Raw genomic sequence first — 57,671 nt, forward strand, 5'->3', positions numbered from 1 at the left:
TTCTATAAGAATATATCATACTTACTTTCGGCCGAGACCGATAACGGCGACGATATCCGGCCCTGTTTTATGCCGGAGAAATTTTACGTGCCCGATCCTTCCAAAGATTACTTATGGGTCGATACTCTACGTTATAGCTATTCTACTTGGGATTCAATCTCCTTGGGATGGACGGGTGGTTGGGAAGATTCCACAGATGGAGCCTGGCAGGCGGAAAAGGCCCAAAGAATAGCCGATGGTTGGGTTCGTGGCTGGAAGGAAAGTGATGCAGAATATCTGCCGCATAGCGATTATAATAAATACCGCATCACGGGAAAAGCAAGCTACAAGATACAGCCACTTGACGCAAAATTGAGCCTCTTAGGCATAGCCACCAGGGATCAAGAAGCACGTTACAATGCTTCTTGGAAATATAATCTGGACGGCTATTATTCAAAACTACAAAAATCCCACTTGCTGGGCGCGACATGGACACACAGCATCGCCAACAAGATCAACTATACTCTCAAGCTAAGCAAACATCACAGCCAGACCCAATCGGGAATACGCGATACCATAGCAGAGAAAACTAGAAGCTGGTGGGAGGATTATACATTCCTTTCCGATACCGATGCCGACGGCGACAGCATGTATGATGCATATGAAGGTCAGGCCTACAGCTCAAACGATGTTGATAACCCCTACGGCGTGGACGGCATATTTTACACTACCGGACTGGCCAGAGTTTGGGAAAAGTCTTTTTCTGATTATGCCTCGGGAAAACTTGACGTTTCTTCGCGGATTAATGAATATAATAGACTTTCCGGTGGTGTTGAGTTTAAGAAATACCGTGTTTATAAAAAATATAATTCCTTGCCTTGGGAACCATTAGCATCTTATTACAGCCCGGTTGGGGTATTTGTCCAAAGCTATGACTTTAAGCCGGAAACCCGTGCTATTTATATTCAAGAACATTTTATTTATGACAAGATAGCAATTAATGCTGGTCTGCGGTTTAATCATGTGAATTTAGGGGACTCTTTCAATTACACCAACTTTTTCTGGCTTACGGATTCAACACCGCTTTACGAAAAAAGAAAAAGTACGGCGAGCTTGGGCACTAATATTACTTATTTATTGTTTCCTTCAACCCACGTTGAATGCGGCTTTAACCAATACTATCAAATACCTGCCTGGGATGATTTTTATAAAAAAATTCACTTGAGCCTATATTCTGTTAACACCTTGGCTGATTATCAAAAAACTACCCTTTACGAAACTGGCATAACCCATCAAATAAATACAAACACAGCCGTAAACGCTAATTTCTATTATAAAAATATTAATAATATACTTCAGTCACGAGAAATGCTGGACTCGACCACGGGACTTAATTATATATATTATTATTATTACGGGGATTATGGAACTGTGAAGGGTTTCGAACTAAATTTAGATCATAAAACCGATTACTTTATAGGTCAATTCAATTACAGCTACAGCAAGGCCCTGTCAGCCATTAAAGATAACGACAGTAATAATATTGTTATGAATTACAATCAATCCGGCAAATTCAAACTTGTAACTAATTTTTATTCCGGAGATAACTTCGGCCCCAAAGTAGCTAATTTTCACCCCTTGGCAAATATCACGCTTGGGCTGACCAATAATTTAGGAACCGGTTTCCCCTATACCCATAAAGACCTAAAAGGAAACACTATTGGCAATTTGAACGACTCATTATTGCCTTCTTACTGGTATACCGATCTGCTGATATCCAAAAAAATGAATTTCAATAAAGTCAACTTATCTTTGGATCTGGAAATATTGAACTTATTTGATAGAAAGAATGTCAGCGGCCTTTATTCGGTCACAGGAGAAGTTAATTATGACGGTAAATTTTTCGATCTGAGTGAATTTATTGCCCTTGGAAATACACCCGACAGTATTTCTTATACTGTTGATGGTAACGGACTCCCGGTAATGGTTCCCAATCCCTATTACAGCAAATGGAGGGATTTGAACAGCGATGGAACTATTGATCCCTATGAAAATTATAATAGCTACATCACTGCCTGGAACGATTATATCTCTGACCCGTTCAACCCATACCGTGTGCCTTATTCAAGCGCTTACCTGGCACCGCGAAGATTTAAACTAGCCTTAAGCGTATCTTTTTAACGATTCAACAATAATCAAAATAACTAAAACCCCGGGCACGCTAAATACATTTTAAACAATACCTTTGCGATCTTAGCGTCTTCGCGGTAAAAGAGAAAATCAATATGAACCACACCGAAAACACCAAGACCCCCATCGAAGGCGCGGCCGCCACCAATTTCATCCGCGAGGCGGTGGCCGAGGACCTTAAGAGCGGCCGCTTCAAATCGGTCCACACCCGCTTTCCCCCGGAGCCCAACGCCTACCTGCACATCGGCCACGCCAAGGCCATCTGGATAGACTACGGCATTGCCCAGGAATTCGGCGGGCTGTTCAATCTGCGGTTCGACGATACCAACCCGGCCAGGGAGGAGCAGGAGTTCGTGGACGCCATCATCCAGGACGTCAAATGGCTGGGGGCCGATTTCGGCGGCCGGCTGTTCTTCGCCTCGGATTATTTCGAGCAGATGTACCAATGGGCCGAGGAGCTGATCAAAAAGGGCCAGGCCTATGTCTGCGATCTGGCGGCCGAGGAGGTCAGCAAGACCAGGGGAACCCTGACCGAGCCGGGCAGGAACAGCCCCAATCGCGACCGTTCGGTGGATGAGAACCTGGGCCTGTTCCGTCGGATGAAGGCCGGGGAATTCCCCGACGGTTCCAAGACCTTAAGGGCCAAGATAGACATGACCCATCCAAATCTGAACCTGCGCGACCCGGTGATGTACCGCATTCTGCACACTCCCCACCACCGCCAGGGCGACAAGTGGTGCCTCTATCCCATGTACGACTGGGCCCACGGCCTGGAGGATTCCATCGAGGGCATCACCCATTCGCTATGTTCGCTGGAGTATGAGGACCACCGCCCGCTGTACGACTGGTTTTTGGACCAGCTGGGCATCTATCACCCCCGCCAGATCGAATTCGCCCGCTTGAACCTGTCCTACACCGTGATGAGCAAAAGAAAATTCATCGACATGGTCAAGACTAAAAAGGTGACAGGCTACGACGATCCCCGGCTCTCCACTCTGGCCGGAATGCGCCGCCGGGGTTTCTCCTCGCTGGCCATCAAGAATTTCTGCGAGCGGATAGGCGTGGCCAAGCGCGACAGCCTGGTGGATCATGCCCTGCTGGAGCATTACGTTCGGGAAGACCTTAATAAAAGAGCGCCACGTTATATGGGGATACTCAATCCGGTCAAGGTGGTCATCACCAATTACCCGGAAGGCCAAAGCGAGGAGCTGGAGGCGGTCAACAACCCCGAGGACCCCACCGCCGGCACCCGAAAGGTCCCCTTCTCCCGGGAACTGTACCTGGAGCGGGACGACTTCATGGAGGAGCCGCACAAGAAATTCTACCGTTTGTCGCCGGGCCGCGAGGTGCGCCTGCGCTGGGCCTATTTCATCACCTGCACCGAGGCCATCAAGGATGCTTCAGGCAACATCACCGAACTGCGCTGCACCTACGACCCGGCCACCAAGGGCGGCGACGCCCCGGACGGCCGCAAGGTCAAGGCCACATTGCACTGGGTGTCGGCCAAGCATGCCATCACGGCCGAGGCCCGGCTGTATGACCGGTTGTTCACCAAGGAGAATCCCGACGATGCCCCCGAAGGGCAGGATTTTACCGCCAACCTAAATCCCGATTCGCTTAAAGTGATATCCGATTGCAAATGCGAACCGGCCCTGGCCCAGGTCAAGCCCGGCCAGGCCATCCAGCTGGAACGGCTGGCCTATTTCTGCGTGGACCCGGATTCCAGGGAAGGCAAGCTGGTGCTGAACCGGACGGTGCCGCTGAAGGAGTCCTGGGGCAAGACAGTAAAGGAGTAAATGATCCCACCCCTGCCCCTCCCCCAAAGCATTGGGAGAGGGGTTTTCAATTATTGAACTTATTTTACATCTATGCTAAAATTACCGACATGAAAGACATCAAGCTGAAAAAAGTAGAGTGGCTGTACCTGTGGTTCATCCTAGGGCTTTCCCTGCTGACGGTGGTCTTCCTGCGCAAACTGGACGGCTGGCCCCAGATCTTCTATATCTACGGGCTGACCCTGGCGGCCTACGCCTTGGTGATATTTCTCAACACCCGCTGGCCCAATAAAATCACCAAGAGCCTGCGCCACCTGGCGCCCTACGCCGGGATCCTGCCGGTCTTCCAGAGCCTGGGCTTCATCACCCATTATATCCGGCCCGATCTGGACAGCTACCTGATCAGGATAGACTATGTCCTGTTCGGGGTCCATCCCACCGTCTGGCTGGAGCGTTTCACCGTCCCCTGGATGGTGGACGTGCTGGCCCTGGCCTATTCCAGCTACTATTTTCTGCCGGTGGTCCTGGCGGTCTTTTTGCACTTCGACCAGAAACATCACGAGCTGGAGCATCTCTTTTTGGCTTTGACCCTGGGTTTCTTCATCTCCTACGTGGGATATCTGCTGGTGCCGGCCGTCGGGCCGCGCTTCACCCTGACCGGCCAGCAGGCCGGCCCGGTCAAGGGCCTGTTCTGGGGCAACCAGATCCTGGATTTTTTGACCGCCAACGAGTTCAACAAAAGGGATTGTTTCCCCTCCGGGCACACCGGCATAACATTGATCGTGTTGTATTACGCCCATGTCCATCATAAAAAACTGTTCGCCTTCCTGCTGCCGGTGGGGATTCTGCTGATACTGGCCACGGTATTCTTAAGACTGCACTATGTGATAGACGTCATCGCCGGGTTCGGCCTGGCCGCGCTGGCCATTTTCATCACCGAATTGTGGAATCCGCATTTCATCCCGTCAAGGGATAAAAACAAAGAGGCCGCCCAAAATTAGGGCGGCCTTTGTATATAACCTTATTGGTTTATTTTTAGGAGAGGGTTTCAAACCCTCTCCTAAAAATTTAAATTCCGAACGTGGAACAATCAAACGATCTTTTTCTCATACACCCGGTAGGTCTTGTAGATCCTGGCCCCCACCGCCTCGGCCAGCCGGTTCATCATAGTATTGTTCTCCAGCACCCAGGACAGCTCCCCTGTCCGGTAGCCCTTTTTAAGACCGTTCTCGAACACCCGGCTGATCAGCCCGGCCTCGATGCCCCGATGCTGGTAGTCACCGACCACCCCGGCGGTCATCACCCTGGCATGGGTGATCTCTCTTTTGTGCCACAGGAACTTGATCATCTCCAGCGGGCCCATCCTGCCGTTCAGTTTTTTAATGACGTAATTGTAATCCGGCAGGGCCCACAGCGAGCCCACCGGCTTTTGCCCGTCGAAGGCGAAGATCACGAAATCGGCATCCACTATGTCCTTGAAATTTTCGGCATAATGGTCTATCTCGTGTTCGGTCAGGGGCACAAAGCCCCAGTTATGGCTCCAGGCCTGGTTGTAAACCTCCTTGAATATCTTCACCTCCTGGGCGAATTTTTTTTTATCGATGCTCCGGAAGGTGATGCCGTGGCGCTCCACCCTCTGGGCCAGCATCCTCACCCGCCGGCCGTCCATCTTCTCCACGTCGAAGAAGTAGGCATACATATCCATGGCCTTTTCCAGCCCGCAGCCCTCGATCAATTTGGGATAATATGACGGGTTGTAGGTCATCTCTATCACCGGCGGAGAATCGAAGGCGTCTATCAGCAGGCCGGCGGTATCGTTGGTGGTGAAGTTGAACGGGCCCCGGATGGTATCCATGCCCTGATCTTTAATCCATCTCCCGGCGGCGGCAACAAGAGCCGCGGCGGCATTCTGGTCATCCAAGCATTCAAAGAAGCCGAAAAAGCCGCATTTTTCGTTATGAAACCGGTTGCTGTTGTCGTCAATGTGCGCGGAGATGCGCCCGATGTTCTTGCCGTCCTTTTGGGCCAGAAAATAGGCGGCCCGGGCATGTTCGAAGAAGGCATTTCTCCCGGCGTCCAGCATCTTGCGCTGTTCGGCGATCAGGGGCGGCACCCAATTGGGATCGTGGCCATAGATCGTCCAGGGCAGTTTTATGAAATCGTCGACATCCGCCTGGCCGACCGCCTGTTTTATAATGATATTATCCGGCATGATTCCATTTTTGTGTTTTTCGTGGGCAAGTAATCGCCTTAACGGCTGCTATTTTATCAGATCACCCAGCCGCTGGAAACGGATATTCTTCCAGAACATCCAGAACGGCTCGCCGTTCTCCGAATCCCAGGACCAGTAGATGAACAGCGCCCGGCCCCTGAGCAGATCCTTGGGCAGCGGCCCCCAAAAGCGGGAATCCAGCGAGTTGTCCCGGTTGTCGCCCATGGCGAAGATGTTCCCCGGCGGCACCACCACCGGCCCGAAGTTGTCCCGCATCCAGCCCAGCTGGACGAACTTTCTTTCCTCCCAGGCCCTCTGATAATCCGGCTTCCAGATGTTCTTGACCGCATCCCTGTTCAGGCTGGCTTCCCGGGACTTGTGGACGGCATAGGGCTCGTCGGGCCGCTGGCCGTTGACATAGAGGTCCTTACCGATCAGCTCCACGGTGTCGCCCTCCACCGCCACGCAGCGCTTGATGAAATCGCGCCCGTCCAGCGGGTATTTGAACACCACGATATCACCGGGCACCGGCGGCCGGATCCCCGGCAGGACCGCCCGGTCGGTGAAGGGGATCTTGGTGCCGTAGATGAACTTGTTGACCATCAGAAAATCCCCCACCAGCAGGGTGTCCTCCATCGAGCCGGAGGGGATCTTGAAGGCCTGGATCAGCAGGCTGCGGATGATCAGGGCCATCACCGCCGCCCAGAGGATTAATTCCGTCCAGTCCCGGTACCAGGATTTTTTGCGGTTATCGTGAGCTTTCAGCATATCATATTTTGGTTCTTTGTTTTTAAATATTTAAGCCAGTATCTTGCCTATCCGCGTTATTCTGAACCTCTGCCAGAATCTGCTGAGCGGAGTATCGGACTGCTTGTCCCAGGACCAGTAGATGAACATCACCCTCCCCCGGATGTTCTTTTTGGGCAGCGGCCCCCAGTAGCGGGAATCGAACGATTCGTCCCGGTTGTCGCCCATCATGAAGTAGCAGTCCGGGGGGACCACCACCGGGCCGAAGTTGTCGCGCACCCAGTACCGCTCGGCGTTGCGCCCGCTCTCCCAGTCGTTCTGCATCATAAGGGGATTGATGGCTGCCTGCGGGAAGGGATATTGCTCGGGGTCGGTGTGCTGGATGAACGGCTGTTCCATTTTTTTGCCGTTCAGGTAGAGGTCCTTGTTCTTCACCTCGATGGTGTCGCCCGGCAGGCCGATGCAGCGCTTGACCAGGGTCAGGCCGTCGTAGGGGCTGCGGAAGATAACCATCTGTCCCGGCCGGGGCGAGGTCATGGGCAGAATGGTCTTGTCGGTGAAGGGGATGTGAAGGCCGTAGGTGAATTTCTCGGCGAACAGCCGGTCGCCCGGCAGGATGGTCTTCTCCATGGAGCCGGTGGGCACCTCGTAGGCCTCCAGCAGGAAGGGGTTGATGATGAACTTGACCACGACCACCGCAAACAGCAGCGGCCACAGCCAGTCGTGCCAGAATTTCTTAAATGAATTGTTTTTCATAATATCCAAAAATTTATAGTTTCTTTTTTTTAAACCTTTTTATTAAAGCCACGATTAAATAAGGTACTATAACGGCAATACAAACGCCAACACCAATACTTAAGGCTAAAATAACATACTTTACTGTGCCTGCTTGATATGACACATATGCCCAATAGAGCAATATTGTGATGCAAAATATCGCTGATACGATAGGCAATATATTATTTTTCATTTTACTACGCATAAGAAAAGAAGTTAATTATATTTATTAAGTGTGTAGTCGCAATTTAGCACTCAATGTAAATTAGATAGTTCCCTTTTTGAACTTGTCGTGAGGATAGTGAAGGTTGTCTTGGTAGCAAATAGTAATATCCTTCAATCTGTAAAGCACGGCGTCAATCTCAGAATGACATTGGTGCCTTGGTGTCTTGGTGGTTTAAAAAGTCCTCCTCGCTCGTCTCAGTCTCCAACCTTTAACACCGCCAGGAAGGCCTCCTGGGGGATCTCCACGTTGCCCACCTGCTTCATCCGCTTCTTGCCCTCCTTCTGCTTCTCCAGCAGCTTCCGCTTGCGGGTGATGTCCCCGCCGTAGCACTTGGCGGTGACGTTCTTGCGGTAGGCCTTGACCGACTCCCGGGCGATGATCCGGCTGCCGATGGCCGCCTGGATGGCGATCTCGTACTGCTGTCTCGGTATCAGCTTGCGCAGCTTACCCACCAGGGCCTTGCCCCACTCGAAGGAGTGCTGCTTGTGGACGATGGAGGACAGGGCATCCAGCGGATCGCCGTTGATCAGGATGTCCAGCTTGACCAGCTCCGATTCCCGGTACTCCAGCATCTCGTAATCCAGCGAGGCGTAGCCCTTGGACAGGCTCTTGAGCTTGTCGTAAAAATCGAAGATGATCTCGGCCAGCGGGAACTCGTAGAACAGGATCCCCCGGGTGGGGTCCAGGTATTCCAGCTTTTTGTAGATGCCCCGCCGGTCCTGCCCCAGCTTCATAATGTTGCCGATGAACTCGGCCGGCACCACGATCTCGGCCGCCACGTAGGGCTCTTCCACCTTCTCGATGCTGACCTCGGTGGGCATCTCGGCCGGGTTGTCCACCTGCAGGACGGTTCCGTCGGTCTTGTAGACCTTGTACTCCACGTTGGGCACGGTGTTGATCAGGGAAAGGTTGTACTCCCGCTCCAGCCGCTCCTGGACGATCTCCATGTGCAGCATGCCCAAAAACCCGCAGCGGAACCCGAAGCCCAGGGCTCCCGAGGTCTCGGGAATGTAGGACAGGGCCGAGTCGTTGAGCACCAGCTTGTCCAGGGCCTCCCGCAGTTCGGGGTACTGCTGGTTCTCGGTGGGATACAGCCCGGCGTAGACCATGGGCTTGACCTGCTTGTAGCCCGGCAGGGCCTCTTGGGCCGGATGCTCGGCGTCGGTGATGGTGTCGCCCACCCGGGCGTCGGAGACGGTCCGGATGCCGGCCACCACGTAGCCCACCTCGCCGGTCAGCAATATATCCTTGGGATACATGCCCAGCTTGAGGGTCCCCACCTCGGTGACCTCGAAGATCTTGTCGGTGGAGAACAGTTTTATCTTCATGCCTTTTTTCAGGCTGCCCTCCACCATCCGGATGTACGGCACCGCCCCGCGGTAGACGTCGAAGATGCAGTCGAAGATCATGGCCCGGGGCGGCCCCTCGGTCTTGCCCGAGGGCGCCGGGATCTTGTCGATAATTGTTTCCAGCAATGTCTCTATGCCTATCCCGGTCTTGGCGCTGACCAATAATATATCCTCATCATCGCATCCGATCAGTTCGACGATCTGCTGCTTGCAACGCTCCACCTCGGCCGAGGGCAGGTCTATCTTGTTGATCACCGGGATGATGGTCAGGTTGTGGTTGACCGCCTGGTAAAGGTTGGCCACTGTCTGGGCCTCCACCCCCTGGGTGGCGTCCACCACCAGGATGGCGCCCTCGCAGGCCGCCAGGGAGCGGGAGACCTCGTAGCCGAAATCCACGTGGCCCGGGGTGTCTATCAGGTTGAAGATGTATTCCTGCCCGCTCTGGGAGCGGTAGTTCATCTTGACCGGGTGCATCTTGATGGTGATGCCCCGTTCCCGCTCCAGGTCCATGCTGTCCAGCACCTGCTCCTGCATGTCCTTCTTCATGATGGACCCGGTGGTCTCCAGCAGGCGGTCGGCCAGGGTGGATTTCCCGTGGTCTATATGGGCGATGATGCAGAAATTTCGGATGTGATCTTGGGACAATTATTTATGCTCCTGAAAAATTATTTTGCCGCAAAGGCGCGAAGAACACCAAGGGTTATTAATATTGTTGCTTTTGAATAATAGTATCAACGATGTTTTTTTCGATTTCGCCGCGTTTGACCATTTCTTTTAATTCGCGTTTTGTCAGTAATTCTGCTGGATTGACAATCGTTTCAGCAACCAGCTCCAATCTAAATTCCCGCTGGGTATTCCATTCATCTCCTTTGGACATAGTTGAATTGGGAACCGCCACGATGTCGTTCTTACTTACCGATCCCAATAGACGATAGACAAAACCTTTTATAAAAGGGCCGGTATGTTTCCATTTTGCTCCGTTGCCAACCACCACCGCCGGTTTATGGGAAAATATTCGGGCAATTTCGAACCGTTGGGTTACCGTGCTTCCGGCTTTAAGCCTGGTCAATTTTTTGGGTGAGCCGTGATACCAGGGTTTGTCCGATCCAATTTGGTTAGACTTTTCCATGGCTGTTATTGGTTTAATATGATTACCGGCACGCAAATCATTGCTATCAATAATCATTATGGTCTTTTATCGATCCCAGCTCCCGCCCGCACTTCTCGCATTTTTCCTGATACCAGGTGAAGGGCGTTCCGCACCCGGGACAACTCCATTTACTCTTCTGCTCATCGAGCCAGAGCTCCAGTCCCTTGGCTTTTAACAAATCCAAGTTTTTGAACATCACGGCGCAGTGCGGCAGGACCTCTTTTACCCGCTCCACCATCTGGAGCCTTTCCTTGACCAGCCGGCAGGGATACTCGGAACACAGGATGCAGGCCTCAACCTTTTTGCCGGAGGCACAGGCCCTGATGCCGCATTTTTTACAGCCCTCGTACAGCGAATCCGTCTTGCAGCCCCGGCATTCCAGAGGGGCCGGCGGTATATTATCCCTCAACGGGGCCGGCAGGTCCTCCCATTTGGCCGGAAGGCCGGTGGCCAGGGCCTTTTTATGGGCCGCCACTATCTCGCAGGCCCCGCAATACAGCCCGCAGTATGAGCCGGGGTCGAACTCGGTCATATTTATCGCCTGTTTTTTTCTTTATACCCTTCGGCCGCCTTGACGAACCTCTCGAACAGCCTTCTCTGTTCCGGCATGGTTTCGGCGATCCGTTCGGGATGCCATTGCACCCCCAGCATGAATCCGCCGTTTCCGGATGACTCAATCCCCTCGATCACCCCGTCCGGGGCCCAGGCTGCGGCCTTAAGGCCCGGAGCCGGATCTTTGACCGCCTGATGGTGGACGCTGTTCACCGAGACCGAGGTGGAGCCCAGGATGGAGGCCAGGCAGGAATCCGGGGCGATACTGACCGAATGCGCCGCCTGATTGGGCAGGTCCTCCCGGTAATGATCGAAGGATGAGCCCTGCTCGTCGGCAATGTCCTGGTACAGCCCGCCCCCCAGGGCCACGTTCATTATCTGCATGCCCCGGCAGATGCCCAGCATCGGCATTTTCCTGTGGGCGGCCCGTCTGATCAGGGCCAGCTCAAAATCGTCCCGCAGCGGATTGAAGAACTTGGCTTTGGGGTGATTCTCGGCCCCCAGATGCTTGGCTTCAATATCGCCCCCGCCGATCAGCAACAGGCCGTCCATCATATCCAGGGCCTGGTCGCAGCGCTCGATGATGGACGGCACCACTATGGGATACCCTCCGGCCCCGGTGACGGCCCGGACGTAGGGCCCGGTCAGGATATGGTGATAGCTGGTCTGATCGGGGCTGCGCAGGGCGGTAAGCCCGATAATGGGATCTTTCATATGTTCTTTCATGGCCGCTGTTTGGTGGGTTGATCTTGGAGTAACCTAGGGGTTATCATATCATAATTTATGGTGTTTTCGCAAGCGACCATCCGGGTTTATTTGCACCTGGCGATACCCTGTTAGGCCTTTTGTTCAAGACTGTCGGGGACCTATTTCGTTTCCGGGAAAAATAAAAAAAACATTTGACAATCGGGAAGTATTTTGATATCATCCATATAGCCATATAGCTATATAAGCATATTGAAGGACGGCCGATGCAAAACCTGGTCAAAGTGTTCAAAGCCCTGGGGGACCGGAACCGGATAAGGATAATCAAGATGCTTCAGGAGAAGCCCATGAGTGTCAATGAGTTGACCGCGGTCCTGGGCATCTCCCAGCCCAGCGTTTCCCGCCACCTGCATCTGCTCAAGGGGGCCGGGTTGGTGGAGGACAAGCGGGACGCCCTGTGGGTCAACTACCGGCTTTCCGCCGCCACCGCCAATGAATATGTTCCGATCCTGCTTAAGCACATCACCCGGTGGGCCAATCAGGACAGCATGGTCAGCCAGGATCATAAAAAGATGAAAAAGGTGGACCGCCGGAAAATAAAAAAGGAGTGACGCGGCGAAGTTTCCCCTGGAAACGGGTCGCTTTTCCGGTGCCCGGTTCTGCTTGACAGGGCGGTTTTAATTAAGGTAAAATGATAATCTGTTCGAAGATTATTAAATAAATTTAACAATATCGACAAGGAGTCATTCAATGGCCAAGTACAAGATAGCCTGGCTGCCGGGCGACGGCATCGGCATCGAGGTGATGGAAGCCGCCAAAATAGTGCTGGATGCGGTCAAGTTCGACGCCGAATACACCCACGGGGATATCGGCTGGGAATTCTGGTGCAAGGAGGGCGAAGCTTTCCCCCAGCGGACCATAGATCTTTTGGGCAAGGTGGACGCCGCCATGTTCGGAGCCATCACCTCCAAGCCGGTCAAGGCCGCCGAGAAGGAACTCATTCCCGAGCTTCAGGGCAAAGGCATGGTCTACCGCTCCCCCATCGTCCGGATGCGCCAGCTGTTCGACCTCTACACCTGCCTCCGCCCCTGCAAGGCCTATCCCGGCAACCCGCTCAATTACAAGACCGACATCGACCTGGCCGTGTTCCGGGAGAACACCGAGGGGCTGTATTCCGGAGTGGAGTTCAACCCGGTGCCGCAGGAGATCAAAGACGCCCTGGCCAAGGCCTCCAAACCCTTCGCCGCCTTCAAGGACGTGCCGCTGGAGCAGTACGCCATCACCTGCAAGATCAACACCAAAAAGGGTTCGGAGCGGATAGTGCGGGCGGCCTTCGAGTACGCCAAGAAGTACGGCAAGAAGAAGGTGACCATCGTCCACAAGGCCAACGTGGTGCGGGCCACCGAGGGGCTGTTCCTGGAGATCGGCAAGGAGGTGGCCAAAGACTATCCCGGCATCCAATGCGACGACGCCAACGTGGACGCCATCTGCATGTGGCTGCTGAAGAATCCCATGAATTATTCGGTGCTGGTGGCCACCAATCTTTTCGGCGACATCATTTCCGACCTGTGCGCCCAGATGGTGGGCGGACTGGGCTTCGGCTGCTCCGGGAACATCGGGCAGAAGCTGGCGGTGTTCGAGCCCACCCACGGCTCAGCCCCCAAATACGCCGGGATGTACAAGACCAATCCCATCGCCACCATTCTGGCCGCCAAGATGATGCTGACCTGGCTGGGCGAGACCGAGAAGGCCGACAGGATAGAGGCCGCGGTGGCCGCGGTGATCGCCGAGGGCCGGGCCCGGACCTACGACATGGGCGGCGACACCAAGACCCTGGAAATGGCCCAGGCCATCGCCGATAAACTGTAAGGCCCCGCTTCGTAAGGGCAGGTTTTAAACCTGCCCCAATAGAAAACCATACGGGCGCATCGCAATGCGCCCGTACAAAATAATCAATGATAGGTAATTGATGCCTGAAATTTTCATTCACGAGGTGGGCCTTAGGGACGGCCTGCAGATCGAGAAACAATCGGTGCCCATGGACGTCAAGATCAAATGGATCGACGCCCTGATGGAGTCCGGCCTGGATATCATCCAGGTGGGCTCCTTCGTCCATCAGGTGAAGGTACCCCAGATGGCCGACACCGACTCCCTGTTCGAGCACTATGCCAAGAACGGCAAGCCGAACCCCAAGACCATCCTGTCCGGACTGGTGCTGAACGAAAAGGGTTTCGAGCGCGGCTTGGCCTGCGGGGTGGAGATGTTCTGCATGGGAGTCTCGGCCTCCGAGACCCACAGCCAGAAGAACACCGGGATGAGCCCGGACAAGGCCATGGACCAGATCCTGTCCATGGCCAAAAAGGCCCGGGACGCCGGCAAAAAGGTCCAGGCCTCGGTCCAGTCGGCCTTCGGCTGCGGCTTCGACGGCCCCATCCCCGAGGACAAGGTGCTGGCCATGGTCAAAAAATACCTGGAGGCCGGGATCAGGAACATCAGCCTGGCCGACACCGCCGGCCACGCCAATCCCCAGCAGGTGGAGCGGCTGTTCTCCGCCATCAGAAAGATGGACCCCAAGGTGGACCTGGCCTGCCATTTCCACAATACTTATGGGCTGGGAATGGCCAACTGCTATGCCGCCCTGAACGCCGGGGTAAAGTACATCGAGACGGCCTTCGGCGGACTGGGTGGCTGTCCCTTCACCAAGGTGGCGGCCGGCAACGTGCCCACCGAGGATCTGGTCCATTCCCTGCAGCGGGCCGAGCTTCGGACCGATATCGATCTGTTCCGGCTGCTGGATGTGGCCCAGGAGGTTTCCCTGTACTTTAACCGCGAACTGCCGGGCGCCGTGCTCAAGTCCGGTTCACTTATAAAACCGAGGCCGAAAAAAATGATGAATAATGTCCGGGTGCTGGACATGACCAACGTCCTGTCCGGCCCCTTCTCCACCATGCACCTGGCCCTGCTGGGCGCCGAGGTGATCAAGATCGAGAACCCCGAGGGCGGCGACCTGGCCCGCAAACTGGGGGCGGTCCCGGCCCTGAACCAGAAGCTGATGGGAACATCGTTCCTGGCCCAGAACGCCAACAAGAAGTCCATCACCTTAAATTTGAAGGCCGAGGAGGCCAAAGAGATCTTCCGCAAGCTGCTGAAGACCGCCGACGTGGTGGTGGAGAACTTCCGCCCCGGGGTGATGGACCGGCTGGGCTTCTCCTACGCCGAGATCAGGAAGATCAACCCCAAGATCATTTACTGCGCCATCTCCGGGTTCGGCCAGGCCGGACCCGACGCCTTCAAGCCGGCCTATGACCAGATCATCCAGGGCCTGTCCGGGGTGATGGACGTCAACGGCGACGAGCGCCTGCATCCCTTGCGGGCCGGCTTCCCGGTGTGCGACACGGTGGGCGGCCTCAATGCCGCCTTCGCCATCATGGCCGCTTTGTATTATAGGGAGAAGACCGGCCAGGGCCAGTTCATCGACATCGCATTATTGGACTCCATCATGCCCCTGATGGGCTGGGTGGCGGCCAATTTATTGATCGGCGGGCAGCAGCCGGTGGCCATGGGCAACGACAATTTCACCGCCGCGCCCTCGGGAACTTTCGTCACCAAGGACGGCTTCGTCAACATCGCCGCCAACCAGCAGAAGCAGTGGGAGGACCTGGCCACCGTGCTGGGCGTACCGGAGCTGTTGACCGATCCCAGGTTCCAGGAGCGGGACACCCGCAAGAAGAACCGAAAAGAGCTGACACCCCTGCTGGAGGACAAGCTCAAACAGCAGACCACCGACTTCTGGGTGGAGGCGCTCAACGCCAAGGGCATTCCCACCGGCGACATCTTCAGCCTGGAGAAGGCCCTCAACGCCGAGCAGGTGAAGTACCGCCAGACCATCGAGAGCATCCAGGATCCCGAGCTGGGCGAGCTGAAGCTGTTCAACCTTTCGGCCAAGTTCTCGGCCACCCCGGCCTCGATCGACGCCCCGCCGCCAACCCTGGGACAGCACCAGCAGGAGATCCTGACCCAGCTGGGCTATACGGCGGAAGAAATTAAGGCCATGAAGGATAAGGCGGCGATCTAAAAGAAAAGAGTTTGTCAGTGTTTGAACTTGAAACTGCCAGGTTACGAATCATCGCTTTGGATTATGAGCATTTTAAAATGCATCTGGAAAACAATGGTGATTTGCAAAGAAGGCTTCACCTGTCTGTAACTCAGGAAAAAGTGGAAGACTGGTTTGCTGAAGTGATGCAAAAGCCATTGCTGCTTGCAGAACAAGATCAGAATAATCAGTACTGGTATTCGAATTGGCAGATTGTCAGAAAAGATAAAAATTCCGTGATAGGTGGAATATGCTTCAAGGGCCCGGCCAATTCTTTCGGAAAAGTAGAAATTGGATATGGGATTGAAGAGCAGCATCAACGCCAGGGGTATGCCACGGAAGCAATTCAGGCAGTCGTAAAATGGGCTATGAGACAGGATGGGATAAACGCTGTTATTGCAGAAACTGATAAAGACAATATACCATCGCAGAGTGTTTTAGAAAAAAACGGGTTCGTCAAAACAGGAGAAGGTGATGAATTGATATTCTGGGAAAAATAGTTCATCGGTTTTTCAGGCCTATGATAATTTAGATATCCGAATTATATTACCAATCAATTAGGAGAATAATATGGGAATGACAATGGTCCAAAAGATCCTGGCCCGGGCCGTCGGCCAGGCGAAGGTACAGGTGAACGACGTGGTCGAGCCCAAGGTCAGCCTGGCCATGTCCCACGAGAACGGCGCACTGGTGATCAACCAATTCAACGAGATCTACAAAGACACCGGGATCGAGGCCAGGGTCTGGGATCCGTCAAAGATCGCCATCATCTTTGACCACCGGGTGCCGGCCGAGAGCTCCAAGACCGCCGGGAACCAGAAGAAGATCCGCGAGTTCGTGGCTAAACAGGGCATCACCAAATTCCACGACATCCGGGGCGATGAGGGCGGCATCTGCCATCAGATACTGCCCGAGAACGGCTACGTCCTGCCGGGATCGGTGGTGGTCGGCACCGACAGCCACACCACCAGCCACGGGGCCCTGGGCGCCTTCTCCTTCGGCATCGGGGCCACCGAGATGGCCGCGGTCTGGGCCCTGGGCAAGATCCTGAACGTGGAGGTGCCGGGGACCATCAAGGTGGTGGTCAACGGGACCCTGCCCAAGTACGTCGAACCCAAGGATATCATATTGCACCTGATCGGCAAGCTTTCCGCCGAGGGTGCCAACTTCAAGGTGATCGAGTTCCACGGCGAGACCATCAGGAAGATGTCCACCTCCGGCCGCCTGGTGCTGTGCAACATGACGGTGGAGGCCGGCGCCACCGGCGGCATCGTCCCGCCTGACGCTGAGACCGTGCGCTACCTTAAGGTAGAAGCCGGGGTCAAGAACATACCCGAGCTGTTCGGCCCGGATGCCGATGCGGTCTACGAGCAGGTGGTGGAGATCGACGCCTCAAAACTGGAGCCCCAGATCGCCTTCCCCCACACCGTGGACAACGTCAAGCCGGTCTCGGCCGCCAAGGGCATCATGGTCCAGCAGATCGTGATCGGCTCCTGCACCAACGGCCGGCTGGACGATCTGGCCATCGCGGCCTCCATCCTCAAGGGCAAGAAAGTGGCCCGCAGCGTCCGGATGCTGGTGTTCCCGGCCTCCACCCGTATCTACCAGCAGGCTTTGAAGAAGGGTTACGTGGAGACCTTCATGCAGGCCGGAGCGGTGGTGATGAACTCCGGCTGCGGCCCCTGCCTGGGCGTGCACCAGGGAGCCCTGGCCGACGGCGACAAGGCCCTGGCCACCACCAATCGGAATTTCAAGGGACGGATGGGCAATCCCAATGCCGAGGTCTACCTGAGCTCGGCGGCCACCGCCGCGGCCTCGGCCATAACGGGCGAGATCACCGATCCCCGCACTGTTATCACGAAAGCCCCTAAACCAAGCCCCGTTAAACGTTCCAAGGTAAAGGTTAAAGGTATTAAAACGGTTAAGCAAAAAATTATGGCCAAAAAGACCGTGAAAAAAGTCAGGAAAACTGCCAAGAAGGGGAGGAAATAAAGATGGGTAAAGTAGTATTGAAACTGGGCGCCGATATCTCCACCGATATCATTTATCCCGGCCGCTTTATGGCCACGGTGCTCCCCACCGAGACCCCCCAGTTCGCCTTCGTGGACGACGCCGCCTTCAACCAGAAGCTCAAAGCCAAGCAGATCGAGCCCGGCAGCTTCATCGTGGCCGACAAGAACTTCGGCTGCGGCTCCTCCCGGGAACAGGCTGCCTCCTGCCTGGTGGGCTGGGGCCTGAAGGTGATCGCCAAGAATTTTTCCCGGATATTTCTGCAGAACTCCATCAACGTCGGCCTGTACATGGTGATCTGCCCGACCATCGAGGCTGATCTGGGCGACGAGCTGGAGATCGCCAACGGCAAGGTGGTCAACAAGACCACCGGCAAAAGCTTCGATATCGTGCCCCTGCCCCAGGCCCGCCAGGCCATCATCGACGCCGGAGGGCTGATACCCTACACCAGAAAGATGGTGCTGGCCGGGAAAAAATAGGCGACTCTTGCCCACGAAAGGACACGAAAACATATTTTAGGCTTCTTGTATTGGGACATAAAAATCCCCCCGCCGAAGGCGGGGGGTTCTTATTTACAGCCTTTCAGCCGTTATCCAATTGCTTTTTCAGTTCGTAGACCTCATTGATATCTTTTCTCGCCAGAAAACTTTCCTTCAGCTCCGGCTCCAGCTGTCCGGTGATGGAATCTGTCTTTTCAATTGCTTTGGCAATGTTCTCTTTGGCCCGGGCCGTATCGCCCAGATGATGATCCGTTTTCGCCAGGTTATACCAGGCGTCGATCTCCAGCTCGATAGCCGAGACCGCCTCCTCGTCCTCGACGATCATGGTCCGGGACAGCACATCGGCCAGCAGGACCCGGGCTTTGCCCAGCAGGGACAGGTCCGGCCCCTCCGCCAGGGCCCGGCTGATGATGACCTTGGCGTTGAGCACCTGGTGGCGGTGGGTGTTGAACCTCTCGATCTCCAGCGATATCTGGATGGCCTTATCCAGGCAGGGGACGGCCTTTTCCGGCTGGCCCCAGGCCAGGTAGAGCTCGGCCATCTCGGCCAGGATGCTGGCCTCCTTGCCCCGGCCCTTGACCTCTCCGGCCACCTTCAGGGCTACGGCGAATTCCTTTTCGGCCTGCTGGTGGTCCCCGGTGCTCTGGCAGATCCGGCCCAGGCCGGCATGGCCGAAGGCATCGCCCACCAGGTTGTTGATCTTCTTGTTGATCTCCAGGTACCGGCCATAAAATTCCCGGGCCGGCCGGTATTTCCCCAGGGCATAATAGATCTCGCCCAGGTTGTTGCAGGAGATGGCCACCGACAGCAGTTCCCCGGATCGCTCGGCCATATTGAAGGACTTGAGCTGGTACTCCAGGGCCTGGGCAAACATCCCCCTGGCCTTGTAGATGCCGCTGAGGTTGTTGTACACCGAGCCGGTGCGCGACCCCTCCCCCAGTTCCTCCAGCAGTCCGATCTCCTTGTCGTAGTATCCGATGGCCCGGTCGTGCTCGCCGACGGTGCTGTCGATCAGGCCCAGGATGTGGTACAGCGAGGCCCTGGCGCTGGCGGTCTCCCGGTCGGTCTGGCCGTCCCTCATCTCCAGCACCAGGCCGGCCCCGTCGGTGAAGCTGCGGGCCCGCTCCAGGTAGCCCTGCCGGAAATATATCCAGGCCAGATTGCGGTAGGTGTGGAACAGGTCCAGGGAATCGGGGGTCTGGGACAGCCCCACGATGGCCTTCTCCAGGTAGACCACCGCCTCCTCGAAGCGGCTTTGTCTCAGCAGGTTCTCCCCCCGCTTGATCAGGATGATGTTCCGCTGCTGATCGGTATAAGCATTCTTCTCCAGCTCATCCAGCAGGGCGGCTGACCGGACCTTATGGCCCTTGGCGTCGGCCCGGTCGAACAAAATGATGCCGGCGGCAAACTTCTCCCTGGGGACCGCGGCCCTTTGGTATTTCTCCAGCAGGGCCGCCAGGTCGGGGTCGTCCTCAAACCATATTTCTGGTGATGTTTCGGCCATCTCATTTTCTTTTCTTGTTGAGCCATTGCAGGGGGTCCACCGGCTTGCCGCCCTTGCGGACCTCGAAATGCAGGATGGGCCCGTCCACCGAGCCGCCCACCGTCCCGATCTGCTGGAAGATCTCCACCCGGGAGCCGGTGGCCACCAGGATGTCGCTCAGGTTCCCGTAAAGGGTGTAGAAGCCCGACTGGTGGTCAATCAGCACCACGTTTCCGTAGCCGATGAACCTCTCGGCGTAGACCACCTTGCCGGCGGCCACCGACCGCACCGGAGCCCCGGCGGCCGAAAGGATGTCTATCCCGTTGTTCTGGATATAGGTGTTGTATTTTTCGTGTTTCTTCAGGCCGAAGCTGGAATACAGCTTTCCGTCGGCCGGCCAGTTCAGCGAGCCCTGGTTCCTCTCCAGATAGCTGGGAGCCGCCGGCACATGGGAATTGCGGCTGCGGGCCAGCTCCGCCTTGCGCTCCCTCTCCAGCTGGTCGATAATCCTTTGCAGTTTCCTGGCCGACTCCTGGAGCTCCCTGACCAGAGCCTCCTTGGATGTTTTCTCCCGCTGCACCCGGTTTAACAGTTTCTTCTGCTTGGCCTCTTCATCGCTCAGGTTGGAGGCCTCCCGCTCGGTCTCGCCCTTGACCTGGGCCAGGGTCATCAGCTTGCTCTCCCGGTCCTGTTTGTCCCGAACGATCAGGCGCTTTTTACTGTCGATGTTGTTATAGAGGCTCCGGTCCTGTTCGGTGATCAGGCTCATGTACTTGTACCTTTTGGCCATATCGGCGAAGGACCGCTCCGACACCAGAACCTCCCACTGGAAGAGCCCGCCTTTTTTATACATCTCCCTTAAGCGGACGGCCATCAGGGCCTCCTGTTTGGCCAGCTGTGATTCGGTGCTCAGCAGCTGCTCCCCCAGGCTCTTCAGGTCCTTGTTCAGTCGGGCTTCCTTCTGCCGCAGGGCGGACAATACCTGCCGGGTCAGGCGGACCTGCTCCGAGGTGCGTTCCAGCTGGCCCAGAATGCCCTTCTCCTGCCCCTTCAGTTCCGAGGCCCGGGCCCGGGCCTCCGACAGCTTGCGTTTAACTTCCTTAAGGGCATCCTCCTGATCGTCAATGCTTTGACCGGGGATGTTCGACGCCGTCAAGGCCAGAGCCAAAAACAAATATAAGATTTGTAGGGGTGCTTTTCTCATTCAGCTATTATTGATTTTCGGAAACAAGCGATATCTGCTCTCCGGCCTTTCGGATGATTATCTCGCCGAACAGGGAATCCTGCGCCACCTTCACCCGGCCCAGCCGGATCAGCTCCAGCAGGGCGAAGAAGGTGACCACGATCACCAGCTTGCGTCGTTCGTTGATAAAAAGATCGCTGAATTTCATTTGTGATCTCCCCTGGACCTCCCGGAGAATGAAATCGATCCTTTCTTCTATGGTGATATCCTCGCCCACTATCTCGTACAGCCTGACCTTGTCTATCCGCTCCACCACCTGGCGGAAGGCCGACAGCAGTTCGTACAGCCCCACCTCCGGCACCGGCGGCTCGGCGGCAACCTCCTCCTGCTTCTCTATTGCCCCCTTGGGCCGGGGGAACATCAGCCGCTGCACCTCTTCGCGGTCCTCCAGCCGGGAGGCGGCCTCCTTGAATTTCTTGTATTCCAGCAGCTGGCGCACCAGGTCCTGGCGGGGATCCTCCATCTCGCCCTCGATCTCCACGTGATGCGGCAGCAGGAGCTTGGATTTGATCTTCAGCAGGGTGGCGGCCATCACCAGAAACTCCCCGGCCAGTTCGATGTCCAGGGCCTTCATGATCTCGATGTACTCCAGGTACTGCTGGGTGATCCGGGCGATGGGAATGTCGTAGATGTCCAGCTCCTCCTGCCGGATGAGGTATAACAGCAGGTCCAGAGGGCCTTCGAAGATCTCCAGTCTTACCTGGTATGGTTGGTTAGGCATTTATTGTATTTGCTCCTTTATTTCTTGTCTTGTCACCCTGAGACAGGCTTCTTGTTCATCAAGCCGAACGGGTGACAGTTTTAATACTTATTTCCACACTTCAACCTACCGGGAGTAGCGTCATCTTAGTGTGACAATTTTCTGTTGTGCTGAGGGTGCTTCGCAACAAGATACGGTGAAGCTACCATTAATTTCCCGGCATTCTTTCTATTTCCTTTTCGTCCCAAGTGTGGATCGTTTGTGTTTGATCTGGAACTATCATTGCCTTTTTAGGGAAAAATCCATCATAAAAAACAAATCTAGGGTCTACTTGTAATTTAATATTATAAAAACCAGCTGTGTTGTCCCCCTGGGATTTACTTGTGGGTAATGTATCTAATCTAATTGAATCTTTTGAAGAAACAATTTGTGATTTGACTTTTGTAATTACCTTGGTTAAATAACCTCCCATTGTTGCTTGCAAGGAACAGATTTCTAACGAAATATTATCAATTACATACTTTCCGCTACTGTCTGTGTTTGTCCAGTTTGTGGTACCCAAAACTTGAATCATTACGCCTGGCAGTAGCTCCTTTGTTTCGGCATCGGTCACATTGCCCGTAATCTTTCCCGTATCGTCACTATATGTACTAGCAACGAAGAGAACTAACACAGAAACGATAAAACAAAAGGTAAATATTTTATTCATTGTCTTTAACCTCCCTTTAGGTGTTGCCTGCCCATACCTCCGTGTTTCTGTGCCTCCGTGTCAGAATTATTATGACTGCCCCATATGCTCCCTCAGATCCAGCTTCCTCAGCTTGGGCGCCAGACGGGCCACCGCAGCGGCCACCGCCAGGGTCATCCCGCTGTTGAACAGCAGGGACGGCACCAGGCCCATCAGCTTGGCCGCCACTCCGGACTCGAAGGCCCCGATCTCGTTGGAGGAGCCGATGAACACGCTGTTGACCGAGGCCACCCGGCCCCGCATGTTGTCCGGGGTGTACAATTGGACGATGGTGGAGCGGATCACCACGCTGATGTTGTCGAACAGCCCGGACAGGGCCAGCATCAAGAAGGCCAGGTAGAAATTCCGGGACAGGGCAAATCCGGCCATGCACAGCCCGAAGCCCGCCACCACCCACAGCAGTTTCTTCCCGGCGCTCTTCACCGGCGGATGGTGGGCCAGCCATAACGACATCACCATGGCGCCCACCGCCGGGGCGGCCCGCAAGAAACCCAGTCCCCTGGGTCCGGTGTTCAGCACGTCGGCCGCGAACATCGGCAGGATGGCCAGCGCCCCGCCGAACAGCACCGCGAACATGTCCAGCGACATGGCCGAAAGCAGCAGCTGGTGCTTGAACACGAACCGGATGCCGGTGGACAGGCTCTTCAGTATCGGCTCCTTGGTCCTGGGCCCGGTGATGGGATAGCCCCGGATGTTCAAAAAGGCGGCGAAGCTTATCAAGGACGAGGTTATGGCCGTGATATAGGCGGCGCTGACCCCGAAGAATCCGTATATCAACCCCCCCGCGGCCGGGCCGGACACCGCCGCTATCTGCCACACCAGGCTGGTCCAGGCCGAGGAGCGGGGATACATGGCGCGGGGCACGATCTGGGCGGCGATGGCCACATTGGCCGGATAGACGAAGCCCCGCACCGCCCCCAGGAAGAACATCACGGCGTAGATGGGAAAGACCCCCTTGTCCCGCAGTATGTGCGAGTGCTTCAAGCTGAGCAGCAGCAGGACCGCCCCTCCCAGCAGCAGCAGGAAATTGGTGACGATCAGGATCCTCCTGCGGTCCACGATGTCGGCCACATGCCCGGCGAACAGGGCCACGGCAAAGAACGACAGGGCCTCGGCCAGGCCCAGCAGGCCCAGGGCCATGGGGTCCTTGGTCAGCTGGTAGATCTGCCAGCCCACGATGACCGCGGTCATCTGGATGGAGATGGTGAGGAAGAAGCGGCCGAACAGGAATTTCCTGAAATCGGGTATCTTTAATACGTCGTAAGCCTGGGCCTTGGTGCTCATGAATTATTTATTTGTGTGATATTTCTTTTTTTAGCCCCGCCCTTAAGGCCGGGGCTAAGATATAATATCTATTTCGTCTTCATCACGAACACGCCGTCCCAGTTCTCCGGCGGCGGCAGGACCTTGAAATCCTCGCAGCGTCCGATGTAGGCCTGGCTGGGTCCGTCTTCGGGATCAACTTCCAGGGCCTGCCGGAACGTGGCCTCGGCCTGGTCCCACTGCTTGGCCCGGTAAAGCTCCAGGCCCTTCAGGTAGATCGCCACCGCCTTCTTTTTCTTTTCGCTGACGTCGGCCTCGGACAGACCCAGCAGTTCGTACACCCGCACCGGCTGTTCCTTACCCACCACCCGCAGCATGTCCAGCTCCCGCACCGGATACAGGCCCTTGACCTTAGCGTAGGTGAACTCCGACATCATGATGGCCGTGCCGTATTCCTTGTTGGCCCCCTCCAGCCGCGAGCCCAGGTTGATGGAGTCTCCCATTGCGGTGTAGCTCTTCTTCTTTTCCGAGCCCACGTTGCCCACCGTCACCATGCCGGTGTTCATCCCGAACCGGGTGAAAAGATTAGGCATGTTCCTCTTGGCCAGGTCGGCGTTGAGTATCTGCAGGCGCTGGTTCATGGCCCAGACACATTTGATGCAGGTCTCGGCGTGTTTGGGATCGTCGGTGGGGGCGCCCCAGAAGGCCATGATGGCATCGCCCTCGTACTTGCTGATGTAGCCGCCGTATTCCAGCACCACATCGGACATGGCCCCCAGGTACTCGTTGATCAGGGCGATCAGGCGTTCCGGGGTCCCCAGTTTCTCGGAGAAGCTGGAGAAGCCCTTGATGTCGGAGAAGAAGACCGTGACCTCCTTTTTGTCGCCGCCCATCAACAGCATCTCGGGATTGGCCATTATCTTGTCCACCAGATCCTTGGACATGTAGCCCTGGAACATGTTCTTGATCCATACCTTCTGTTTCTCCTCGGTCAGATAGCGATACCCCAGGATGGCCATGTTGGTAAACAACAGCACCGTTATCGGCCGCACGATCTCCACCCATATCAACGAATGGCTGAACAGGATCAGGGCTGTTACAAAATAACTGGCCACCAGGCCAAAGAGGATCACGCCGGATATGATCGGCTTAAAGCGCAGGGAGACAAATACCGTTAACAGTCCGAAGAATATCAGCAGGCCCAGCTGGATATGCCAGGGAACGACCTGCACGTACTTTCCCGACAGCAGGGTCTCCATGATATTGGCGTGGATCTCCGGTCCGGGGAAGGTGTTGGAGAAGGGCACCACCCGCAGGTCCATCAGGCCGGCGGCGGTGGCCCCGATGATCACTATCTTGTCCTTGAAATACTCCGCCGGTACATTCTCGGTTAGGACGTCGGAATAAGATATGTAGCGGAATTTCTTGAATTGTCCGAAATAGGTGATCAGCATCCGGCCGTTCTGGTCTATTGGTATCTTCAGTTTGTCACCGGCCCGAATATACCTGCCCAGCTCTACCGTTATCTGGTCTTTAGTAATCCCCAGCTTGTCGAGCACGATCTGAAAATCCATCGAGGCGTAATTGCGGTCGTTGAGGGCCAAAAACAGCGGCTGCCGGCGGGCCACCCCGTCATCATCCGGCTCGATGTTGTAGTAACCGGTGCCCCGGGCCGATTCCAGAAGGACCGGCACCGGAGGAGAAAGAATGGCCACCTGATAGAGGTCCCCGGCGGAGTTTATGTATTTATATTTTTCGGTAACTTCGTCGGGGAGGGTGAAGGCCCATTGCCGGGTGATCAGGTCCGAACTGTCGTTGGGCACTCCGCTGGAAAGATAGAACGGGAAATAGGTTATTCCAGACTGACCGGTCACCGCCCCGAAATCCTGGTCGTACCCCCAAGCCTCTAGCACTGTCTGGATCACTTCCGCCGACGGCAGGGTTTTTTGCTTCTTGGGTGTCAAAGAAACAAGCTTCTGGTGGATCTGATCGGCCTTGGTGTCCTTATAAAGCTGGACCATGTTGGGGGTCAGGCTGTCGGACTCAATGAACAGGATATCAAAGGCCACCGCCGCCGCCCCGCCCTGGGCCAGGTAATCGGCCACTTTGGCGTGGTATAACCGCGGCCAGTTGTAGAACCGTCCCAGCTGAGCCAGGGAAACATCGTCGATATCCACTATGATGACGTCATCGATATCCTGTTCGCCCACTTGTCCCATTTTCATCCAATAGCGAAAATCATATGTTTTATTCTCCATCCCCTGAAACAATCCGGGAAATAGATACGATACCGCCAGCACCACCGCCACCACGCCGATACCCACCAGGGCCCCGGTGGTCTTTTTGCTCCTGATGACATTGCTCATTTATTCTCCTCCTTCTCCAAAGCCGATACGAAGGCTTCCACCAGTTTGGGATTGAACTGGGTCCCGCTGTCCTGGCGCAATCTTCGAACCGACTCCTCCATCCCCAGCCCTTTCCGGTAGGGCCGGTCGGAGTTCATGGCATCGTAGGAGTCGCCCACGCAGATGATCTGGGCGTCCATCGGCACCTGGTCGCCGGACAGGCCGGCCGGATATCCCTTGCCGTCCAGCTTCTCGTGGTGATAGCGCACCCCGGGGATGATGGCCTTCATCTGCTTGATGGGCTCCAGGGCCTCGGCCCCCTTGTTGGGATGGTCCTTGACGATGGCGAATTCCTCGGCGGTCAGGCCGGAGGGTTTCTTGAGGATGGCGTCCGGCATCCCGATCTTGCCCACGTCGTGCAGCAGGGCCGCCAGCTCCAGGCGCTTGCGGTCCTCGCTGCCGAAGCCCAGCTGGTCGGCTATCATCAGGGCATACTTGGTGACCCGGGAGGAATGGCCGGCGGTGTAATCGTCCTTGGCGTCTATCAGGCTGACCACGGTGCGGATGGAGTTCAAAAACAGCTCCTGCAGGTCGGTGTACAGGCTGGCGTTCTCGATGGCCACCGCCGCCTGGCGGGCCAGGGTCTCGAACAGTTCCACGTCCTCCCGGGAGAACAGGCCGCCCTTCTTGTTGAGCACCTGGGCCACCCCGATCAGCTTGTTCTTGGGCTTCAGGGGGACGGTGATGGCGTTGCGGGTGTGGAATTTTGACTTCTCGTCCACCTTGGAGTAGAAGCGGGGGTCCCGGGTGACGTCCGGCACCAGCAGGGTCTGCATGTGCTCGGCCGCCCAGCCCACCATCCCCTTGCCCCAGGGCACCCGGATCTGCTTGACCGCATCGCCGGCATCGCCGGTGGCGATCTCGAAGAAGAACTCGTGCTTCTCCTCGTCGTACAAAAATATGGAGGAGGCCTCGGCGTCGATGACGTCCTTGGCCACATTCATCACCGTCTCCAGCACCCTTTTGACATCCAGCGAGGAGGAGATCAGGGCTGACGTTTCGGCCATGGCCGAGATGCGCTCCACCTTCTCCCGGGCCTCGGAATACAGCCGGCTGTTCTCTATCAGGGTCGACAGGTGGGCTCCCAGCAGTTCGATGATCTCCAGGTCGTCGTCGTTATAGTCCTCCTCCCTCAGCTTGTTGATCAGCTCCACCACCCCGATCACCTCGGCCCTGGATTTCAACGGCACGCACAGGATGCTGCGGGTGGGGAAATCCACATTGTCGGCGATCTCCTTTTTCCACTTGGGCTCGGAGGCCACATCGTTGACGGTCAGCGGGATGCCGGTCTTGGCCACCCAGCCGGCGATGCCCTGCCCGACGGGGATCTCCAGGCCCTCCAGCTTGGCGGAGGCCGATCCCTTGACGATGGAGAATTTCAAAGTTGTGCGATCGGAGGACAGGAGCAATAAGGACCCGGCTTCGGAGGGCGCGATCTCCGTCACCAGGTCCATGGCCCGGTCCAACAGCGGCTGGACGTCGAAGGTGCTGGCGGCGATCTCGTTGACCCTTTGGAGCACCTTCAGCTTCATCTTGAGGCTGGAGAGCTCGCTCTTGGCGGTGGGCATCAGGGCCATTCGGCGCGAGACGGCCCCGTGGACGGGTTTTTTCTTCTTGGGCGCAGGCATGGCATCCCTCCCTGAAAAGGCATTATGATTGATTATATTGTCTAAGTGATTTGGCAAAGAGGTTTTAACATCTTATTTTATAACAACCTCCGGTTTAAAGCAAGCATTAATTATGCATAAAATATCGGGCGATAAAATCCGGCAGAATATTAACCACTAAGGCACCAAGACACAAAGCTTTTTTAACCTTTGGCATAGCGTCATTACGAGAAAGCAACCTTAATTTTCAGACGAAATAATCTGGTTTATATTGCAAAGACATGACGGCGTACTGTCCCTAATTAGAAATATCGAAGGGGCCGGCCTCAGACCCAACCCCGTTTCAGCCGGTTCCCGCATCATTGCGAGAAAACTCCGAAGATGTGCAAATGAAGCAATCTGTCTTGGTCATTCCCTAGCAATAAAAAAGCCGGTCGCCAGACCGGCTGTAAATTTGTTTTATTGATCCTCTCGACCCCGGGCGTTCTATTACCTATATCTTAACCACTCTTTCCTCTTTCAGCGAAAGGCTCACCGCCGCCAGGATCTTCACCACCTCCAGCCCGTTCTGCCCGTCGCTTATGGGCTGCTTGTGTTCACTGACGCATTCGATGAAATGCCCGGCCTCTATCTTCAGTGGCTCCTGCATCTTGAAATAGGGGATGTGGATGTCCCCGTCCCTGAGGGTCAGCACCTCGTCATAGCTGCCGTAGCGCTTCTCCTGGTTGACCCCCTTGTCGTAGATCCGGATCTTCTCGGTGGCCTCCATGTCGTCGAAGGTCACCATCTTCTTGCTGCCCACCACCGTGAATTTTCGGATCTTGTGGGGGTCCAGCCAGCTCACCTGGGCCTGGGCCACCTGCCCGCCGGGGAAATCCAGCGAGAAGAACACCACGTCCTCGATGCCCTTCTGCAGGAAGCATTTTCCGTTGGCCAAAGCTTGGGCCGGGTTCTGGTCCATCAAATAGAGCATCACCGAGATGTCGTGGGGGGCCAGGCTCCACAGGGCGTTCTCGTTCTGGCGGATGGCGCCCAGGTTGACCCGGGTGGAGTACAGGTACAGTATCTGCCCCAGCTCGCCCGATTTCACCAGCTCCTTCAAATACCTGACCGCCGGATGGTACAGCAGCAGGTGACCGGTCATCAGTATCAGATCCTTGTCCTTGGCGATCTTCACCAGCTCCTCGGCGTCCTTGACATTGAGGGCCAGCGGCTTCTCCACCATCACGTGCTTGCCGGCCTCCAAAGACATTTTGGCCAGGGCGTGGTGCGATTCGGAATTGGTGGCGATCACCACCGCATTGAGAGCCTTGTCCTCCAGGGCCGATTTAAGGTCCCCGGACGTTTTGGCGGTCTGGGAGAAACTTTTTGCCCTTTGAAGATTTTTGGGGCTGGCGTCCACCAGCCAGGCCAAAGAAGCCCCGGGCAGGTTGGCATAGGTCCGGACCTGGTTGATGCCCCACTGGCCGCAGCCCACCACCGCTATTTTAATGTCAGACATTTTGGTTATTTTATGTTATTGAATGATTGTTGCGAAGTCTTCTTGCCGCTGCCGGCCGTTGAGTATTCTGAAGGAAGGTATCGAAACGCCGGCCCCTGACCGAAGCTTATCCCCGCCGGCCCCCGGGACGCAGGATGTCCCAGAATCTTCCCTTGCGCTTGACGTTCTGGCCGTCGTCGCTGTAGTAGTAATAATGGTAGTGATAGTAGTAATCGTAGCTGGAGCCGATCCCGGTCAGGTCGATCTTGTTGAGGATCGATCCCAGGATATTGGCGTTGACGTTGCTCAGCAGGCTTTTGGCCCGGGCCAGGGCCCGGCGGTCGGTGCCGTGGGAGAGCACCACCAGCACCACCCCCTCCACCTGGTTGGACAGCACCGCGGTGTCGGTGACGGTGATCACCGGCGGGCTGTCGAACAGCACCAGGTCGTACTTGGCCTTCAACTGCTGGACCAGCTCCTTCATCCTCTGGGAGCCTAACAGCTCCGAGGGGTTGGGGGGGATGGCCCCGCAGGTCAGAATGTCCAAGTTCTCCACTCCGGAGGGCTTGATCACCTTCTCCGGGGCCAGCCGTTCGGCCAGGATGTTGGTCATGCCCGGCTCCCGCTCCAGCCCGAACAGCGAGTGGACCACCGGGCGCCGCAGGTCGGCGTCTATCAGCAGGGTCTTGGCCCCGGCCAGGGCGGTGGTGAAGGCCAGATTGGCCACGGTGGTGGACTTGCCCTCCGAGGGCGCGGCCGAGGTCACCACTATGGAGCGCAGCGGGGCGTCGATCTTGGAGAATTGGATGTTGGTCCGGATGGCCCGGTAGGCCTCGGAGATGGGCGAGCGGGGGGTGTATTTAGTCACCAGGGTGGAGGCGATCTTGGAGATCTCGTCCCGGCCGTTGCGCCTCTTCTTGCGGGGGCCCTCGGACTGGATACTGGGGATCAGCCCCAGCACCGGTATCCCGAAATTGGTCTCGATCTCCTCGGCGGTCTTGACCGAATTGTCCATGGAATCCAAGAAGAATGACAGCCCCACCCCCAGCACCAGCCCCACCACCAGCCCGATCAGCAGATTCAGGGCCTTGCGGGGTTTGATGGGAGAAAGGGGCTCCTTGGCCGGGTCGATCACCCGGACATTGCCGATCTTTCCGGCCTCGGTGATCTTGGCCTCCTCGTATTTCTCCAGCAGCATCTTGTAGATGTTCTCGTTGACATCCTTGGCCCGCAGCAGGCGGGTCAGCTCCAGCTCCTTGTAGGGCAGCTTGGAGAGGTCGCTTTCGTAGCCGGTGTTGAAATCACGGATGGCCAGCTCCCGGGCCTCCAGGGAGATCAGCTCTATTTGGAGGGGCGGTATCTGGGCCAGCAGGTCGGACATCTCCGGCATGGGCTTGGCCTGCCCCCCCCGGCTGATGTTGGCCAGTTCCTCCACCAGCTTGTTCTTGGTGGCCTCGATCTGCCGGTTCAGTTTGTATATCTGGGGGTGTTCCGGAGGATAGCCCTTGATGGAAAGCTGGGTGGCCTCGATCTGCAGATCTAACAGGCTCTTTCTCAGCGAATCGGCCACCGCGCCGGAGGTCATTTTGCTGCTGCCCTCGGAGAAATCCGGCTGGTATTCCAGTTTGGTGTAGATGGCCTCCAGTTTTTTCTCCAGGGCCATCTTTTGGGTGACGGTGCCGGCGTACATCTTATCGATCTCGGTCATCCGGGCCAGCACCTCCCGGGCCTCGTCGGACAGCGATACCACCTGGTTGCGGGCCTTGAAGCCCTTGATGGCGTCCTCGGCCTTGTAGAGCCCGGCCTCCACCGCCGGCAGCTGGACCTCGATGAATTTTCTGGTGGAGGAGGCCTGCTCCCTCTTGACCTGGGAGCTGCGCTCCTTGACCGTCTCGGCCACCAGGTTGACCGTCCGGGCGGCGCTGGCCGGGGTGGGCCCCTGGAATTTTATCAGTATCACATCGGAGTCCCTGATGGGCTCGGCCGAGATGCCTTTCTTTATGCGCTGAGACAGCAGCTGGCGTCTTCCCTCCAGGGACAGACCCCTTCCCTGGTCCTTGAGAATCTCGGCGGCGGTCTCGGGATCCAGTCTCTGGGCCACCTCCTCGGCCAAGGTTCGGGCCTTGATCTCCTCGATCTGGTTGACGATGTAGCTCTTGCGGCTGAAGGCATCCGAGACGTCGAAGGCGGCGATGGGCTCCCGGCTTTGCTCGAAGATGATGGTGGTCTGGCTCTCGTAAACCGGTGGCAGGGTGAAATTGGCGATGATGATGGGCAGCAATATCCCGGCCAGGCACACCAAGATCAGGGTCTTTCTTCTCCATAGCAGATCCACCACCTCGTAGAGGCTGGTCTCCTGTGGCTTGATATTCTGCTCAGCGGCCAATTTTCACCTGTCCTTGAATGTTTTTCGGATTAAAAAAAGGAAGCATACTGTCAGGCGCCCGGCCTGGCTGCCCTGAAGCCGTGCTTTATATCGGGCATGGTCCCGGTGCCGGCCGGCCGGAAGACTTACTTCCTTTTTTGGGTGTTTTTCCCTCTATTCCGGAAGGCGGATGGGCATCAATAGATACATCAGGCTGTAGTCCTCGGTCTGCTTGGCCGGATTGATCAGGGCGGCCGATAACGAAGTGTTCAGGGAGCAGACCATCTCCTCGGAGTCCACGTTCTTGATGATGTCCAGCAGATAGCTGGCGTTGTATCCTATCTCCATCTCCTCGCCCTTGAATACTGCGGCAATGGTCTCCCGGGCCTCTCCGATATCCACCGTTTGGCTGGAGAGCTCTATGCTGTCGGTCTTTAAGGAAAGCCTGATCTGGTGGGTGAAGGTGTCGGACAATATGGCCACCCGGCGCACCGCAGCGGTCAACAGGTCAACATTGACGGTCAGGGTCTTTTTATTGTTCTTGGGAATGGCCTTCTCGTAATCCCGGTAGGGTCCCTCGATGTGCCGGGCATAGACCTGGGTGTCCTCGAAACTAAACTGGGAATAGCTGTCGTCGAACCGCAATGTGATCTCGGTATCCGAGCCCGGAAGCATCCGGTTGACGATGTTCAAACCTTTGGGTGACAGCAGCAGCTCGCTGTTCTGCGAGATGGGAGGGATCATGGTCTCCAACATGGCCAACCGGTGGGCGTCGGTAGTGACCACTTTCAGCTTGTCGCCGCTCATTTGAAGGAACACCCCGCACAGGTCTGGGCGGGAGCTGTCGGTGGATACCGCAAACAAGGTCTTTTTGATGATGTTCTGAAGGATCCCGCTGCTTAGTTTGACGCTCCTCTCCTTGCTGATCTCCGGTATCTTTGGGAAGTCCTCCTTGGGCAGACCAATGATGTTGAATCGGCTGCGGTCGCATTTGATGGATACTTTGTTGCCGGTGACATCGATATCGATGTTCAATGGCGGCAGTTGTTTTATTATCTCGAAGAATTGTTTGGCCGGCACGGTGATGGAACCATTGCCGGCAGTCTGAGCATCTATCTGGGTTACGGCCGCTATCTCGAGATCGGTGGCCGATAATTTCAGCTTATTATTGTTGGCCTCTATAAGAATATTGGTAAGAACCGGAAAAGTGCTTTTGGTTGGCACCACCCCGATCAGGCTCTGCAGGCAGGTGAAAAGTTTCTCCTGGTTAACGGAAAATTTCATTTGATCCCGGCTCCAAATTTTTGGTTTTAAATTTATGCTTAATAACTAATATATGATATATCTAAATTATAATAAAAGTCAATAGTATTTCTTGATATTGTTGTCGGATTGACGCAAAGCCATGCTGTTTAAAAAAATAAAGAATGTATAACATGGGGATATGTTTTTGATCGGCTGTTGATATCTGCCGCAGTTGTCAACAGCGGTCAACATCAAGCGGGGACCAAGGGCGGGTATTAATAATCTATCCACCGTTGATCAACTCAGTTATCCTATCGGCCTGGGAGGTTATCTCATCGTCCGAGGCTATCATTTTCTTTATCTTTGATATGGCATGCAGCACCGTGGTGTGATCCTTTCCGCCGAAGCGGTTGCCGATGTCATTTAGGGAGGCGGCGGTCAGTTCCCGGCTCAGGTACATGGCCAGCTGCCGGGGCAGCACCAGTTTTTTGATCCGCCTTTTTGATTTGAGGGCCTCTTCGGGTATGGAGTAGTAGTTAGCCACTATTTTCTGGATGAGTTCGATGGATATCAGCCGTGATTTCTGGGAGATGATGTTCTTGAGGACCTCGCGGGCGAAGTCCACCGTCAGCTCCTGGTCCGATACCGAGGAAAAGGCCACCACCCTTATCAGTGAACCCTCCAGCTCACGGATGTTTGATTTGACCGAGGCGGCAATGAAATAGATGACGTCGTTGGGTATGGAGAGGCCGTCCATCTCGGCTTTTTTCTTTAATATAGCCGCCCTGGTCTCCAGGTCCGGAGCCTGAATGTCGGCCACCAGTCCGCTTTGAAATCGTGACACCAGGCGTTCCTCCAGGTGTGATATGTCCTTAGGCGGCCGGTCGGAGGTCAGGACGATCTGTTTGCGGGCGTCGTACAGCGAATTGAAAGTATGAAAGATCTCCTCCTGCAGGCCGGATTTTTCTGACAGGAATTGGACATCGTCCAGCAGCAGAATATCCAGCGAACGATAACGATTCTTGAACTCCAGCATCTTGCGGTTCTGAATGGCATAGACCAGTTCGTTCATCAGATTCTCGGCCGGTATATACAGCACCCGGGCCTTTGGTCTCTTGCTCTTGGTGAAATGGCCGATAGCCTGCATCAGATGGGTCTTTCCCAGCCCCACTCCGCCATAGATGAACAGTGGGTTGTAAAGTTTCCCCGGGTCCTGGGCGGTGGCGAAAGCGGTGGCATAGGCGAACTCGTTGCTTTTACCTATGACGAAGGTGTCGAAGATATATCTTTCCCGGAGGCCACTGTCGCTGGTCGGATGGGCCGGGACGAACTCGGCTCTATCCGGTTTCTGGCGGGCGGCGGCCTGGGTTTCCCCTACCGGAGGGACCAGGACTATGGAGAGGGGCTTATGAAAGATATCAGAAACCACCTCTTTCATCATATTAAGGTAGTGCTGCCCTAGCCATTCCACAAAAAAATGGTTGGGAACCTTTAAGGTCAGGCTGTCATCGCCCACCGTCATGGCCGTCAGCGGCTTTATCCAGGTGTCATAACTCTGGGAACCTATCCGTTCCTTGATCCTGTCCTGGGACTGGGCCCACAGCGCTTGTATTTGTTGGTTCATAGGATATCCACAATCAGAAAGTCAGTGTTTTTAAGGGTTGTTGAGGGTTGCTAGTTATTATACTACTGGTAGCGCTATTTACGGGTTCTTAACAGATTTATCCACAGGTGGTTGATCAACATAATATGTTGCAATAAAAGAACTAACACAAATATCAAACAGTTTATTTATTATTTATCCACACGACCCAAACCGGGGCTAATTTTTGATTTAACAAGGACTTAATAGGAAACACCGTTGGAGGGAAGTTATCCACATGGTTTTCCACAGGATGGCTATAAAAACAAAAAGAAACCACGGAAATAAAGTCCGCGATTTCATAAGGGGGATACGTATTTATTTGTCAGCTTGATAAATATATCAGGTTAGTTCCAAATTGTCAAGAGAAATTTTATCGTTTCGGTCAATGGTTTATCCAGTGATAGGATGGATCGACCGGTTTGCCGTTGATCCGGACCTCGTAATGCAGGTGGGGGCCGGAGCTTTGCCCGGTGGAGCCCACCAGCGCTATCACCTGGCCCTGCTTGACGATCTGTTTTTCTTTGACGAAAAGTTTGGCGTTGTGTCCGTACATGGTGCTGAATTTCTGGCCGTGGGCTATCTCCACCTTGCTTCCGAAATAATTATCCCACCCGGCAAAAGTGACTATACCGTCGGCCGCCGACACCACCGGATCGCCCTCCCGGGCGGCGATATCAACCCCGTTATGATTGGCTCCCATTTTTGCCGAGATCCATCCCTTGACCGGCATGATGCTGGGGGTGGTGCGCTCGAGGTTCACCGATAGCGTATCTTCGGAGTTGCTCAGGGGGGCCGGGTCTCCGGCGATCGAGCCATTTAAGGAAGTATTGCGGGTAATGTCGCCCAGGGAGAGCAGGACCGGCTGCTGGGAGATTCCCAGCATGTGCTGCAACTTTGCCTCGGTCCTTTTTAGGTCGGAGAGCTCCCTTTTCAGGGCCTGCAGTTCGCTGAATTTTTCCTCAACCTCCCGGGTCCTTTTTTTCATGAGCTCGTACTGGCTGGCCCGCCAGAAAATATGGCCGTAATTGAAGACGAAAAATACCGCCACCAGGAATGATACCGACAGCAGGACAGCGATGCTCTTCAGGTTGGTATAGGAGATATCCATCTGCCAGGGCTGGGCCTTATGATGCGGCGCGATGATCAATGATATGTACCGTTCCCGTTTCTTCATTTTTTTATATAATATCACCTTGGAGTTAAAAATCGGGATTAGAATCCCTTGGCCTTGAGGTTCGATGAGAGCAATTTGACCAGCAGGTCCACCGTGGCCTTAACATCGGTCATGTCCACCATCTCCGAGGCCGAGTGGGCATACCTGGTGGGCACCGACAGCACACCGGTGGGAATGCCGGACCTGGTCTTGTTGATCACCGATCCGTCGGTGGTCCCGCCCTCCAGGATGTCAAACTGGTAGGGGATCCGGCCGGCCCGGGCGGTATCCACCAGCATTTTCTTCACCCCCGGGTGGGCCAGCATCCCGGCATCCTTGATCTTGATGGCGGTCCCCTTTCCCAGCACCGAAGGCAGCTTGGGCTTCTCCTCGGGAGTGTCGAAGGCTCCGGTGATGTCCACCGCTATCCCCAGGTCCGGGGCCACCCCGAAAGCGGCGGTGGTGGCCCCCCGCAGCCCCACCTCCTCCTGGGTGGTGAAGACGAAATATATCTGGTTGGGGCTTTTCTTGAGCTGTTTCATGGCCTCGATCATGATGGCGCAGCCGATCCGGTCATCCATGGATTTGGCGATGACCCTATTCCCCAGGAATTCGCAGCTCCGGTGAAACCCGGCCACGTCGCCCACCGATACCCGGGCAGAAGCCTCTTTATGATCCTTGACGCCGATGTCGATATACATCCGGTCCAGCCGCCGGGGATCGTTGGGCTTCTCCTGGCGCTCCTCGTTGATGGTGCCGATGAGGCCGTTCTCGAAGATCACCCGCTGGGCGATGATGTTATAGGGGTAGATCCCGCCTATGTTTGAGAAGCGCAGGAAGCCGTTCTTGTCTATATGGGTAACGATGAGCCCGATCTCATCCATATGGGCCGCCACCATCACCCGGGAGCCCTTGCCCTTCTTGACCGCTATCAGGTTGCCCAGCACGTCGGTGCTGACCTGGTCGGCCAGCCCCCGGATCTCTTTTTTGATCTGCTCCCTGATCTGGCTTTCGCTGCCGGAGGGTCCGTAGGCCTCAGTGAGCCTTTTGATGATGTCTTTCATTGAATAGTTCCTTATAAAGGGTTATCTTTTTTGTAAATACTTGTTAAACCCGGGGACCACGGTCAATATTATGGCTTTTTGCCCCGGCTGTCAATGATAAAATCCCCGGCTTCGTCCACAACATCATCCGGCAGAAGCTACCGGCTGGTATTGGCCGGATTAGAAAAAGCTTGACTTTGTAAAAAAAATTGTTATATACTGATTGATAAGCTAAGGGGCGGCAGCCCCGACAGTATCATTTCTGGAGAACGGATGAACAAGAAGATAATGATCATCGACGATGAGCCGGCAGTGGGTGAGATGATGACCACCCTGCTGGAGTCCGAGGGGTACGAGGCCATGGTGGCCTACGACGGACCGGGCGGCTTGGAGCAGATGGGCAAAAAAGCGGCCGACCTGCTGCTGCTGGACTACATGCTGCCAGGCATGGACGGCATCGAGGTGCTGTGCGAGGTCCGGCACCGCTGGCCGGAACTTCCGGTGATCATCATCACCGCCTTCGGCAGCCCAGAGCTCAGGGCCCGGGCCGGCAAGTTCAACGTGATAGACGTGGTCTCCAAGCCTTTCGACACCCTGAAACTTCTGGAGCAGATAGCTGCGGCGGTGTGAACAGCCGCCGAGTGTTCAAATAAAGGACAAACCCTAAAGGGAGCCCGCCGGCTCTCTTTTTTTATTTGACCCTCTTCAGGGCCAGCTGCATCAGCCGCAGGCCGTTCTGGATGTCCTTTTTGCTTGACAGGCACACCGGCGAGTGGATGTAACGCGAGGGGATGGCCAGCACCACCGAGGGGACGCCGCCCTTGCTCAGGTGGATCCGTCCGGCGTCGGTGCCGCCTATTCCGGGCCGTTTGATCTGATAAGGGATCCGGTTGGCCCGGGCGGTGTCGGTCAGCAGCTTCACCAGGCCCTGGTCGCAGAACACCGAGCGGTCCATGATGGTGACCACCGGCCCCAGTCCCAGTCCCGGCACCAGGCTTTCATCCCGCTCCTTGGGCTGGGGCATGTCCCCGGCCCCGGTGCCCTCCAGGATGAAGGCCATATCCGGCTCGTCCCTATAGGCCGCCACCCGGCCGCCCCGCAGGCCGACCTCCTCCTGGGTGGTGAAGGCGGCGCAGATGTCGAAGGGGTATTTACCTTTCAGCAGTTCGATCATCAGATAACAGCCGATCCGGTCGTCAAAGGCCTTGGCCTTGAGGTTCCTTCCCCAGTCCTCGAACCTGGTGTCGAACATCACATAATCGCCCGGTGAGACGAACTTCTGGGCATCCTCCTGGCTGCTGGCCCCGATGTCAATCGTTAGATCGCTGTAAGGAGAAACTTTTTTAAGTTCTCCCTTGCGGGCGATGAGATGGACAGCCTTGGAGCCGATCACCCCGGGGATCTGATCCTTTCCCACCAACACCTTCTTGGCCAGCAGTACCCGGTTGTCCACCCCCCCCACCTTGTCGAACTGCAGAAAACCCGATTTATCGATGGATGTGACCATCAATCCCACCTCGTCCATATGGGCGGCCAGCATCACCTTGGTTCTCTTTGGGCCCGATTTTGCCCCCCGGGCTTTTTTATAGGCTATCAGGTTGCCCAAGGCGTCCACCCGGATCTGGTCCACGTTCTTGGTGATGTGCTGGCGGACGATGTTGCGGATCTCGCCCTCGCAGCCGCTGACCCCGAAGGCGTTGGTCAGTTGTTCTATTAGTTTAAGGTCTATCATAAAATGCTCAGTCCTTCCATTCCAAGTTTATGTCATCCAGGTCCTGAATAAAGCGGGCCAGCAATCTGGCCGAGCGCTCCACGTCCACCGCCGCCAGGGTCTCCACCGGGGTGTGCATATAGCGCAGGGGCAGGCCCAAAAGCCCGGTGGGGATGCCCTCCCGGGATATCTGGATATCCACCGCATCGGTCCCGGTGATGCCGGCACAGGGCTCTATCTGAAAGGGGATCTCCTCGCGCTTGGCCACCTTCTTCAATTTGTCAGCTACGGCCGGGTGGATATTGGGCCCGACGGTGATGGTGGGCCCCTTGCCGATGGCGAAGGTGTCGCTGTCCGGCACCCCCGGCATGTCGCCGTGGGTGACGTCTATGGCTATCCCGATGTCGGGATGGATGTCAAAAGCCGAGGTCAGCGCCCCCAGGCCGGAGACCTCCTCCTGGACGGTGGCCACCGCATAAACATCCCAGCCGTGATGGCCTTTGCTGAGTATCTCCAGGGCCTGGACCATGATGGCGACGCAGGCCCGGTTGTCCATGGCCTTTCCGGCCGCCCGGTCGTTCTTGAGATTGACAAGTGGCATCCTCAGGGTGGCCAGGTCGCCGGTGGAAACCCTGGATTTGGTTGCCGCCTCGTCCAGCCCCAGGTCGATATACAGGTCCTCCATGGGGATCACCTGGCCCGATTCCTCCGGGGTCTGGAAATGCGGCGGCTTGGCTCCGATGATCCCCGGCAGGGCGATCCTGGTATCCGGCCCGTGCCGGCCGACGGGATGCAGCAGCACCTCCTGTCCCAGCAGCACCCGGGCGTCGAAGCCGCCCACCTGGGTGAAGCGCAGAAATCCCCCCGGCTCGATGCCGGTGATCAGCAGGCCGATCTCGTCCAGATGGGCCGCCAGCAGGACCTTCTTGCCGTCCCGGGACAGCCCCTTTTTGAAGGCCACCACGCTGCCCATCTGGTCCACCTTGACCTTGGTGGCGAAGGGGGCCAGCTCCTCACCGGCGGCCAGGGCGGCCCGGGTCTCGTAGCCGGAAGGCCCGGGAGCCGCGGTCAGGCGTTCGATCAGCTTTAAGGTGGAGTTCTCCCCGGCCTGTTCCGGGGTGTTTTTTTCAGGGGGTGTTTTTTTGCGGGACATTATATGCTCCTAAATGTGATGTATTTAATCGAGGGAGGTGCCTTTTTTGCCCGGCCGGAAATATTCGCCGGTCATCAGCTTAAAGATCCGCCAGTCGCATTCTATGGCGCCGGCCGGGCAGACCCGCTGGCAGTGGTAGCAGGCGATGCAGTTTGACTGGTCGATGACCGGGTAAGGATTCAGGCTGATGATGCCCTGGGGACAGCTCTCCAGGCACAGGCCGCAGAGGGTGCATTTATTCTGGCGGATCTTTTTGGCCGGAAGCAGATGCTGCTTCATCCGCAGGCGTATTTTCTGTTCGCTGAAAAGAGCAGCCACTGTCCTGGTGATCCAATTCCCGGGGATCAGAGGCTTTTTTAATTCGCCCCGGCCAAGATAAGCTCCGGCTCTATGAATGATGTCTTTGGCAAAGGCCCGGGCCTGCAATAGATCATTTTGATCGGGATGTCCCTGGGCGGTCAAGGGCTTCCTGTCGGCGAACGGCGGATAGGTGTCCACCCCCAGGCACTGGAAGAATCCCAGGGTCTCCAGGCCCCGGGAGGCGGCCAGCCGGTCGATCCGGGAATACACATCGCCGGGGGTGCCGCCGTGGGTGACAAAAAAAAAGAATGGCTTTGGTCGTCCGGCGCTGCCCTGATCGGGCAGATCATTAAAGAAATGATTGACGTTAATGGGCTCCCTGAAATAGAAAGCCGGCAGGCCGAATCCGACCAGATCGTAACGGGAGAAGACGGCCGGGTCGGCCTGCTCCAGGCGCAGCAGGGCGCAATCTCCGACCGCCTCGGCCATCTGTTCCTGGATGGCCTCGGCTATCTTTTGGGTGTTCCCGGTCTGTGAAAAACAGACCATGCAGACCCGCATCGGTCCCTCCCCGAAAAGAGATGAAAGACCAGGCCGTTGGATATTTATTTTATATCATTTTCAGGCTGAATACAATGATAAAAAACGTTTTTTAAAATAAAAAACCCGAAAGCCTTTTGGCTGCCGGGAAGACAGGGGACTTATCTTGAGAAAGGGTCATGTCAGATCGATCCAGAAGCGCATCACTTTTTTCCCGGTCCTGGTTGACAGGATGGTGTTCTCCAGCATCCCTCCGTTGTTCTTGATGACCCGGATGGCCCCGAAGTTGTCCCAGTCGCAGGTGAGCAGGGCCTTGGCGATCTTCAGCTCCACCGCCCGCTCCAGGGTCATTTCCAAAAGGATCGACCCGTGCCCCCGACGACGCAGCGATGGCGGCACCTCCAGCAGGATGTGACCACCCTCCGTCTCCATCTCCGGTGTCAGGTAATGCCGCAGCCGGCTGATTCCGCAGATGGTCCCTTGGTCCGACAGCATCCAAAAGGTGCTGCAGGGCACCCGCCCGTCCGACAGGTCCCGCTCCAGGCATTCCCGCTGCAGGCCCTTGATGTAACGGTCAAAGGCTATGCCATGAACCTCGTGCAGGTCGGTATAGCGCTGCTCCCCGGCCGCCCGGTAATCGGCGGCCAGTTCCAGAAAAGCCTCCTCGAGATCCATGGAGGGCTCGGCCAGCCTGAGGCGGATCTTGTCTTTTTTGGCTTTTTTCGGAACGGGTATCATGCCGGGACACCCAGGGGCCTTTGGGGATGAACGCCTAAGGCCGCCTGCTGGCAGGCGGCCTTAGCAATTATAGGGCCCGGGATCGTATTGCAACTGGGGTCACGTTCCGTTCCGTTCTCCGGGAACAGGCAGGCGTGCATAAAGACACAGCCGGGCATGGACTGTCCTCCTTACGGTTTTCATTCTATGCCCGAATTATGGTTTTGTCAAGAGGCTCTGCGAAAAATATTTTGGCGGATAAGTTTCTCCAGCTCCACCGCGACCAGGATGGACGAAGAAACGACTATGCAGGCCAGCAGGTCCAGCCCGCTGACCGGGGCGGTCTTGAAGACCGGCTGCAGGACCGGCAGATAGACCGCGCCCAACTGCAGCAGGGCGGTGATCAGCACTGCGCCGTAGAGGTACCAGTTTCCGGAGGGGGCCAGGGCAAAGAACGATCTTTTGTCGGAGCGGATGGCCAGGGCGTTGAACAGCTGGTAGAACGACATGGTCATGAAGACCATGGTCCGGGCCATAATTTCAGCGGTTTCCCTGGTCTGACCCATCTCGATGTGCCGGCCGATGGCCCAATGGAACATCAGCAGGCAGCCGGCCGCCATCAGCAGCCCCGAAAAAAGCACCTGGGCCCACAAGCCCCGGGCGAAAAGACTCTCGGCCGGGGGGCGGGGTGCCCGCTTCATGATGTCGGCCTCCGGCGGCTCGTTGCTCAGGGCCAGGGCCGGCAGGGAATCGGTCACCAGGTTGATCCACAATATCTGGATCGGCAGCAGGGGCAGGGGCAGGTTCAGCATGATGCCGCCGAACATGGTCAGCACCTCGCCCAGGTTGGTGCCCAGCATATAGCGCACGAACTTGCGGATGTTGTCATATATCCTCCGGCCCTCGGCCACCGCCGCCACGATGGTGGCGAAGTTGTCGTCCAGCAACACCACGTCCGAGGCTTCCTTGGAGACGTCGCTCCCGGTGATGCCCATGGCGATGCCGATATCGGCCCCCCTTAAGGCCGGAGCGTCGTTGACCCCGTCGCCGGTCATGGCCACGATGCGCCCCTTGCTTTGCAGGGCCTGGACTATCTTGATCTTGTCCTCCGGCGAGACCCGGGCGAAGAGGGATATTCTCTCTATCTTTTCCGCCAGCTCCTCCACGCTCAGGGCCTTCAGCTCCATTCCGGTCAGATGCAGGTCGCCGGGCGAGTAAATGCCCAGCTCCCGGGCGATGGCCAGGGCGGTGGCCGGATGGTCGCCGGTGATCATCACCGGCCGGATGCCGGCGCTGCGGCACTGCGCCACCGCGACCCGGACCTCCTCCCGGGGCGGGTCGATCATGGCCGCCAGCCCCAGAAAGGTCAGGCCCCTCTCGATCTGATCTATCTCCAGCTTCTCCGGCAGGGCTTCGATGATCTTATAGGCCAGGGCCAGCACCCGGTGCCCGCCTTCGGCCAGGGATCGGTTGATCTCCAAAGCCTGGGCGGGAAAGTCCGGGCACTTATGCTCCAGATTGTCCAGGGCCCCCTTGACATAGCAGATGTATCTTCCATCGTCCATCCGGTGGATGGTGGTCATCATCTTGCGTTCGGAATCGAATGGCAGCTCGCCCACCCGGGGCAGGTCCTTCTCCAAAGAATCGCGCCACAGCCCGGCCTTGGCGGCCAGGGTCAGCAGGGCCCCCTCGGTGGGGTCCCCGGCTATTTTCCAGGCATCGGAGCCGTCGGCCTTCTCCTGGAACAGGGTGGCATCGTTGCACAGGCAGGAGGCGTTCAGTAATTTCTGGAACAGGGGGTCGTCGGCTTTTTTCCCGTCCTGGGACAGGATCTCTCCCATGGGCTGGTAGCCGCCTCCCCGGACATCATAAAGCACGCCGTTGCAGAATACCTTTTTGACAGTCATCTGGTTCTGGGTCAGGGTGCCGGTCTTGTCCGAGCAGATCACCGAGACCGAGCCCAGGGTCTCCACCGCCGGCAGTTTTTTGACCAGGGCGTTCTTTTTGACCATCTTCTGCACGCCGAAGGACAGGACGATGGTGATCACCGCCGGCAGGCTCTCCGGGATGGCCGCCACCGCCAGCGAGATGGCGGTCAGCAGCATCACCGAGACCGGGATGCCGTGCAGCCATCCGGCCAGGAAGATCACGGCGCACAGGATCACCGTGGCCAGGGCCAGGATCCGGGCCAGCCCGGCCAGCCTTTTCTGCAGCGGGGTCTGGCCCTGCCGGAGGGTCTGGATGGACTGGGCGATCCTGCCCAGTTCGGTGTTCATTCCGGTGGAGGCCACCACCGCCCTTCCCCGGCCGTAGACGCAGATGGTGCCCAAAAAGGCCATGTTGTTCCGGTCGGCCAGGGGGGCCTCGTTTTCAATGGGGAGAGAAGATTTCTCCACCGGCAGGGACTCGCCGGTCAGGGAGGACTCCTCTATCTTGAGCGAAGCGGCCTCCAGTATCCGGGCATCGGCCGGGATCCGGGAACCGGCCTCGATCAGGATGATGTCCCCCGGCACCAGGTTTTCCGAGGGGATCTCCAGCACCTTCCCGGCCCTTACCACCTTGGCCAGCGGCTGGGAAAGTTTTTTCAGGGCGGCCATGGCCTGGTCGGCCCGGTATTCCTGGAGGAAGCCGATGACGGCATTGATCAGGGCGATGGCCAGAATGACGAAGGAATCGGTCAGGTCGTGGGTCAGCCCGGAGATCACCGCCGCGATCAGCAGGACCAGCACCATGATATTCTTGAACTGGTCGAAGAATATCTTTAACGGTCCGGTTCGTTTGCCTTCAGCCAATCTGTTGGGACCATACTTGGCCAGGCGTTCGGCGACCTGTTGCTCCGAAAGGCCGGAGTAGTGATCGGAGCCCAGCTCGGCCAGGGATTGTTCTATGGTTTGATTATAGAGGGGCATAGGTTAATATTAAAAATTAAAAAGGACAAAAGATATACTATGAAATATGAAATTTAATTTGTTCATATATGGCTAATGATTTATTTAACATAATTTTTTTAAATTCTAAAAATAAAAGAATCACGATGATCAATACAGCCAGAAAAATAATAGATTCATATATATTTTCTCCCTTTAAGAATGATAAAATAACCTCCCAAATAACCCCTGAGGTGAAACCTATTATCCAAACGACAATAAATATCGTTATGCCAAGACTTAACCGAATTTCTGTGGTAAAAATGCCATCTTTTATGTGTATAAAGCCGGTTGTGGGAACACCATTATTAAAAGGGTTCCATTCTAAAGGTTTAAAAAGATATTTTGTTCGAAAAATACACTTATCGCTTGATATTAGCATAAATTTACCATCTTGGGTTTCATATTTATTGTTTTTTTCAATCTCGGCAATATTATAATTTACAACCTCAGAAAAGGTCAGTAATTTAAGGCCAAGTCTATAAAAATGGTATTTAAATAATGTTATCATTAGTGTATCAAATAATATATATAGACCATATAGTATGAACAATATCAAAGCGATATTGTGATAGATGGCGGTATTTATATTAGAAAGCGACATAAGTTTGATTGTAAATATTAGTTAAAGTTAAATATTCTCCGCAATGGCCTGTCTGGTCTGGCTGGTGATCTGGTCGTAGTCCATCTGTCCGGGATAAATGGCCGGGAGGAATTTTAAAGACACCTTGCCCGGCTTGGGAAGTTTGCGTCCGATGGGGACCGAGGCATAGGCCCCGGAGATGGCCACCGGCACCACCGGCACCTGCAGTTCCTTGCTCAGTATGGCGAAGGTCTTCTTGAATTCCGAAAGATGGCCGTCCCGGCTGCGGGCCCCCTCGGGGAAGATGGCCAGGTTCTTGCCCTGCCGGATGGCCGCCGCCGCCTGCTGCAGGGTGCTCTTCAGATCCCGGTTGATGTCCATCACCAGCAGATTGCTGTGGCTGGCGTAGAATCGGTTGATGGGCGTCTGGATGTGTTTTCCGGCGGCCAGGAAAAAGGTGTCCTTTAAGATCCGATTAGGCAGCAGGATGGACAAAAATATTCCATCAAGAAAGCTCTGGTGGTTTGGAGCCAGTATGAACGGCCCCGGCGGCAGGCTCTGTTGCCCTTGTCCTTGCAGGTGGAAGTATAGTTTAAATAGAGGCGCGGTTGCCAATTTCATAGAACACTGCATAAAGCGGCTTTTGGGCATGGTAAACTCCGCCTTCTCCTGCAGGGTGCTGTGCCAGTCCGAAATTTCCGAACTGCCGGCCTTCTTCTGCTCGGCGATCAGTCGGCTCAGGGCTTCCACGGTATGGTGAGCCACCGATTCCCCATCCTCCAGTTTTATTCCGAAGCTTTTTTCCAGGAACAGGTCCAGCTCTATCTTGCCCAGGGAATCCAGCCCCAGGTCGTACTCCAAATGCTGGTCGGGATAGACCTTCTGGTCCAGGGCCTTCTCCAGGTAGGTCTTCAATGCCCGGTACTCCTGGCTGTCGGGGTCGGGCCTCAGGCGGTGGGTCTCGGCGGTTTTGGCGTCCATCTGGGGCAGCAGGAACCTTTTTAATTTCCCCAGCCGGGTCTTGGGCAGCTCGTCGTTGACCAGGGTGAAGTGATGGATCTTCTTGTAGCCGGGCACCGTCAGGTTGAACTTGTCCAGCACCAGCCACTTGATGGTCTCCCGCAAGTTGACCACCTGCTGTTTCTTGACCGCCAGAAAGTCGGGGTGGATCACCGCCCCCAGCTTCTCCTCCCGGGGATAGACCCCTATCTCCTTTATCAGCGGGGAGAGCGACAGGATACGGTTCTCGATCTCCTCGGGGTTGATGTTCTTGCCGCTGGACAGGACGATGATCTCCTTCTTGCGCCCGGTGATGAATAGCCGGTTCTTCTGGTCCAGGTAGCCCTGGTCCCCGGTGTGCAGCCAGCCGTCCCTCAAGATGGCGGCGGTGTCCTCCGGCTTGTTGTAATAGCCCTTCATTATGTTCCGGCCCCGGGCCAGCACCTCGCCGTCCACTATTTTGACCTCGGTCTGGCTGGTGGGGGTGCCGGGCGAGCCGATCTTCACCCGGCCGGGCTTGGTGAAGGTTATCATCGGGGCGGCCTCGGTCATGCCGAAGCCCTCCAGCACCTCGAAGCCCATGGCGTAAAGGTCGCCGCCCACCCTTTCGTCCAGCTTGGCCCCGCCGGAGATGAAGTATTTGATGTGCCCCCCGAAGGCCTGCTGGGCCTTTTTGAAGATCAGGCGACCCAGGGCCGGCTGCTTCAGGGTCCGGGAAATTTTCAGCAATACTTTGGCGGCCGGGCTGGCGTTGATCTTGTCGATCATCCCCTTGTGGAACAGCCGGTACAGCCGGGGAACCCCGATGATGATGGTAATGCCGTATTGCTTCAGGGCGCCCAGGATCTCCTCGGAGGAGATCTTCTCCAGGATCACCAGGGTGGCGCCGCAGTACAGGGTGGCCATGATGGTCCCCATCAACGGGAAGATGTGGTGGAAGGGCAGAATGGCCAGCAGCCGGTCGTCGGCGGTGTATATTTTGGTGTTATCCACCACGTCCTCGATGTTGGCCATGATATTGTCGTGGGTCAGCATCACCCCCTTGGGGCTGCCGGTGGTGCCGGAGGTGTAGATGATGGTGGCGGTCTGGTGCTTGTCCGGCTGGGCCGCCATCTTGTCCGGCGCATTATCCGGCAGGGAAAGCTCCTCAAATGTCAGGACCTCCGGGCGGTAGCCGCCCGTCAGCGAGCGGACCGCTTCGGTCAGAACCTCTTTGGTCTTGTGGGAGCAGAAAACCACCGAAGGCCGGCAGTCGTTCAGGATATATGCCACCTCGTCGGCCGGGGCCAGATAATCGATGGGCACCGAGACCCCGTCGTTCTTCCACACCGACAAATAGGCGTAGATCCATTCCGGCCGGTTCTCGGAGAAGACCGCCGCCCGGTCTCCCTTTTTTAGCCGATAGCAGGAAGCGAAGCGGTTCACCAGGGAGATGGTCTCGGCGTAGGATATCTCCCGGCCCCGGTAGATCAGGGCGGCCTTTTTAAAGTCTTTGATATGCAAAATTGATCCTCTTAGCAAGTTATCGGAAAAGTTATCTTGGAAAGCAAACAGGTTCAGCGGATGATGGTGATCTTTAGTGTTCCGGCCCGGCCACCGCTGTTCACCCGGCAGAAATAAACACCGTTACCCAACAAGCGGCCAGAGCGGTCACGACCGTTCCAGGAGAAATGATTTGTTCCAGGTGCAGCATAGATTGCGGCGGTTTGATGAACCAGCCGGCCGGTTATGTCATAGACCGCCAGCATCGCGCTGCCCGGTCTGGGCATAACAAAACTTATGACAGCACCCGACCGCATCGGATTCGGGCGGCCGGAAAGCGCCAGCCCCGGCCCGACCTCTGGCTCCGGTTTTTCCTCGGTTGCCCCGCTGGGCGAATAATGCATGGCCGCCCAGGTATCGATGATCCCCCAGCCGTAAGTGGTGCTGTCGGGGTTGGTGCTCCGGCTGGCGGTCATCATCAGGGCTTCCCGCACCTGCATCGGCGTCCAGTCCGGGTGGGCCTCAAGGATCAGGGCACAGGCCCCGGCCACCAACGGCGTGGCGCACGAGGTGCCGGTGGCGTAATGAGTGTAGCTGCTGACGGTGCTCCAGCTTGCCCAGTATATGTTGGTTCCCTGGGCGCAGACCTCTGGCTTGGGCCTTCCGTCGTAAGTCGGGCCGCGGGAACTGGAGGGGTTGATGACCCCGAAAGAATCCACATTGCCCACCGAGAGGATGGAATCAGCATCGGCCGGGGCGGCCAGGCTCCCCAGAGACGGGCCGGAGTTGGCCATGGCGTTGCAGACGATGATGCCCAGTGATGCGGCATGACGGGCGGCCAGGGACGAAATGGCGGTGTTGCCGTCCAGGTCTTGGTATGAATACGAATATTGGGACGAGTCGAAATCCCGATAGCCCAGCGAACTGGAGACCACCTCCGCGCCGATGGAGTCGGCCCGCTGCAATGCCGCCGCCCAATGGTCCTCCTCGACCGGCATCTCCTGGCTCATGTCCTCGGTATGGTAGATGGCCCAGGAAGCTCTGTAGGCAGGACCGATCAATTGACCGGGGACGTAACCGCCGGCCTCCGACCAGGTGCCGGTGCCGTGGGCGTCCCAGTCTACGGTGTCGGCATTGGTCACAAAATCCCATTCATCCACCAAGCGGCCGTTGGCGCGTATCGAATCGAAAGCCTGGTGTCCCTTGCGGAACCCGTTGTCCAGCATGGCCACCAGCACCCCGGCCCCGGAATATCCGGAGTCGTGGCAGACCACGGCATTGATCAAGCTGTCCTGGGTGAATGACGGGCCGTAATTCAACAGATGGGCCTTGGGACTTTCGGTCTCAGGCATCTTGGGGCTGGCATCTTCAACTTCCGGCAGGACCCTTTTCCTGCTGGCCGGAAGCGGGCCTATTCTTTTTACAAAGTTTAGGTTTTTGCAATTCTTGATCTGGGCCTCGGTCATCTCGAAGCTGGCGGCATTGAACCAGTTTAGCGACTGCCGGTGCCTTGCGCCCAGGGCCGCGATCCGGCGGACGTAATCGGTGCTTACCGGAAGATCTTCAAAGGTCATCTCCTGCCGGCCAACTTTGGCCCGGCGCTTGAGGGCCCGCGGGGAGAATTGCCGGCCGCGCCGATCCATGGCGCTTCTTAATTCGTCCTTGGTGGAAAAACCCTTGTCGTAAAAGAAAACCAGCACCGCTATAGTTGTCTGGGTCTCGGTGTTCTCTAATGTTGGTGCCGGGCGGCCGGTGGCCGGCGGCTGGGCGTTGCCGGAGGAAACTAAAAGCCAAGATGTCGCGCCCGCCCATAACACAAATTTAAATAAAGTGTTCATCTTTTTGCTCCATGAATTTCAACTTATTTGACTATCGCTTATACCCGATCTGGCGCAGAAGCTCTTTTCGCCACTTGACGCCATCCTCGTCCTCCACCCCCTTGGGAGCAGAGCCGTCTATCACCCCCATAATCCCCCGCCCCTGTTCGCTTTCGGCGATGATCACCTGGCAGGGATTGGCGGTGGCGCAGAAGATCCGGCAGACCTCGGGGCAGTTCTTTATGGCGTTGAGGACGTTGATGGGATAGGCGTCCTTTAAAAAGATGATGAAGCTGTGGCCGGCCCCGATCGCCTTGGCGTTTTCGATAGCCAGCTTGACCATCTCATCGTCCGTTCCCTCATGTCTGATAAGGCAGGCGCCGGAGGCCTCGCAGAAGGCCACCCCGAATTTTATCCCGGGGACGGAGGAGACCAGTATCTCGTACAGGTCCTCTACCGTCTTGATGAAGTGCGACTGGCCCAGGATGAAGTTGATATCCTCCGGCTTTTTGATGGTGACGAGTTTTGTTTCCATCGGGGCTCCTTTTGGATAAAATTCAGGCACGGTCCTTTGCCGTGCCTTAAATTTTATAGCTTGATATTGAGTTTCTGCAGGATCCTCTCGAAATCAGTGGCCGAATAATACTCCACCTCGATCTTTCCCTTGTTCTTGCCCTGGGGCACTATCCGGACCCTGGTGCCGAATGTTCTCTGGATCTCGTTCTGGATGTTGGTCAAATGCTGGTCCAATTGCCGGGGCGTTTTAGCGCCCGAAGATTTGGCGGCTTTGATCGGCTCTCCCTTAGCCAGACTTTCCGCCTCCCTTACCGACAGGCCCTTTGATATTATGATTTGGGCCAGAGCCAGCTGCTTCCTTTTGTCGCTGACCGTCAGCAGGGCCCGGGCGTGCCCGGCGGTCAGTTTATCGTCCTCCAGCATCTTCTGGATCTCATCCGGCAGGGCCAGCAAACGCAGGCTGTTGGCCACGGTGGATCTCTCCTTGCCCACCTTCCTGGCCAGTGCCTCCTGGGTCAGGCTGAACTCCCTGGCCAGCCGCTCATAGCCCCGGGACTCTTCGATGGGATTGAGGTTCTCCCGCTGGATGTTCTCTATCAGCGCGATCTCCAGGGCCTCCTGGTCGCCGGCCTGGCGGATGATGGCCGGGATCTTCTCCTGGCCCAGCTTCTGGCAGGCCCGCAGGCGCCGCTCCCCGGCGATCAGCTCGTATCCGGCGCCGCTGCGGCGGACGATCACCGGTTCGATGACCCCCTTCTCCCTGATGGAGTCCATCAGTTCGGCCAGCTCGGCCTCCCGGAAAGAGCGGCGGGGCTGGAAGCGGTTGGGCTTGATCTCGGACAGCTTTAAAAATCGCTCGATGCCCTCGGGATGCGGGATGGCCGGTGCGGCTGTCTTCTTGGCCGGGATCAGGGCCGACAGGCCCTTTCCCAGGCCTCTTTTCTGTGCGGTCATGGGGGTCTCCAATATTCTGATGTGTCGGGATTATTTCCAGCTTAAAATGAATTCGGTGTGGGGATCGCCGCTGGCCAGAGACCTGGTGGTCTCCACCGCCACCTCCTTGCAGCCGTGGATCTCTAGGGAGCGCTGGATCCAGCCTCCGATGCGCGACTCTATCAGGTGGTGGGCCTCGGGAAATTCGGTCATGTGCAGGACCGCCCGGCTGTAGGTGGAGGATTTGAGCTCCATTTTGCTGGGCTGGTAGTAGGTGGTCATCAGCAGGCTGGCCCGCTTGATGAAGAAGCTGACCGAGGTCATTTTGACGAAGGCCTTGTATACGCCTTTAAGGGCATAGTCGGCGCTGAAGCGCCCCACCTCCCAGGCCCCTTTGGGATCGTTGTCATAAAAAAGCTCGCACAGGGATGCGGTGGGCTCTAGGTAGCATTCCTTCAAGGGATACCACCGGTTGATCTTGATGGCGTTGGCCTCCTGGTACAGCGCCGCTGCCTCGGAGTTCAGCGATTCCAGCCACTTGTTAAGGCCCTCCTGGCCGAATTTGCTTTCGATGAAGATCGGCAGCACCGCCAGTGCGGTTCCCTTTACGTTCATGGATACTCCTCTATCGGTATTCCTGAGATACTATGGTGATCCGCCCGGGGTAGGTGATCTCGCCCAGCGGGGTGCTGACCCTGGGCTGGGCGTCTATGGCCAGACGGCTGATGTCGCTCTGGGCCCCGCCCAGGGCCAGGGCCAGGTTCAGCAGGTCGTTGTATCCCTTCTCCCCGAAGAACTCCACCAGGTCCAGGCTGATCTGCAGCGGGATGACGGCCGACTGTCCGGTGCCGGGGATCTCGATGGGTTGCGCGATATTGCCGGAGACGGTGGGCTTGTCGTCTATCAGCAGGCGCCATTCGAAGCTGGTCAGGGTGGAGCTGGTCTGGGGCGAGCCTCCGGTGCCGTCGTTGGGATTGAGCGCCTCGATGTTGAGGGTGAACCCGGCCGGCAGTTTCTTATTGCGGTAGGCCGCCATCAGGTTGATCCCGTCCAGCAGGGTGAAGTCCCCTATCTTCTGCTTGCCGGCAACGGCGATCCCCGACACCGTGAAGCCGGTCACCCCGGCCACCTTGAACTTCAGGCGCTGCAGGTTGGACAGCGCCCCGGCCATCTGGGTCAAGGTGGCGCAGCCCGGGAGGAGTACCAGCAGGGCCGCCATTGCGGCCATTAAACGAAGGCCGGAAAATGGTCTGTTATTCATCTGGGCTCTCTTTCTGAAAATGATCTATTTGGCGCCCCTCCGGGCGGCCACCTCTTTGGCCAGGGCCAGGTAGCTCTGGGCGCCGCTGGAGTTGACGTCATATAATATGATCGGCTTGCCGTGGGACGGGGCCTCGGCTATCCGGACGCTGCGGGCGATGAAATTCTCGTAGACCTTTTCCGGAAAGTGCTTTTTTATCTCCCCGGCCACCTGCTGGGCCAGGTTGAGGCGGGAATCGAACATGGTCAGCAGGATGCCCTCGATGTCCAGTTCCGGATTGAGGCCGTTCTTCACCAGGTCGATGGTGTTCAGCAGCTGGCCCAGGCCCTCCAGGGCGTAGTATTCGGCCTGAATGGGGATCAGCACCGAGTCGGCCGCGGTCAGGGCGTTGATGGTCAGCAGGCCCAGCGAGGGCGGGCAGTCTATCAGGATGTATTTGTACCTGTCGCGCAAGGCTTCCAGGTGGGGCTTTAAAAGGTTCTCCCGACCCTCCATTCCCACCATCTCCACCTCGGCCCCGGCCAGGTCTATCTGGGACGGCGCCAGATGCAGCTTGTCCAGCTGGGTCCGGACGATTATGTCATTGATGGGCACCTCATTCAACAGCACGTCGTAGATGCCGCTTTCCACCGTGCTTTTGTCTATGCCCAGCCCGCTGGTGGCGTTGGCCTGGGGGTCGATGTCCACCAACAGGGTCGGCTTCTCCAGCACGGCCAGCGAGGCCGCCAGGTTGATGGACGAGGTGGTCTTTCCCACGCCTCCTTTTTGGTTGACCAGGGCGATGATGCGCGACATTGAAACGCTCCTAAAATAGCCTGATTGGGGATGCCGATAAGTTGGTTGGCAAACTGATATGATAATATAGCCTGCCGGCCTTTGTCAAGGAAAACCGAAAAGCCGCAAGACCTCGAAAAATCGTTAAACCTCAAATAAAGTATTGACTTATGACCGCAATTATTATAGCATATATCCAAGCGAAAGCCCAGCATCTAATAATTTGAAAGGAATCACAATGAAAAAGACAGCACTGGTCCTGTTGGCCCTGATCACGGCCCTGGTTTTCAACCTTCCCCAATACTGTTCCGCCCAGGGACTATCCTTGGGGATCAAGGGCGGGGTGAACATGGCCAGTTTTACCGGAGATAGCTTAACCAATCCCGAAAGCCTTACCGGTATTGCAATTGGCGGCTATGCGACCATTGGCCTTCTACCCAACATCGCAATTCAACCGGAAATTTTTTATTCTCAAAAAGGCTGCAAGGAATCGGGTGATTTTTTAGGCACTCCGATTGAGCTCACAACCCGTATTAATTACCTGGAAATACCTGTTTTAGCGAAAATATCATTTGGGGCTATTGTAAAACCGTACATTCTGGCGGGCCCATATTTTGCCACCAAGATTGGCGCCACCCAAGAAATAACTGTTAGTGGCGTTTCCGTCTCCGGCGATATTGATGATTTTGTAAAAAGTTCCGATATGGGACTGACCTTCGGGGCCGGGGTGCAAACCCCTGTCAAGTTGTCGGTCGAAGCCCGTTATTCCATGGGCCTAAGCTCTATAGATGACAGCGACTGGAATTTAGACATCAAGAACACTAATATTTCTCTATTGGTAGGTTTCGCACTGTTCTAAAATTTGGGAACAATAAGCCCCGGCTTAACGCCGGGGCTTTTAACAACCCATAACCAGGAGTTAAACATGAAAAAAGGCCTCTTGGTAATTTTGATACTGGCATCGTTCTCTGCTTTGTGTTTTGCTCAAATGGCCACCTTCGGGCTGAAGAGTGGGATGAATATATCTAATATTTACGATACTGAAGGTGATGGGCCCGATTCCAGGTTTGGTTTTATCGGTGGGGCTTTTTGTGATTTTGATTTCGTCTCTTTTGGCATCCAACCCGAAGTATTGTTTTCCCAAAAAGGATGGAAATATGACATTGGATGCAGATATAATTATTTTGAAATCCCTGTTTTAATAAAAATACCACTGACCAAAAAATTCAGGGTCAGTCCATATTTAGGGCCAGCGGCAAATTTCTTGCTTAATGCAAAAGTTTTTGATTTAGATATGAGCCAATACGTCGTCAGTCCTGATATTGGACTTGTTTTAGGTGCCGAAATAAAAACAAAACATAAAGTTTCTCTGGATATACGATACACCAGAGGATTACGCAAGATTATTAAAGATGAACCCTACGAAAGTTATGATATTAAGCACTCTGTTTTTTCTATTATGCTTGGTCTGCATCCGTAATGAGGTTTAAACAGATAAAAAGCCCCGGGGTATCCCCGGGGCTTTACGTTTAGCCATTATTCCATTATTACTTGCAATACCTTTTCGTGATCTGAAAGATCCTCAAAGGCGTGGTCCGCTCCGTGGGCCAGCAGTTCTTTGGCCGAACTTCGGGCCGTCCCCACCCCAATGGTTTTGGCTCCCAAGTGCCGGCCGCATTTTATGTCATGCTCGGTGTCGCCGATGATAACGATCTGCTTCCCGGAAAAGCGCTGCCCGGTAATTTCAAAGGACCGTCTTACCGCAATATCGGCCAGCTCTTTGCGGACCGAGGAATCATCGGCAAAGGCCCCGAAGGAGAAATATTTCCACAGGTCCAGCGATCCCAACTTCGCCCGGGCCCCCTTTTGTATGTTGCCGGTCAGCAGGCCCAACAGAACCGGCTGCTTGATCAGCTCCTCCAATAAATTGATGACACCGGGATAGATCTTCTTTTCTGCCTCTGCGGGAAGCTCTCTCTTTATTCCTTGGGCATAAATATCAAGGGCCTTGTTCACCAATTCATCAGTGCAGGATACTCCGGCCTCGGCCATCAATTCCCGGACGATCATGGGATCGGTCTTGCCGTCGAATATCCAATTATCTATCGGGCCGGCGGTGCCGAAGGTATGGATCAGGCCCTGCTTGAAGACCCTTTTGGGGGTGGGCCCGCAATGCACCAGGGTGCCGTCTATGTCGAAAAGGACCAGGTGGGTGTATTTCATCAGAACGTTATGCCCAGGTATTGTTCCTGCCTAAGGTATATTCTAGTGTTACTGAGGGTTTGTTGTAAATGTTCACTATAGTACACGTTGGATTCATATCCATTGATAAATTTTTCTTCCACAAAGATTCCTTTCCAGAAACGAATCTTTAGGGACATCTGGGCATTTATATTGGTTCCCGATTTGTTGTCAAAAATATTCTCTGCTCCCAGATTACCGGAGATAAATTTTAAAGGTACCCAAGTGGCACTAATCCCGAGTGCGATGTTTGACGAACCTTGAAGTTTTAACCGTGGAATTATTGAGAGATTTTTATTTATATTATAAACATAACCCAAATTAATATTTAAATGTTTGCCATTTGTATAAGAACTGTAATAGGCTTCGGTAAAAAGACCATTTTGCAAGGAGCTATCAAACGGGACCTTCCACCTTACCGAGTATGAATAAATGTGCTTAGATAAGTGTTTGCTCCATTCCAGTTCTGTCTCTAAGTTCTTTCCCCAGCCAAAGGCCCATTGGCCTCTCTGGTCGTTTGGTTCATACATTACGGTGCTCCTTTTCCATGGTAGAGGAAAGGCCCCTTGAGTGTAAAGCGATCGGTGCATCAATATGGGGATATCGGCGGCAATCCCGCTGACCGCATCCTGCGCCAAAAGGGATGAAACCGGCAACGCTAATAGCAAGAATATAAAAAAAGGGTTTTTCATAAGGCTAGTTGTGTTTTTAAATGGGTTTTTATTCTTTCCTTATTATAACTATTTTTCGGTCCTTGTCGCCCGCTCCTGGCTCCTGGCGCAATTCACCCTCCAGGGTCCCCCCCAGCCTATGGATGATCTCTCCGGCCGCCTCGATCTCCTGGCCGGCCTTGCTGGATTTGTAGGCCAGCAGTTTTCCGCCGACCCTCAGGAACGGAAAAGATATCTTAACCAGCTCCTTGAGCTCCGCCACCGCCCGGGCGGTGACGAAATCATACCGATTCAAAAGATTTTTGTCCTTCTGGACCGCCTGGGAATGCTGGGCGATCACCACAACCTCGGGCAACCCCAGCTCGGTGACGGCCAGCTCCAAAAAGCGGGCCTTTTTCTGGGTGGCCTCCAGGCAGGTCAATTTTATCTCCGGCAGGCATATCTTTAAGGGAATGCCGGGAAAACCACCGCCCGGGCCCAGGTCCATCACTTCGGCCGAGGCCTTCGCCGCCAATGCCGGCAGGGCGGTCAGCGAGTCCAGTAGATGATTGGCAAAAAGATTGTCAATGTCCCGCCGCGAGATCAGGTTTACTTTGGCATTCCATTGCCTTACCAGAGCCTGAAACTGAAACAACTTCTCCATCTGCTCCTGGCTCAGCGTCACGCCCAAAGCCTGGACGGCCTGGCCTATCTTTTGTGATTCAAGATCGTTAATAATCATTCTCCTGTTAATGGCACGCGAATGACACGAATCATCCGGATTTGCACGGTACTGTTTTTTCAGGGTCATTGCGAGACGACAAAAAAGCTTTTCTGACGAAGCAATCTGTTTCTATCGGTTAATAAAGAAAGCACCGGTCCATTCCACCTCCATCTTTATTATACCAAACTTTATCAATAAATTATTAATAATATTTCTTGATTTTAACTCCGTCAAGTTGTATCCTTATCCTGAAACCAAGGGGGTGATGAAATGGTGAAACATATCGTAATGTGGACCTTCAAGGACTATGCCGACGGCCGGGGCAAGGATGAAAATCTAAAGCTGGCCGCCCAGATGTTGGCCGGGCTCAAGGACAAGATCGACACTGTGCGCTTTTTGGAGATCGGGCATAATGTCAACCCCTCCGACGTGGCCTATGATCTGGCGCTATATTCGGAATTTGACGACCAGGCCGGACTGGATGTCTACCAGAAGCACCCCGAGCACCTTAAGGCCATGGGCTTTTTGGGAAGGGTGCGCCAGCAGCGGGTGGTGGTTGATTATAAAGTGTGAGGATCATGGATAACTTCCAAAACAGGCGATTTCTTTTCTCCGCTATTCTGGGCCAGGACAAGCTCAAGTACGCCTACCTGGCCAACATCGTCAATCCCAAAATAGGCGGGTTGCTGATCAGCGGGCCCAAGGGCACCGGCAAGAGCACCATCGTCCATTCGGTGGAGTCCATCCTGCCGGATGGCCAGGCGGTCGACGGCTGCATCTTCAACTGCCATCCCGAAAAGTCCCAGGATTTCTGCTCGCTGTGCCGCGAAAGGCCGGACCATCCGGCCGCTACCCGGAAGATGAGGATAATAAACCTTCCCCTGAGCTGCACCGAGGACCGGCTGATCGGGAGCATAGACATCGAAAAACTCCTGAAGACCGGCCAGAAGGTTATCCTGCCAGGCATCCTGGGCCAGGCCAACGGCAACATCCTATACGTGGACGAGGTCAACCTGCTGCCGGACCATCTGGTGGACGACATCCTGGATGCCGCCTCCACCCACTGGAACACCATCGAGCGCGAGGGCATCTCGGTCTCGCATCCGGCCGATTTCGTGCTGGTGGGCACCATGAATCCCGAGGAGGGCGACCTCCGTCCCCAGATACTGGACCGCTTCCCGCTGTGCGTGAAGATCGAGACCATCAAGGACCCCGCCATCCGCTCCCGAGTGGTGCAGAACAACCTGCAGTTCGAGAATGACCGGGAGGCCTTCCATGAAAAGTTCGCCGGACAGCAGGAGGCCACCGGAAAACAGATCCTCTCCGCCCGGGAGCTTCTGCCCCAGGTGACGGTCTCTCCGGAGATGATAGATTCGGTGGCTTCCTCCTGCGCCGCCCTTAAAGTTGACGGCCAGCGGCCCGACATAGTGATAATCAAGACCGCCCTGACCCTGGCCGCCCTCAACGGGCGCAGCGAGGTCATTTCCAGCGATATCCTGCTGGCCTCCGAGCTGACCCTGATCCACCGCACCCGGGACGGCGGACTGCTGGAGCCGCCCACCACCGATGAAATAATGGATAATTTCCATAAAAACCTGCCCAGGGACAAAGAGCCGGTCCAAAAAACAACGGCCAAACAGAAGATCCAGGTTGCCGTTCCCTCCGACCAGCAAGGTGTAAAAAAAAACGGCAATCCCT

50 protein-coding genes (2 of these 50 only partly in view) are annotated in these 57,671 nt (G+C 55.8%); 14 read left to right on the forward strand and 36 right to left on the reverse strand.

Features of this window, described 5'->3' with window-relative positions; translation table 11 throughout:
* The 3 genes from RDU76_01135 to RDU76_01145 all read left to right on the forward strand — a co-directional run.
* On the forward strand, nucleotides 1-2,160 hold the 3' portion of the coding sequence (locus tag RDU76_01135) for a TonB-dependent receptor plug domain-containing protein (protein MDQ7797531.1). The gene continues 615 nt to the left of window position 1, outside the view; 2,160 of the gene's 2,775 nt are visible here — the last part of the coding sequence; its start codon lies off the left edge, out of view; it ends in the stop codon at nucleotides 2,158-2,160.
* Nucleotides 2,161-2,264: 104 nt separating this feature from the next.
* The gene (locus RDU76_01140) at nucleotides 2,265-3,965 is read left to right on the forward strand and encodes a glutamine--tRNA ligase/YqeY domain fusion protein (protein ID MDQ7797532.1); all 1,701 of its coding nucleotides are present in this window, start codon (nucleotides 2,265-2,267) and stop codon (nucleotides 3,963-3,965) included.
* Between the two features lie 53 nt (nucleotides 3,966-4,018).
* Complete coding sequence (locus RDU76_01145; protein ID MDQ7797533.1) at nucleotides 4,019-4,945, forward strand: phosphatase PAP2 family protein; 927 nt, start codon at nucleotides 4,019-4,021, stop codon at nucleotides 4,943-4,945.
* An 89-nt stretch (nucleotides 4,946-5,034) separates the two neighbouring features.
* Here the strand turns inward: RDU76_01145 and RDU76_01150 are convergent, their stop codons facing one another.
* The 7 genes from RDU76_01150 to RDU76_01180 all read right to left on the reverse strand — a co-directional run bounded on the left by RDU76_01150 (nucleotide 5,035) and on the right by RDU76_01180 (nucleotide 11,671).
* Nucleotides 5,035-6,156 (reverse strand): N-acetyltransferase, encoded by a 1,122-nt coding sequence (locus RDU76_01150; GenBank protein MDQ7797534.1) that lies wholly within the window; start codon nucleotides 6,154-6,156, stop codon nucleotides 5,035-5,037.
* 48 nt (nucleotides 6,157-6,204) lie between these two features.
* On the reverse strand, nucleotides 6,205-6,924 hold the full coding sequence (gene lepB, locus RDU76_01155; protein ID MDQ7797535.1) for a signal peptidase I: 720 nt from the start codon (nucleotides 6,922-6,924) through the stop codon (nucleotides 6,205-6,207).
* A 30-nt stretch (nucleotides 6,925-6,954) separates the two neighbouring features.
* Entirely contained in the window at nucleotides 6,955-7,659 is a 705-nt protein-coding gene (gene lepB / locus RDU76_01160) for a signal peptidase I (protein MDQ7797536.1), read from the reverse strand.
* 441 nt (nucleotides 7,660-8,100) lie between these two features.
* Nucleotides 8,101-9,900 (reverse strand): translation elongation factor 4, encoded by a 1,800-nt coding sequence (lepA, locus tag RDU76_01165; GenBank protein ID MDQ7797537.1) that lies wholly within the window; start codon nucleotides 9,898-9,900, stop codon nucleotides 8,101-8,103.
* 58 nt (nucleotides 9,901-9,958) lie between these two features.
* Complete coding sequence (locus RDU76_01170) at nucleotides 9,959-10,441, reverse strand: hypothetical protein (GenBank protein ID MDQ7797538.1); 483 nt, start codon at nucleotides 10,439-10,441, stop codon at nucleotides 9,959-9,961.
* On the reverse strand, nucleotides 10,431-10,937 hold the full coding sequence (locus RDU76_01175; protein MDQ7797539.1) for a DUF3795 domain-containing protein: 507 nt from the start codon (nucleotides 10,935-10,937) through the stop codon (nucleotides 10,431-10,433). The genes RDU76_01170 and RDU76_01175 overlap by 11 nt, the downstream gene beginning before the upstream one ends.
* A 2-nt stretch (nucleotides 10,938-10,939) precedes the next feature.
* Complete coding sequence (locus RDU76_01180; protein ID MDQ7797540.1) at nucleotides 10,940-11,671, reverse strand: gamma-glutamyl-gamma-aminobutyrate hydrolase family protein; 732 nt, start codon at nucleotides 11,669-11,671, stop codon at nucleotides 10,940-10,942.
* Nucleotides 11,672-11,928: 257 nt separating this feature from the next.
* Between RDU76_01180 and RDU76_01185 the strand changes: the two genes are divergently transcribed.
* The 6 genes from RDU76_01185 (at nucleotide 11,929) to leuD (ending at nucleotide 18,244) form a co-directional block, all read left to right on the forward strand.
* A complete protein-coding gene (locus RDU76_01185) occupies nucleotides 11,929-12,273 on the forward strand; it encodes a metalloregulator ArsR/SmtB family transcription factor (protein ID MDQ7797541.1) in 345 nt (114 codons plus the stop codon).
* Between the two features lie 139 nt (nucleotides 12,274-12,412).
* A complete protein-coding gene (locus RDU76_01190) occupies nucleotides 12,413-13,531 on the forward strand; it encodes an isocitrate/isopropylmalate dehydrogenase family protein (protein MDQ7797542.1) in 1,119 nt (372 codons plus the stop codon).
* 100 nt (nucleotides 13,532-13,631) lie between these two features.
* A complete protein-coding gene (locus RDU76_01195; GenBank protein MDQ7797543.1) occupies nucleotides 13,632-15,737 on the forward strand; it encodes a hydroxymethylglutaryl-CoA lyase in 2,106 nt (701 codons plus the stop codon).
* A 17-nt stretch (nucleotides 15,738-15,754) separates the two neighbouring features.
* The gene (locus tag RDU76_01200; GenBank protein MDQ7797544.1) at nucleotides 15,755-16,255 is read left to right on the forward strand and encodes a GNAT family N-acetyltransferase; all 501 of its coding nucleotides are present in this window, start codon (nucleotides 15,755-15,757) and stop codon (nucleotides 16,253-16,255) included.
* Nucleotides 16,256-16,325: 70 nt separating this feature from the next.
* Entirely contained in the window at nucleotides 16,326-17,747 is a 1,422-nt protein-coding gene (locus RDU76_01205; protein MDQ7797545.1) for a 3-isopropylmalate dehydratase large subunit, read from the forward strand.
* A 2-nt stretch (nucleotides 17,748-17,749) separates the two neighbouring features.
* A complete protein-coding gene (gene leuD / locus RDU76_01210) occupies nucleotides 17,750-18,244 on the forward strand; it encodes a 3-isopropylmalate dehydratase small subunit (protein MDQ7797546.1) in 495 nt (164 codons plus the stop codon).
* A gap of 103 nt (nucleotides 18,245-18,347) precedes the next feature.
* Here the strand turns inward: leuD and RDU76_01215 are convergent, their stop codons facing one another.
* The 13 genes from RDU76_01215 to RDU76_01275 form a co-directional block, all read right to left on the reverse strand.
* Nucleotides 18,348-19,769, reverse strand: coding sequence for a tetratricopeptide repeat protein (locus RDU76_01215; protein MDQ7797547.1), 1,422 nt, complete (start codon nucleotides 19,767-19,769; stop codon nucleotides 18,348-18,350).
* 1 nt (nucleotide 19,770) lies between these two features.
* The gene (locus tag RDU76_01220; GenBank protein ID MDQ7797548.1) at nucleotides 19,771-20,904 is read right to left on the reverse strand and encodes a peptidoglycan DD-metalloendopeptidase family protein; all 1,134 of its coding nucleotides are present in this window, start codon (nucleotides 20,902-20,904) and stop codon (nucleotides 19,771-19,773) included.
* A gap of 55 nt (nucleotides 20,905-20,959) precedes the next feature.
* Nucleotides 20,960-21,712, reverse strand: a complete 753-nt coding sequence (locus tag RDU76_01225; GenBank protein MDQ7797549.1) for a segregation/condensation protein A — start codon at nucleotides 21,710-21,712, stop codon at nucleotides 20,960-20,962.
* Nucleotides 21,713-21,899: 187 nt separating this feature from the next.
* Nucleotides 21,900-22,400 carry a carboxypeptidase-like regulatory domain-containing protein gene (locus tag RDU76_01230; GenBank protein ID MDQ7797550.1) on the reverse strand — a complete coding sequence of 167 codons (501 nt, stop codon included), beginning with the start codon at nucleotides 22,398-22,400 and terminating at the stop codon, nucleotides 21,900-21,902.
* Between the two features lie 69 nt (nucleotides 22,401-22,469).
* Entirely contained in the window at nucleotides 22,470-23,723 is a 1,254-nt protein-coding gene (locus tag RDU76_01235) for an MFS transporter (protein MDQ7797551.1), read from the reverse strand.
* Between the two features lie 68 nt (nucleotides 23,724-23,791).
* Entirely contained in the window at nucleotides 23,792-26,068 is a 2,277-nt protein-coding gene (locus tag RDU76_01240) for a CHASE2 domain-containing protein (GenBank protein ID MDQ7797552.1), read from the reverse strand.
* Entirely contained in the window at nucleotides 26,065-27,735 is a 1,671-nt protein-coding gene (locus RDU76_01245) for a GAF domain-containing protein (protein MDQ7797553.1), read from the reverse strand. The genes RDU76_01240 and RDU76_01245 overlap by 4 nt, the downstream gene beginning before the upstream one ends.
* Before the next feature lie 472 nt (nucleotides 27,736-28,207).
* On the reverse strand, nucleotides 28,208-29,215 hold the full coding sequence (locus RDU76_01250; GenBank protein ID MDQ7797554.1) for a Gfo/Idh/MocA family oxidoreductase: 1,008 nt from the start codon (nucleotides 29,213-29,215) through the stop codon (nucleotides 28,208-28,210).
* A 106-nt stretch (nucleotides 29,216-29,321) separates the two neighbouring features.
* Complete coding sequence (locus RDU76_01255) at nucleotides 29,322-31,580, reverse strand: polysaccharide biosynthesis tyrosine autokinase (protein MDQ7797555.1); 2,259 nt, start codon at nucleotides 31,578-31,580, stop codon at nucleotides 29,322-29,324.
* A gap of 153 nt (nucleotides 31,581-31,733) precedes the next feature.
* Entirely contained in the window at nucleotides 31,734-32,843 is a 1,110-nt protein-coding gene (gene dnaN / locus RDU76_01260; GenBank protein MDQ7797556.1) for a DNA polymerase III subunit beta, read from the reverse strand.
* Nucleotides 32,844-33,087: 244 nt separating this feature from the next.
* The gene (gene dnaA / locus RDU76_01265; GenBank protein MDQ7797557.1) at nucleotides 33,088-34,428 is read right to left on the reverse strand and encodes a chromosomal replication initiator protein DnaA; all 1,341 of its coding nucleotides are present in this window, start codon (nucleotides 34,426-34,428) and stop codon (nucleotides 33,088-33,090) included.
* Between the two features lie 403 nt (nucleotides 34,429-34,831).
* Nucleotides 34,832-35,623, reverse strand: a complete 792-nt coding sequence (locus tag RDU76_01270) for a peptidoglycan DD-metalloendopeptidase family protein (protein MDQ7797558.1) — start codon at nucleotides 35,621-35,623, stop codon at nucleotides 34,832-34,834.
* Between the two features lie 38 nt (nucleotides 35,624-35,661).
* On the reverse strand, nucleotides 35,662-36,666 hold the full coding sequence (locus RDU76_01275) for a M42 family metallopeptidase (protein ID MDQ7797559.1): 1,005 nt from the start codon (nucleotides 36,664-36,666) through the stop codon (nucleotides 35,662-35,664).
* A gap of 252 nt (nucleotides 36,667-36,918) precedes the next feature.
* On the opposite strand from RDU76_01275, the gene RDU76_01280 reads away from it, so the two are divergent.
* Nucleotides 36,919-37,275 (forward strand): response regulator, encoded by a 357-nt coding sequence (locus tag RDU76_01280; GenBank protein MDQ7797560.1) that lies wholly within the window; start codon nucleotides 36,919-36,921, stop codon nucleotides 37,273-37,275.
* A 61-nt stretch (nucleotides 37,276-37,336) separates the two neighbouring features.
* Here the strand turns inward: RDU76_01280 and RDU76_01285 are convergent, their stop codons facing one another.
* The 13 genes from RDU76_01285 to RDU76_01345 form a co-directional block, all read right to left on the reverse strand.
* Nucleotides 37,337-38,377: a M42 family metallopeptidase gene (locus tag RDU76_01285; GenBank protein MDQ7797561.1), complete on the reverse strand. Its 1,041-nt coding sequence runs from the start codon at nucleotides 38,375-38,377 to the stop codon at nucleotides 37,337-37,339.
* Between the two features lie 7 nt (nucleotides 38,378-38,384).
* On the reverse strand, nucleotides 38,385-39,509 hold the full coding sequence (locus RDU76_01290) for a M20/M25/M40 family metallo-hydrolase (protein ID MDQ7797562.1): 1,125 nt from the start codon (nucleotides 39,507-39,509) through the stop codon (nucleotides 38,385-38,387).
* A 24-nt stretch (nucleotides 39,510-39,533) separates the two neighbouring features.
* Nucleotides 39,534-40,370 carry an EFR1 family ferrodoxin gene (locus RDU76_01295; protein ID MDQ7797563.1) on the reverse strand — a complete coding sequence of 279 codons (837 nt, stop codon included), beginning with the start codon at nucleotides 40,368-40,370 and terminating at the stop codon, nucleotides 39,534-39,536.
* 156 nt (nucleotides 40,371-40,526) lie between these two features.
* Nucleotides 40,527-41,087 (reverse strand): GNAT family N-acetyltransferase, encoded by a 561-nt coding sequence (locus tag RDU76_01300; protein MDQ7797564.1) that lies wholly within the window; start codon nucleotides 41,085-41,087, stop codon nucleotides 40,527-40,529.
* A 206-nt stretch (nucleotides 41,088-41,293) separates the two neighbouring features.
* A complete protein-coding gene (locus RDU76_01305; GenBank protein ID MDQ7797565.1) occupies nucleotides 41,294-43,975 on the reverse strand; it encodes a cation-translocating P-type ATPase in 2,682 nt (893 codons plus the stop codon).
* Nucleotides 43,976-44,012: 37 nt separating this feature from the next.
* Nucleotides 44,013-44,504: a hypothetical protein gene (locus RDU76_01310; GenBank protein ID MDQ7797566.1), complete on the reverse strand. Its 492-nt coding sequence runs from the start codon at nucleotides 44,502-44,504 to the stop codon at nucleotides 44,013-44,015.
* A 120-nt stretch (nucleotides 44,505-44,624) separates the two neighbouring features.
* A complete protein-coding gene (locus tag RDU76_01315; protein ID MDQ7797567.1) occupies nucleotides 44,625-47,078 on the reverse strand; it encodes an AMP-binding protein in 2,454 nt (817 codons plus the stop codon).
* A gap of 53 nt (nucleotides 47,079-47,131) precedes the next feature.
* Nucleotides 47,132-48,895 (reverse strand): S8 family serine peptidase, encoded by a 1,764-nt coding sequence (locus RDU76_01320; protein MDQ7797568.1) that lies wholly within the window; start codon nucleotides 48,893-48,895, stop codon nucleotides 47,132-47,134.
* A gap of 31 nt (nucleotides 48,896-48,926) precedes the next feature.
* Nucleotides 48,927-49,409, reverse strand: coding sequence for an adenosine-specific kinase (locus RDU76_01325; protein ID MDQ7797569.1), 483 nt, complete (start codon nucleotides 49,407-49,409; stop codon nucleotides 48,927-48,929).
* Nucleotides 49,410-49,462: 53 nt separating this feature from the next.
* Nucleotides 49,463-50,344, reverse strand: coding sequence for a ParB/RepB/Spo0J family partition protein (locus RDU76_01330; protein MDQ7797570.1), 882 nt, complete (start codon nucleotides 50,342-50,344; stop codon nucleotides 49,463-49,465).
* Nucleotides 50,345-50,374: 30 nt separating this feature from the next.
* On the reverse strand, nucleotides 50,375-50,938 hold the full coding sequence (locus tag RDU76_01335; protein MDQ7797571.1) for a hypothetical protein: 564 nt from the start codon (nucleotides 50,936-50,938) through the stop codon (nucleotides 50,375-50,377).
* Between the two features lie 10 nt (nucleotides 50,939-50,948).
* The gene (locus RDU76_01340; protein ID MDQ7797572.1) at nucleotides 50,949-51,584 is read right to left on the reverse strand and encodes a hypothetical protein; all 636 of its coding nucleotides are present in this window, start codon (nucleotides 51,582-51,584) and stop codon (nucleotides 50,949-50,951) included.
* A gap of 24 nt (nucleotides 51,585-51,608) precedes the next feature.
* The gene (locus RDU76_01345) at nucleotides 51,609-52,379 is read right to left on the reverse strand and encodes an AAA family ATPase (protein ID MDQ7797573.1); all 771 of its coding nucleotides are present in this window, start codon (nucleotides 52,377-52,379) and stop codon (nucleotides 51,609-51,611) included.
* Nucleotides 52,380-52,596: 217 nt separating this feature from the next.
* Here RDU76_01345 and RDU76_01350 point away from each other — a divergent pair, with 217 nt between their 5' ends.
* Together RDU76_01350 and RDU76_01355 are read left to right on the forward strand one after the other, a co-directional pair.
* The gene (locus RDU76_01350) at nucleotides 52,597-53,217 is read left to right on the forward strand and encodes a porin family protein (GenBank protein ID MDQ7797574.1); all 621 of its coding nucleotides are present in this window, start codon (nucleotides 52,597-52,599) and stop codon (nucleotides 53,215-53,217) included.
* 66 nt (nucleotides 53,218-53,283) lie between these two features.
* Nucleotides 53,284-53,838 (forward strand): porin family protein, encoded by a 555-nt coding sequence (locus tag RDU76_01355; protein MDQ7797575.1) that lies wholly within the window; start codon nucleotides 53,284-53,286, stop codon nucleotides 53,836-53,838.
* 56 nt (nucleotides 53,839-53,894) lie between these two features.
* On the opposite strand, the gene RDU76_01360 is transcribed toward RDU76_01355, so the two are convergent.
* From RDU76_01360 to rsmG, 3 genes are all read right to left on the reverse strand, one after another.
* Entirely contained in the window at nucleotides 53,895-54,581 is a 687-nt protein-coding gene (locus RDU76_01360; protein ID MDQ7797576.1) for an HAD family hydrolase, read from the reverse strand.
* Nucleotides 54,581-55,129 (reverse strand): hypothetical protein, encoded by a 549-nt coding sequence (locus RDU76_01365; GenBank protein MDQ7797577.1) that lies wholly within the window; start codon nucleotides 55,127-55,129, stop codon nucleotides 54,581-54,583. The genes RDU76_01360 and RDU76_01365 overlap by 1 nt, the downstream gene beginning before the upstream one ends.
* Before the next feature lie 190 nt (nucleotides 55,130-55,319).
* The gene (gene rsmG / locus RDU76_01370) at nucleotides 55,320-55,991 is read right to left on the reverse strand and encodes a 16S rRNA (guanine(527)-N(7))-methyltransferase RsmG (GenBank protein MDQ7797578.1); all 672 of its coding nucleotides are present in this window, start codon (nucleotides 55,989-55,991) and stop codon (nucleotides 55,320-55,322) included.
* A gap of 252 nt (nucleotides 55,992-56,243) precedes the next feature.
* On the opposite strand from rsmG, the gene RDU76_01375 reads away from it, so the two are divergent.
* On the forward strand, nucleotides 56,244-56,546 hold the full coding sequence (locus RDU76_01375) for a Dabb family protein (GenBank protein ID MDQ7797579.1): 303 nt from the start codon (nucleotides 56,244-56,246) through the stop codon (nucleotides 56,544-56,546).
* A gap of 5 nt (nucleotides 56,547-56,551) precedes the next feature.
* On the forward strand, nucleotides 56,552-57,671 hold the 5' portion of the coding sequence (locus tag RDU76_01380) for an ATP-binding protein (protein ID MDQ7797580.1). It continues 2 nt past the right edge of the window; only the first 1,120 of its 1,122 coding nucleotides appear in the window; its start codon is at nucleotides 56,552-56,554; only part of the stop codon is in view: it crosses the right edge, with 1 base visible at nucleotide 57,671.

The sequence above is a fragment of the Candidatus Edwardsbacteria bacterium genome, assembly GCA_031082425.1.
In the GTDB taxonomy this organism is placed as follows: Bacteria; Edwardsbacteria; AC1; order AC1; family EtOH8; genus UBA2226.

Excerpts from the sequence above, each read along its gene's own strand:
- RDU76_01140 (MDQ7797532.1), top strand. The coding sequence starts at position 2,265 with ATGAACCACACCGAAAACACCAAGACCCCCATCGAAGGCGCGGCCGCC.
- RDU76_01150 (MDQ7797534.1), bottom strand. The coding sequence starts at position 6,156 with ATGCCGGATAATATCATTATAAAACAGGCGGTCGGCCAGGCGGATGTC.
- lepB (MDQ7797535.1), bottom strand. The coding sequence starts at position 6,924 with ATGCTGAAAGCTCACGATAACCGCAAAAAATCCTGGTACCGGGACTGG.
- lepB (MDQ7797536.1), bottom strand. The coding sequence starts at position 7,659 with ATGAAAAACAATTCATTTAAGAAATTCTGGCACGACTGGCTGTGGCCG.
- RDU76_01170 (MDQ7797538.1), bottom strand. The coding sequence starts at position 10,441 with ATGATTATTGATAGCAATGATTTGCGTGCCGGTAATCATATTAAACCA.
- RDU76_01175 (MDQ7797539.1), bottom strand. The coding sequence starts at position 10,937 with ATGACCGAGTTCGACCCCGGCTCATACTGCGGGCTGTATTGCGGGGCC.
- RDU76_01180 (MDQ7797540.1), bottom strand. The coding sequence starts at position 11,671 with ATGAAAGATCCCATTATCGGGCTTACCGCCCTGCGCAGCCCCGATCAG.
- RDU76_01185 (MDQ7797541.1), top strand. The coding sequence starts at position 11,929 with ATGCAAAACCTGGTCAAAGTGTTCAAAGCCCTGGGGGACCGGAACCGG.
- RDU76_01190 (MDQ7797542.1), top strand. The coding sequence starts at position 12,413 with ATGGCCAAGTACAAGATAGCCTGGCTGCCGGGCGACGGCATCGGCATC.
- RDU76_01195 (MDQ7797543.1), top strand. The coding sequence starts at position 13,632 with ATGCCTGAAATTTTCATTCACGAGGTGGGCCTTAGGGACGGCCTGCAG.
- RDU76_01205 (MDQ7797545.1), top strand. The coding sequence starts at position 16,326 with ATGGGAATGACAATGGTCCAAAAGATCCTGGCCCGGGCCGTCGGCCAG.
- leuD (MDQ7797546.1), top strand. The coding sequence starts at position 17,750 with ATGGGTAAAGTAGTATTGAAACTGGGCGCCGATATCTCCACCGATATC.
- RDU76_01215 (MDQ7797547.1), bottom strand. The coding sequence starts at position 19,769 with ATGGCCGAAACATCACCAGAAATATGGTTTGAGGACGACCCCGACCTG.
- RDU76_01225 (MDQ7797549.1), bottom strand. The coding sequence starts at position 21,712 with ATGCCTAACCAACCATACCAGGTAAGACTGGAGATCTTCGAAGGCCCT.
- RDU76_01230 (MDQ7797550.1), bottom strand. The coding sequence starts at position 22,400 with ATGAATAAAATATTTACCTTTTGTTTTATCGTTTCTGTGTTAGTTCTC.
- RDU76_01235 (MDQ7797551.1), bottom strand. The coding sequence starts at position 23,723 with ATGAGCACCAAGGCCCAGGCTTACGACGTATTAAAGATACCCGATTTC.
- RDU76_01240 (MDQ7797552.1), bottom strand. The coding sequence starts at position 26,068 with ATGAGCAATGTCATCAGGAGCAAAAAGACCACCGGGGCCCTGGTGGGT.
- RDU76_01245 (MDQ7797553.1), bottom strand. The coding sequence starts at position 27,735 with ATGCCTGCGCCCAAGAAGAAAAAACCCGTCCACGGGGCCGTCTCGCGC.
- RDU76_01250 (MDQ7797554.1), bottom strand. The coding sequence starts at position 29,215 with ATGTCTGACATTAAAATAGCGGTGGTGGGCTGCGGCCAGTGGGGCATC.
- dnaN (MDQ7797556.1), bottom strand. The coding sequence starts at position 32,843 with ATGAAATTTTCCGTTAACCAGGAGAAACTTTTCACCTGCCTGCAGAGC.
- dnaA (MDQ7797557.1), bottom strand. The coding sequence starts at position 34,428 with ATGAACCAACAAATACAAGCGCTGTGGGCCCAGTCCCAGGACAGGATC.
- RDU76_01270 (MDQ7797558.1), bottom strand. The coding sequence starts at position 35,623 with ATGAAGAAACGGGAACGGTACATATCATTGATCATCGCGCCGCATCAT.
- RDU76_01275 (MDQ7797559.1), bottom strand. The coding sequence starts at position 36,666 with ATGAAAGACATCATCAAAAGGCTCACTGAGGCCTACGGACCCTCCGGC.
- RDU76_01280 (MDQ7797560.1), top strand. The coding sequence starts at position 36,919 with ATGAACAAGAAGATAATGATCATCGACGATGAGCCGGCAGTGGGTGAG.
- RDU76_01285 (MDQ7797561.1), bottom strand. The coding sequence starts at position 38,377 with ATGATAGACCTTAAACTAATAGAACAACTGACCAACGCCTTCGGGGTC.
- RDU76_01290 (MDQ7797562.1), bottom strand. The coding sequence starts at position 39,509 with ATGTCCCGCAAAAAAACACCCCCTGAAAAAAACACCCCGGAACAGGCC.
- RDU76_01295 (MDQ7797563.1), bottom strand. The coding sequence starts at position 40,370 with ATGCGGGTCTGCATGGTCTGTTTTTCACAGACCGGGAACACCCAAAAG.
- RDU76_01300 (MDQ7797564.1), bottom strand. The coding sequence starts at position 41,087 with ATGATACCCGTTCCGAAAAAAGCCAAAAAAGACAAGATCCGCCTCAGG.
- RDU76_01305 (MDQ7797565.1), bottom strand. The coding sequence starts at position 43,975 with ATGCCCCTCTATAATCAAACCATAGAACAATCCCTGGCCGAGCTGGGC.
- RDU76_01310 (MDQ7797566.1), bottom strand. The coding sequence starts at position 44,504 with ATGATAACATTATTTAAATACCATTTTTATAGACTTGGCCTTAAATTA.
- RDU76_01320 (MDQ7797568.1), bottom strand. The coding sequence starts at position 48,895 with ATGAACACTTTATTTAAATTTGTGTTATGGGCGGGCGCGACATCTTGG.
- RDU76_01325 (MDQ7797569.1), bottom strand. The coding sequence starts at position 49,409 with ATGGAAACAAAACTCGTCACCATCAAAAAGCCGGAGGATATCAACTTC.
- RDU76_01330 (MDQ7797570.1), bottom strand. The coding sequence starts at position 50,344 with ATGACCGCACAGAAAAGAGGCCTGGGAAAGGGCCTGTCGGCCCTGATC.
- RDU76_01335 (MDQ7797571.1), bottom strand. The coding sequence starts at position 50,938 with ATGAACGTAAAGGGAACCGCACTGGCGGTGCTGCCGATCTTCATCGAA.
- RDU76_01340 (MDQ7797572.1), bottom strand. The coding sequence starts at position 51,584 with ATGAATAACAGACCATTTTCCGGCCTTCGTTTAATGGCCGCAATGGCG.
- RDU76_01345 (MDQ7797573.1), bottom strand. The coding sequence starts at position 52,379 with ATGTCGCGCATCATCGCCCTGGTCAACCAAAAAGGAGGCGTGGGAAAG.
- RDU76_01350 (MDQ7797574.1), top strand. The coding sequence starts at position 52,597 with ATGAAAAAGACAGCACTGGTCCTGTTGGCCCTGATCACGGCCCTGGTT.
- RDU76_01355 (MDQ7797575.1), top strand. The coding sequence starts at position 53,284 with ATGAAAAAAGGCCTCTTGGTAATTTTGATACTGGCATCGTTCTCTGCT.
- RDU76_01360 (MDQ7797576.1), bottom strand. The coding sequence starts at position 54,581 with ATGAAATACACCCACCTGGTCCTTTTCGACATAGACGGCACCCTGGTG.
- RDU76_01365 (MDQ7797577.1), bottom strand. The coding sequence starts at position 55,129 with ATGTATGAACCAAACGACCAGAGAGGCCAATGGGCCTTTGGCTGGGGA.
- rsmG (MDQ7797578.1), bottom strand. The coding sequence starts at position 55,991 with ATGATTATTAACGATCTTGAATCACAAAAGATAGGCCAGGCCGTCCAG.
- RDU76_01375 (MDQ7797579.1), top strand. The coding sequence starts at position 56,244 with ATGGTGAAACATATCGTAATGTGGACCTTCAAGGACTATGCCGACGGC.